The organism is Pseudomonas sp. NPDC090208, assembly GCF_044746785.1.
Taxonomy (GTDB): Bacteria; Pseudomonadota; Gammaproteobacteria; order Pseudomonadales; family Pseudomonadaceae; genus Aquipseudomonas.
In genome coordinates this window covers 221,404-279,074 of the sequence record NZ_JBIVCU010000006.1, presented here as the reverse complement: position 1 = coordinate 279,074, position 57,671 = coordinate 221,404, and the positions used below count along the sequence as shown (strand labels likewise).

The window sequence follows — 57,671 nt, the reverse complement described above, 5'->3', positions numbered from 1 at the left end:
GGAGACTTCGCGCACATGGGCAAGAATGCCGGCTTCAAAATCGATCAGGGTACCGACGACGTCGAACGTCAGGGCTTTGAACTGCTTGAAAGACATAGGGCGCTCCGCAAGAAAGGTCGTGTGGGTGAAACTGACTGGACGGGTTCATTATCTGCCCGCCTTCTCGCGCAATATTCTGTTTTGCCCTGCCCTGGAGGCATAACCTACTGTTTTTCTACCCGGTGTGCGGCAGCTGTGCTCAAAGCGTGTTTTCGAGGGTCGACGCCAGCCCCAGATGCGGATAAAGCGCGTCGATATTGAGCATGTCGGCGCGCATTTCTTCGATGATCCAGTCGCGTACCTGCTCCACCACCGGACGCACCGGGCGGTTGCCCGGCACCACCAGACAACAGCGCCGCGACATGACCCGGATCGCCTCCGTGGCCGGCACCAGTTCGCCCTTGCACAACGAGTTCGACACCACGTTCAGCCAGCCCAGCGCGATGCCTTGACCGAGCAGGGCAGCCTGCACCACCACCGCGTAATCGGAGAACACCTGGGTGTTGTCGGCGCGGCCCGGCGTCTCGAAAACACCTGCCCAGCCGCGCTCCTGGTTGTCCATGCTGATCAGCGTCGGCGGCTGTTTTCGGCCCTTGCCGTGCAGCACATCGGCCAGGTATTGCGGGTTGCACACCGGCAGGGTGATTTCCGGAATCACCAGTGAATCCGTGGCTTTCAGGCTGCCTGCTTCGAGATAGCGCATGCCCAGATCGACGTCCACCAGCGGCCCGCCGATGCGGCCGGACATCAGCTGATAACGCATGTCCACGGTGGGAAAACGCTCGCTGAACCGGCGCATGCGCGGCATCAGCCAGTGGGTGGTGAAAGCGGTGGAGACCGACAGGGTGACGGTCTCGATGCCAGTGGCGCGGGCTTCGATTTCGCTGATCGCCGACTCGATGGTGCTGAAGCCTTCCTGCACCCGGCGATACAGAATGCTGCCGCTTTCGGTCAGGCGCGCACCGCCGCGAACGCGCTCGAACAGCTGCACGCCGAGGTGTTCTTCCAGGCGCGACAACATGCGGCTGACGGCCGGCTGGCTGACACACAGCTCATCCGCCGCCCGGGTGAAACTGCCGCAACGGGCCGCCGCTTCAAAGACGAACAATGAGCTGGAGCTGGGAAGCTTTCGACGTAAATTAGACATGACCTGAGATTATGCCCCATCCAACTATTAGTAAATTGTCCACGGAAAATAACCGAGCCTACTCTTGCCGGCAAACCTGCGTGTGGATTTCAGCAGCACGCTGGATCGACACCCGTCTTTTTTCCCTTCACGAGACCGCTCTTCATATGGAAAACGCCCTGAAGTTCTACATCGACGGCCGCTGGGTGGAACCGTACGGTAACGCCCGCCTGCCGGTGATCGACCCGGCCACCGAACAGGCCTTCAGCGAGATCGCCATGGGCAATCGCGCCGATGTCGAAGCCGCCGTGAGCGCCGCTCGCCGGGCCTTTCCGGCCTTCGCCAGCACCTCGCCGGCCGAGCGCAAGCAACTGCTGCAGCGCATCCTTGAAGGTTTCATGGCCCGTTACGACGAAATCGCCGAGGTGATCACCCGCGAGGTCGGCGCGCCCAAGGGCCTGTCTCACGGCTGGCAGGCGGGGATCGGCAAGTTCCATCTGGAGCAACTGCTGCGCACCCTCGACACCTTCGAGTTTCAGACATCCCGTGGCACCACGCTGATCAATCAGGAGCCAGTGGGCGTGGTGGCGCTGATCACGCCGTGGAACTGGCCGATCAACCAGATCGTCTGCAAGGTCGCCCCGGCGCTGGCGGCGGGCTGCACCATGGTGCTCAAGCCCAGCGAAATCGCGCCGCTCAACGCCCTGCTGTTTGCCGAAGTGATGCACGACGCCGGGGTACCGGGCGGGGTCTTCAACCTGATCAATGGCGATGGCCCGACCGTGGGCGCGGCGCTGTCGGCGCACCCGCAGGTGGACATGGTCTCGTTCACCGGCTCGACCCGTGCAGGCGTCGAGATCGCCCGGCTGGCCGCACCGACGGTCAAACGCGTGCATCAGGAACTGGGCGGCAAGTCGGCGAACATTCTGCTCGACGACGTGGAACTGGAAAGCGCCGTCACCGCCGGGGTCAACAGTTGCTTCGGCAACAGCGGCCAGTCGTGCAACGCACCGACGCGCATGCTGGTGCCGGCGGCGCTGCATGATCAGGCGGTGGAGATTGCCCGCCGCGCCGCCCTCGCCCACCGTCTCGGGGCACCGAGCGAAGACGACACCACCCTGGGCCCGGTGATCAGCGAGCGGCAGTACGAAGCGATCCAGCGGATGATCGCCATCGGTATCGACGAAGGCGCGCAACTGGTGTGCGGCGGCCTGGGCCGCCCCGAGCATCTGCCCCAGGGCTATTACGTGCAGCCGACGATCTTTGCCGGTGTCCGCCAGGACATGACCATCGCTCGCGAAGAAATCTTCGGTCCGGTGCTGGTGATTCAGGCCTACGAAGACGAAGCCGATGCGGTGCGCAAGGCCAACGACAGCGTGTTCGGCCTGGCCGCCTACGTGCAGTCATCCAGCCTGGAACGCGCGCGCAAGGTCGCCTTGCAGATGCGTGCCGGCAGCGTCTACCTCAACTACCCGGCGTGGGACGCGGCGGCGCCGTTCGGCGGTTACAAACAGTCCGGCAACGGCCGCGAATATGCCGAGTGGGGGCTGGAGGCGTTTCTGGAAACCAAGGGGATTGTCGGTTGGGGCGTTTGACGCAGCCCCCCCCCTGTAGGAGCGCGGCTTGTCCCGCGACCGGCGACGAAGTCGTCGTAAAATCGGTAAATGCGGTGTGTCAGGTAGGCATAGTCGTCAGGGTTTACTGCCGCTTCGCGCCAGCTCGCAGGACAAGCCAGCTCCTACAGGTTTTGCGTCATTGCACCGAACCTTGGGAGCGAATTCATTCGCGATTGGCCGGCACATCCGGTATCGATGTCGCCTGACCACCCACATCGCGAATGAACTCGCTCCCACATGATCACCGAAACGCCAGCGCCTGCAGACTCCCCTCGGCAACACCGGACCGTAGGAGCCGGCTTGCTGGCGAAGGCGGTGTATCCGTCAACAAGGATGTGTCTGACCTTGCGCATTCGCCAGCAAGCCGGCTTCTACAACGGTGTCCGCCACCTGCCCCTTGATCAGGTCCGCCATGCGTTCGGCGATCATGATCGTCGGCACGTTGGTGTTGGCGCACGGGATCGACGGCATCAGCGAGGCATCGCAGACCCGCAAGCCTTCGACGCCGATCACCCGGCCATCGCCGGTGGTCACGGCCAGGGGGTCGTCGGCACGGCCCATGCGGCAGGTGCCTGACGGGTGCCAGGTGCCACCGACATTGCGCTGCACGAACTCGGTCAGTGCCTGATCATCGGCCAGCAGTTTTTTCAGGGTCACGCCCTGAGTCACCAGGCCATGCACCAACAGCCCGCGGAACGGCCCGGCGATGTCCAGCAAGAGGCTCAACGCCCCACGCTGCAAGGCGTTGAACGTCCCCGGCATGGCGACCTTCGCCACTCGCGGCGAATAGCTGGATGGAAACACAACGCTGCGCTCGCCGCTCAGTTCCTGCGCCGACAAGGTCTGCGCGCCGAACCGCAAAGCCTGCTTCAGGCGCTGCAAATCCCGCGCATCGGAGAGCATGTCGAAGTTGACCTGCGGCTCGTCGTGAGGATCGTTCGATACCAGACGCAGGCGCCCGCGGGAGTAGGATTTGTTGACCCAGAAAAAGATCGTGCCCAGCCGGTAACCGATCGAATGCCAGCCGGAGCGCGACAGGATCGCGCCGTGCATGTCGCCGGGCACGGTGTCTGCCAGTCCCGAGGAAAAGCGCACGATAGCCTGCTCGTGGTGCTCTTCCGGAAACGGCGTGCGCCCTTGCCGGGTCAGCAGCGCCGAGACGGCAATCGACGGATGCTCCATCAGGTTGCCGCCGACACCGGGCCGGTCGGCCACCAGCGAGATACCCAGCGACACCAGTTCGTCCACCGGGCCGATGCCGCTGCGCATCAGCACCGCCGGCGTGTGAATCGCCCCGGCGCAAACAATCACTTCCCGAGCCTGCAGCGTTTCGGCTTCGCCGCTTTCGGCAATGATCCGCGCGCCCGTCGCGCGGCCGCTCTTGAACAGCACCCGGTCGACCACACAATGCGTGCGGATCGTCAGATTGCTGCGCCGCCGTACCTCATCGGTGAGGTAACAGACCGAGGTGGGAATCCGCTCGCCTTGTTCGCTGACGCCGATGGCACCGACATAGGTGCCGTCTTCCCAGCGGCCGTTCTGGTCTGGCTTGTGCGCCAGACCCTGACCGGCGAGCACCTTGATCACCGCCTTGACGAACGGCGACAGGCGCTCCGCCGGCGTGCGCCGGATCCGCAACGGGCCTTTGTTGCCGTGGCGGTCGCCATGTTGCGCGCCGCTGAAATCGGTGTCGTTTTCCAGCTTGCGGAAGTACGGCAAGCAACTGTCCCAGCACCAGCCTTCGGCGCCGAGCCGCTGCCATTCGTCATAGTCCGCCGGGGCACCCCGGTTGGTCATCAGCGCGTTGATCGCCGAGCCGCCGCCGAGAATCCGCGCCTGTTCGTAACGCCGCGAGGCACTGGCGCGCTGGCCCATGAAAGCGCTCAGGCGCTGCCAGATATTGCTCACGTCGAGGTAGGCCCGACCGGGGTAGCGGCTGCGGATCGCCGCCGGCATGTTCTGCGCGGAAATATCGCGCCCCGCTTCGATCAGGCAGACCCGCTTGTGCGGGTCCTCCGAGAGCCGGGCGGCGAGCACGCAACCCGCCGACCCGCCACCGAGAATCAGATAATCGATCATGCACCCGCCCCGCTTACTGAACGAACTTCAGCCAGCGATCCTTGGCCGCGATACCGGCCGCCGACGCCCACCACTCTTCCGACATCAACGCCTGTTTGGCCGCATTGTCCGGTGAGCTCGGCAGCTCTTTCGCCCGTTGCTCGGTGATCTTGCCGGTGCCGAACGCTGCCGGGTTGCCCGGGCCGTAATCGATATACAGCGGCAGGTTGGCCTGCAGTTCAGGCGACAGCGCCTCGTTGATGAACTTCACCGCCGAGGCGTAATTCGGCGCGTTTTTCAGGATGCACAGCTGAGTGTTTTGCAGCAGGCCGTCGTTGTAGGTGAAGGCCACGTCCGGGTTGCTCTTCTGCACGGCGCTGGCGCGGCCGTTCCAGATCATCAGCATGTCGACCTCGCCATCCGCCAGCAACTGCGCCGACTGCCCGCCCGAGGTCCACCACACGGCGATGTTCGGCTTGATCTGCGCAAGGCGTTTGTAGGCGCGGTCGACGTCCAGCGGGTAAAGCTTGTCGCGCGGTACGCCGTCAGAGAGCAAGGCGGCTTCCAGCGTACTCATCGGGTCGTTGCGCAGGGCGCGGGTGCCGGGGAAGTTTTTCACGTCCCAGAATTCGGCCCAGGTCTGCGGGACTTTCTTCAGGGTTTTCTTGTTGTAGCCGATCACCGACGAATAGAACTCGTAGGCCACCGAGTACGGCGTGCGGTACTGCGCCGGCATGTTCTGCACGTTGGGCATCTTGCTCAGGTCCAGCGGCTCGATCAGCCCTTCGTTACCGCCGCGCACGCAGTTGGACGGCGGCGTGTCGATCACGTCCCACACCGGTTTTTTCGCATCGCCCTGGGCCTTGACCATCGGCCAGGCGTCCGGCGCGCTGTCCTGCTTGATGGTCATGCTCAGGCTTTTCGCAGCGGGATCGAGAATGGCTTTGGTCTGCGCCTCCTGATAGGCGCCGCCCTGGGAAACGAAGGTGATTTGATCGGCCATGGCGGAGCTTGCGCACGCCACCGAAAGACTCAACAGGGAAATGACGGAACCGAACACTTGAGCAACAGACAAGGTTTTCATGGCAAATCATCCTGGACGTAGATTAATTCGGCAGCGCTAAAAACCTTCGACGGACACCCGGCCTGCGGATGCTTCGCTCAGGTTTGCTTTTTTTGTTTATCCGAGCGGGACATCCGGACGTTACAAGAGCATGACGTGAGGGGGCAATGCACGAATAGTCAGGTTAACCATAACTTGGAGTCATACTCGTTGTAGGAGCGCACTTGCCCGCGAACGCGGAGTGTCAGGCAACATAAATGCGTCTGATCAATCGCAATCGTCCGAATGCGGCCCAGACCAAGCGCGCTCCTACGGATAGGCGTGACCACTCACCGGATCGCCGCAAACGGCAGGCGCTTGCCCAGCGCCTGGGCCAGGTACTGGACGAACAGCGAGATGCGCGGCGGGATGTGGCGGCGGTGCTGATACACCGCAAAGATGTCGCCGCGCGGCGCCTGATGGTCGGTCAGCACGGCCTGCAGGCGACCGCTGTCGAGATATTGCTGCACATCCCAGCGCGAACGCAGGATCAGCCCATGCCCTTCCAGCGCCAGGCTGACCGCCACTTCGCCGTCGTTGCTCGAGAGCGTACCGCTGACCTTATGGGCAAATTCGCGGCCGTCCTTGTGGAAACGCCAGATCGCGAAATCGCTGGCGAACTGGCGCAGCACGATGCAGTTATGCCGCGCGAGATCGGCCACGCTCACCGGCGCAGGCATAGCTTCAAGGTATCCCGGTGAGGCACAGAGGATCCGCGGATTCTCCAGCAGCCGAACGCCGATCAAGCGCGAATCCGGCGGTTCACCCATGCACAGACCGACGTCGAACTGGTCGTCGAGCAGGCTCAGCGGCTGGCTGGTCAGCTCCAGGGAAATCTCCAGTTCCGGGTGCAGCCGGGCGAACTCCGACACCACTGGCGCCAGGTGACGCCGACCAAAACCGAGGGTGCCGTTGATTCGCAGGCGCCCGCGCAAAGTCGGCTGGCGGCTGTTCAGCGCGCTCTCCAGTTCTTCGAGCTGGCGCAGGATCGGCCGCCCGCCTTCCAGGTATTGCGAGCCTTCCGGAGTTAACGACAGGCGCCGCGTGGTGCGTTGCAGCAATTGCACGCCCAGGCGCGCTTCCAGCTGGCTGAGGCGCTTGCTCACCGCCGGCAACGACAGGCCCATGTGCCGCGCGACTTCGGTGAGGCTGCCACGGGTGGCGACCTGCTGAAAGAAGCTCAAGTCGTCGATGGCGCTCATGGATTCTTTCTCCAAATCTAAGAATGGCTTTCCCGCAAGACTAATTATTAATCCAGAAACACTGCATACACTGAGCCGCATCCACCTTCAACCCTGGAGTCGCACCATGAGCAAGGCCCGATACAAGATTGCAGTGATCCCCGGCGACGGCATCGGCAAGGAAGTCATGCCCGAAGGCGTGCGCGTGCTCGACGCCGTGGCCGCCAAACACGACCTGGAACTGCAATGGGACTGGTTCGACTTCGCCAGCGCCGATTACTACCTGGCCCACGGCAAGATGATGCCGGACAACTGGTTCGAACTGCTCAAGGGCTATGACGCAATCTACTTCGGCGCGGTGGGCTGGCCGGACGTGGTGCCGGACCACATTTCCCTGTGGGATTCGCTGCTGCAGTTCCGCCGCGAGTTCGACCAGTACGTCAACCTGCGCCCCTGCCGGTTGATGCCCGGCGTGAAGGCGCCGCTGGCGAACCGCAAGCCCGGCGACATCGACTTCTGGGTGGTGCGCGAGAACACCGAAGGCGAATACTCCAGCGTTGGCGGCAAGATGTTCCCCGGCACCGAACGCGAGATCGTGCTGCAGGAAACCGTGATGACCCGGGTCGGCGTCGACCGCATTCTCAAGTTCGCCTACGACCTGGCGCAGAGCCGACCGAAGAAGCACCTGACCTCGGCAACCAAGTCCAACGGCATCGCCATCACCATGCCGTACTGGGACGAGCGCGTCGCCGAAATGGGCAAGCAATACCCTGACGTCAACGTCGACAAGTACCACATCGACATCCTCACCGCGAACTTCGTCCTGCACCCGGACTGGTTCGACGTGGTGGTGGCGAGCAACCTGTTCGGCGACATCCTCTCCGACCTGGGCCCGGCCTGCACCGGCACCATCGGCATCGCGCCGTCGGCCAACATCAACCCGGAACGCAATTTCCCCAGCCTGTTCGAGCCGGTCCACGGTTCGGCGCCGGACATCGCCGGCAAGGGCATCGCCAACCCCATCGGGCAGATCTGGTGCGGGGCGATGATGCTCGACCACCTCGGCCATCCGGAAGCCGGCGCGGCGGTGCTGGCGGCCATTGAAAGCGTGTTGTCCATGGGCCCGCAGGACGCGCCGCTGACCCGCGACATCGGCGGCACCGGCAACACCGAAGCACTGGGCAAGGCCATCGCCGCTGCGGTCTGAGCCGGAGAAAAACGTGCAATCTCCCGTTCGCCCAGCGCGATTCGGGAGATTGTTGCGTCGGGCTCTGGCATCGTGGAGGCATTCTTTTCGGCGCTTGCGAGAACCCCATGGCCCTGCTGTTCAAAGTCGACGACGAGCGCGGTAGCGCCTGGCAGTCACTGTTCGCCCAACATGCTCCTGACATCGACGTGCGCCTGTGGCCGGACACCGGCAATCCCGAGGACGTGCGTTACTTCGCCTGCTGGCAGCCGCCCAGCGATCTGCTCACCCGCCTCCCCAACCTCGAAGTGATCTTCGCCACCTCGGCCGGGGTCGATCAGTTCGACGCGGGCCAGTTGCCCGCACACATTCAGGTGGTGCGCATGCTCGATCCGGGCATCGCCCAGGGCATCGTCGAATACGCCTGTTTCGCCGTGCTCAGCCTGCACCGGCAGATTCCGCTGTACCTGCAACAGCAGCGTGAACGGCAGTGGCAGGATCACCTTTTGCAGCCAGCGAGTCAGCGTCGGGTCGGGGTCATGGGGCTGGGCAATCTCGGCCAGGCCGTGCTGGAAAGCCTGCGCCCGTTCGGCTTCGAGCTGCACGGCTGGGCGCGTTCGCAGAAGCATATAGACGGTGTCTGCTGTTATGCCGGCGACGAGCAACTGCCGGCGTTTCTCAGCCAGTGCGACATCCTCATCTGCCTGCTGCCGCTGACCGACGACACCCACGGCATTCTCGACGCCCGTACCTTCGCCGCGCTGCCCAACGGCGCCAGCCTGATCAACCTCGGGCGTGGCGGGCATCTGGTGGAAGAGGATCTGCTCACTGCGCTGGCGTCGGGGCAGTTGAGCCACGGGATCGTCGACGTGCTCAACGATGAACCGCCTCCCGCCGACCACCCGTTCTGGCAACACCCGCAGATCTGGCTGACTCCGCACATCGGCGCCATGACCTCGCCGCACAGCGCGTTCGAGGTGCTGCTGGCGAACATCCGCCGGCATCAACGCGGCGAAGCGATGCAAGGGCTGATTGAACGAGACAAAGGCTATTGAACAACCGCTCGGCAACACACTTCCCGGTGGGAGCGAATTCATTCGCGATGCGGCCAGTCAGGCGACATAGGTGTATCGGCCCAAATGCCCTTCGCGAATAAATTCGCTCCCACAAAGAGCCTTGGCGTTTGTTGCCCGACAAATGGGGGGGGTACCGAACGCATGGCCTGAAACGAAACATAACCTGTAGGAGCTGGCTTGCCCTGCGACCGACAACGCAGTCGTCGTAAGATCAGAACCCGGGGTTTTCCTGACACACCGCATTGGCCGGGTTTGCTGCCGCTTCGCGCCAGGTCGCAGGGCAAGCCAGCTCCTACAGGTTGCGCAGCGCCAGCCCCGACGTTAATACACATCCCGCAGATAACGCTTCTGCTCGGCCAGATAACGCAGGTGCTCGGCGGCGCTGTCTGCATCGAGGCCGCCGTGCATGGCGATGACCTCGCGCAGCGCCTGATCGACGTCCTTGGCCATATGCGTGGCGTCACCGCAGATGTACAGCTGCGCGCCGTCCTGCAGCCAGCGCCAAAGCTCGGCGCCTTGCTCGCGGATGCGTTGCTGCACGTAGATCTTCTGCGCCTGATCACGGGAGAACGCCAGGCTCAGATGGGTCAGCAAGCCATCCTTGTGCATGCCCTCTAGCTCATCGCGGTAATAGAAGTCGGTGGCCACATGCTGCTCGCCGAAGAACAGCCAGTTGCGCCCGGCATCGCCCCGCGCCCGCCGCTCTTGCAAGAACGCGCGGAACGGCGCCACGCCGGTGCCCGGTCCGATCATGATCATCGGCACGTCACCGTCGGCCGGCACGTGAAAGTGTCGGGTCGGTTGCAGAAAGATCGGCACCTCGCAGGCCTCGGCACGGTCGGCGAGAAAGGTCGAGGACACGCCCTTGCGCTTGCCGTAGCGCACCGCCGACACGGTCAGGTGCACCTGATCGGGATGTGCCTTGCTGCTGGAGGCGATGGAGTACAGGCGCGGCTGCAAGCGCTTCAAACTGCCCAGCAGCGCCTGCGGCTCACACTGCACTTTGCAGGTTTGCAGCACGTCGGCCAGTTGCCGGCCCCACAGCCAGTCCTTCAACTCGTCCTTGCGCGACTCACTCAGCAGGCTTTGCAACTCGGCATTGCGACTGTGCTCGGCGACGAAGTTCAAGGTATCGCGATGGGGCCGGGCGATCTCGAAGTGCTCGCTCAGAGCCTGATGCAATGGCATCTCGCCGACTTTCTCGACCTGCACCGGATGCTCAGCGGACATGCCGGTCAGGCTCAACAACTCGTCCACCAATGCCGGACAGTTGCGCGGCCAGACCCCCAGGGCATCCCCCGCTTCGTACTTCAGCGGTGCGTCCCCCAGGCTCAGGGCAAACTGGCGGGTGTCCTTGCTGGAGCCCTCACCATTGAGACGGGCATTGATCACCAATTGCGCCGGTTGCGGCCGCGCCCGGCTGGCCATTTCAGGCGACGCCGCTGTGGCTGTCGGTGCAACGACCTGCGCCACACTGACCGCCGAAATCGACGGCGTCAGCGCCTGCTGCAACTGGGTCAGCCAGGCATCGGCCGGGGCGTCATAGTCGGTGTCGCAATCCAGCCGTGGCAGCAGCGCCGAAGCCCCCAGGGCCTGCAAGCGCTGATCGAGGTTCTTGCCGTGCTGACAGAACTGGTCGTAATTCGGATCGCCCAGCGCCAGCACCGCGTAACGCAACGATTGCAGCGGCGCCTGGCGGGCACTCAGCGACGACCAGAACGGTTGGCCGTTGTCCGGCGCATCGCCGTCGCCAAAGGTGCTGCTGATCACGGCCAGATTGCCGATGCTGTCCAGTTGCTCGACGGCGAACGTCGCCATGTCGCTGACCGTCACGGCAATGCCTGATTCACGCAGGCGGCTGCCGAAGCGCTCGGCGAGGGCCTCGGCATTACCGGTCTGCGACGCCCACAGCAGGGTCAGGGCAGCGTGCTTCTGAGTCGATTCCACTGTAGGGGTTGGCGCAGCGGCAGGGGCCTGGCTGAACAGGCCGGCCAACACGCCGTCGAGCCACAACCGCGTGTCATTGGCAAACGGCGCATGGCCCGGCAGCACCGGCACGTCATCGCACGGGCTCGATTGCAGCGCGTTGAGAAAGCCGGCCAGCCAGGTCTTTTCCCGATCGTTCAACTGCGGCGCCGGCACATCGGCAATGCCGGTGATCCGGGCGAAAGTGGCGAGGCGCGACATGGCGGGCTCCTGATCAATGGATGAAGGTGAAGATGGCGGGCTTTCGCGTGCAGGCCCCTGCAAAAACTGATGATCGATCAGCTCGACCTTCTTCAGCGCCACCGCACAGACCTTGAATTCCGGCTGCAGCGAAATCGGGTCGATGGCGTCGTTGGTCACAGCGTTGATCGCCAGTCGCTCGCCGTACACGTCGTTCCAGTGAAACGGCGCAAAACAGTTGCCCGGCTGCACACGGTCGGTGACCACGGCGGGCAGTACGGCGTGGCCGCGCAGCGAGCGCACTTCGACGGCATCCTTGTCGCGGATGTTCAGCGCCGTGGCGTCCTGCGGATGGATTTCCACGAACGGGCCGGGGTTGAGTTTGTTCAGGGTCGGCACCTTGCCGGTCTTGGTCAGGGTGTGCCACTGGTGTTGCAGGCGCCCGGTATTGAGCAGCAGCGGGAAGTCGGCGTTAGGCATTTCCACCGCCGGCATGTGCGGGCGGGCATGGAACACGCCTTTGCCGGACGCGGTGGCGAAGACGATGGCCGGGCGCTGGCCTTGCTCATCCAGGGTCAACCGCTGGCTGACTCCGTCGTTGAGGTAGCGAATCGGGTTGCGTGTGCCGCTGGCTTGCGGCGCACAGGGCCATTGCAACGAGCCGTCACGCAGTCGCGCATAGCTGGCGCCGCGAATGTCGTAGCCGGTCTTCGGGTTCCACGCCTGTTTGATTTCCTCGAACACCTCTTCGGCCGAGGCGTAACTGAAGCCGTCGGCGAAGCCCATGGCACAGGCGACCCGGGCAATGATCTGCCAGTCCGGCAGCGCATCGCCCGGTGCATCGACGGCTTTCTGCGTCAGATTGAGGTTGCGCTCGGAGTTGATCATCACCCCCTCGCCTTCGGCCCACAGTGCGCCCGGCAACAGGATGTCGGCGTAGCGGTTGGTTTCGGTGTCGAGAAACGCATCTTGGGTGATCACCAGTTCGGCAGCCTGCAAGGCTTCGATCACCGTGCTGCGGTTGGCGACGCTGGCGACCGGGTTGGTGCAGATGATCCAGCAGGCCTTGATCGCGCCATCGCGCATCTGCTCGAACAGGTCGATGGTGCCGCCGCCGACCTGCTGACGCAGGCTGCCGCGCGGGATGCCCCAGAGCTCTTCTATATAGAAGCGGTCGGCATCCACCAGCACCGAGCGCTGCCCCGGCAGGCCCGGCCCCATGTAGCCCATTTCCCGACCGCCCATGGCGTTGGGCTGGCCGGTGAGGGAAAACGGCCCGCTGCCGGGACGACAAATCGCCCCGGTCGCCAGGTGCAGGTTGCACAGCGCGTTGGTGTTCCAGGTGCCGTGGGTGCTCTGGTTCAGGCCCATGGTCCAGCAGCTCATCCACTCCGGCGCCTGGCCGATCATCTGCGCCGCCTTGCGGATGCCAGCCTCGGCCAGGCCGGTGATCTGCGCCACGTTGCTTGGCGTGTAATCGGCGAGAAACGCCGGCATGGCCTCCCAGCCCTCGGTAAATCCGGCAATGAAGGCGTCGTCGATGTCGCCGTTTTCCAGCAACAGGTGCAGCAGGCCGTTGAGCAGCGCCAGGTCGGTACCGGGCTTGATCGGCAGAAACAGATCGGCCTTGTCCGCTGTGGCGCTGCGCCTTGGATCGACGACGATCAGCTTCGCCCCTGCCTTGATCCGGTCCATCATGCGCAGGAACAGGATCGGGTGACAGTCGGCCATGTTGGCGCCGATGACGAAGAACAGATCGGCCTTGTCGAAATCGTCGTAGGAACCGGGCGGGCCGTCCGAGCCCAGCGACAGTTTGTAGCCGCTGCCGGCGCTGGCCATGCACAGCCGCGAGTTGGATTCGATATGCGGCGTGCGCACAAAGCCCTTGGCGAGTTTGTTGGTCAGGTATTGCGCCTCCAGCGACATCTGCCCGGACACATAAAAGGCCAGCGCATCCGGTCCGTCGCGGTCGAGGATGGCGCGCAGGCGGCGGGCGGTTTCGTCGATGGCAGCGTCGATATCACTGCGCACCGGGTCCTGACTGCGCTGATGGCGCAAATAGGCCGATTCCATCCGCCCCGACTCGGCAATCGCCTGGCCGCAGGTGGTGCCCTTGGTGCAGAGACGGCCGAAGTTGGTCGGGTGGCTCTTGTCGCCACTGACCTTGATCACCCGGTTGTTCTCCACCTGCATGACGATGCCGCAGCCGACACCACAATAAGGACACACACTGCGCACGCTGTTGCTGGCCATGTTCACTTTCCCGAAAGCAAAAAAAAGACGCCCTGTTCTCCTCCGTCGAAAAACGGGGAGCACACGGCGCCTTTGTCGTGAAGATGGCAATCGGCGTTGACTGCCTGTGCGCAGGGTTTTGCAAAGGACGGGCCAGTCACAACATATGCAGGCTGCGGCGATGTGGATTTTGTGGGAGGGAGCCCTGCTCGCGAAGGCGGTGGGTCAGGCAACGCCGCATCAACCGGGCTGACACGTTCGCGAGCAGCGCTCCCTCCCACAGAAGATCGAGGTTGGCTCTACCGGCCTGATTCGGCTTCACCATGGGGCGATCCGGCCGCAATCGCACCGATTTTGTGCCCTGCACCATCCCCCTGTAGGAGCTGGCTTGTCCTGCGACCGGCTGCGCAGCAGTCGTAAATCCAGCAAACGCGGTTCGCCTGACACACCGCATATGCAGGATTTACGACGGGTTCCCCGCCGGTCGCAGGACAAGCCAGCTCCTAAAGGAATTACGCCGTTCGCGGGCTGGCACACCCCTTGCTTCGTCCCTGACAAGTCCAGCCACACATGCGCGGCGGGCGGCCCCGAACGGTCAACGATGATCGCTCACCGGGCTCAGCAGGTTGCACCGACACTGTGGTCGCGTGGCAACCCATAAAAGAACAGGCAAAGGCGCCTGGAACCGATCGGTTCCGGGCGCCTTTTTTTTGCTTTCAAAAAACCTGATTGGCCTTGGCCGGGACTCGCTATGAACACCACAGTCGCCTCTCTCAACGATGTGCCCACCCTGATCGTCGTCGGCAACGGCATGGTCGGTCACCACTGCGTCGAGCAACTGATCGCTGCCGGCGCCCTGGAGCGTTATCGCATCCATGTGTTCGGCGAAGAAGGCCAGCGCGCCTACGACCGCGTACATTTGTCCGAGTACTTCGGAGGTCGCGATGCCGAGTCGCTGGCCCTGAGCGATGCGGCTTTATATGAGCAACCCGGCCTGAGCCTGCACCTCGGCGTGCCGGTACTGGAAATCGACCGCGTACGCCGCGAGGTGATCACCGCCAAGGGCGCCTTCGCCTACGACAAGCTGGTGCTGGCCACCGGTTCGTACCCGTTCGTGCCACCGATTGAAGGCGCCGAGGGTCACTCGCGGCTGGTCTATCGCACCCTCGACGATCTGGACACCATCCGCGCCGCTGCCAGCAACGCGAAACGCGGCGTGGTGGTCGGCGGTGGCCTGCTCGGCCTGGAAGCGGCCAACGCGCTGAAGTCCCTTGGACTGGAAGCCCATGTGGTGGAATTCGCGCCACGGCTGATGCCGGTCCAGCTCGACGACTTCGGCGGCGCCGCATTGAAGGCACGTATCGAAGCGCTGGGCGTCGGTGTGCATCTGTCCCGCGCCACGCAGTCGATCAGCGCCGGCGAAGACTATCGCTACCGGATGAATTTCGCCGGTGATGAATTTCTCGAAACCGACCTGATCGTCTTCTCCGCCGGTATCCGCCCGCAAGACGCCCTCGCCCGCCAGTGCGAACTGGAACTGGGCCCGCGTGGCGGCATCGCCATCGACGAACACTGCCGCACCAGCGATGCCGACATCTTCGCCATCGGCGAATGCGCGGCGTGGAACGGCAGCGTTTTCGGCCTGGTGGCGCCGGGCTATCAGATGGCCCGCAATGTCGCTGCACAATTGTGCGATCAGGACGCCGAGCCGTTCTTCGGTGCCGACATGTCGACCAAGCTGAAACTGCTCGGCGTCGACGTCGGCTCCATCGGCGACGCCCACGGTGCCCTGACCGGCGCACGCAGCTACCGCTATATCGATGAAGCGACCGCCAGCTACCGCCGTCTGGTGGTGTCCGCCGACGGCAAGCAGGTGCTCGGCGCGGTGCTGGTCGGCGACAACAGTTATTACGACACCCTGCTGCAATACGCGCAGAACGGCATCACCCTGCCGGCCGATCCGTCGAGCCTGATCCTGCCGCAGGGTGAAGGCGCGCCGACCCTCGGTGCAGATGCCCTGCCGGCCACGGCGACCATCTGCTCCTGCCACAACGTCAGCAAGGGCGCGATCTGCTCGGCCATCGACAGCGGCTGCACCGACCTCGCCGGGATCAAGGCCTGCACCAAGGCCGCAACCGGTTGCGGCGGCTGCTCGGCGCTGCTGAAAAGCGTGTTTGAACACGAACTGACCGCCCGTGGCGTGGCCGTCGACAAGAGCCTGTGCGAACACTTCGCCTACACCCGTCAGGAGCTGTACGCCTTCGCCCGGGTGGAAAACATCGAAAGCTTCGACGCCATGCTGGCTCGCCACGGCAAGGGCCACGTCGGCTGCGATATCTGCAAACCGGTGGTGGGCTCGATTCTCGCCTCGTGCTGGAACCGGCCTATCATGGAGCCGTCGCTGGTGCCACTGCAGGACACCAACGACACCTTTATGGCCAATATGCAGAAAAACGGTACCTATTCGGTGGTGCCACGCATCCCGGCGGGCGAGATCACCCCGGACGGCCTGCTCGCCATCGGCGCCGTGGCGAAAAAATACGACCTCTACACCAAGATCACCGGCGGCCAGCGCATCGACCTGTTCGGCGCGCAGCTGCATGAACTGCCGGACATCTGGGCCGAGCTGATCGCCGCCGGTTTCGAGACCGGCCACGCTTACGGCAAATCGACCCGCACGGTGAAATCCTGCGTCGGCAGCACCTGGTGCCGTTACGGCGTGCAGGACAGCGTGCAGATGGCGCTGACCATCGAGGATCGTTACAAGGGGTTGCGCTCGCCGCACAAACTCAAGTTCGCCGTGTCCGGCTGCACCCGCGAATGCGCCGAAGCGCAGAGCAAGGACATCGGCGTGATCGCCACCGAGAACGGCTGGAACCTCTACGTGTGCGGCAACGGCGGCATGCGTCCGCGCCACGCCGAGCTGTTCGCCACCGACCTGGATGACGAAACGCTGATCCGCTACATCGACCGCGTGCTGATGTTCTACATCCGCACCGCCGACAAGCTGCAGCGCACGTCGGTCTGGCGCGAGTCGCTGGAAGGCGGGCTGGATTACCTCAAGGCGGTGGTCATCGACGACAGCCTGGGTCTGGCCGCCGAGCTGGAAGAACAGATGCAACTGGTGGTCGACCGCTACGAATGCGAGTGGGCCAACGCCCTGAAGAGCCCGGAAAAACTCAAGCGCTTCCGCACCTTCGTCAACGACAAGGCGGCCGACCCGGACATCCGTTTCGTCAAGGAACGCAGCCAGCGCCGCCCGGCGCGGGCCCATGAACTCAACCTTATCCCTGTCGAGGAGATCGCACGATGAGCACATCCCATGCACTGCTGATGGATATTCCCCGCACCCAGACCTGGCGCGCGCTGTGTACGCGGGAGGATCTGGTGCTCAATTCCGGCGTGGTGGCGCTGGCGGGTACGACTCAGGTGGCGCTGTTCGAGGTCGCGACCCTGGGTGGCGCGCCAAAGCTGTTCGCCGTGGACAACCGCGACCCGGCGACCGGGGTCAATGTGATCGGCCGTGGCCTGATCGGCAGCCTGGCCGGCGATCTAGTCATCGCCTCGCCTTTATATAAGCAGCATTACCGCCTGGAAGATGGCACCTGCCTGGAAGACCCGAGCCTGAGCCTGCGCACCTGGCCGGTGCGGATGGTGGGGGATGTGGTGGAGATTGATTTGGGGTGATGCGCTACGGAGCGGTGCGTGCTGTCTGCGTTTGATTCTGGCCGAAGGCCGTGGGAGCCGGCTTGCTGGCGAATGCGTCGGGGCAGTCAACCCAGCAGTGTTTGATCTGCCAGGGTTCGCCAGCAAGCCGGCTCCTACAGTATTGGCGCGCCCGACGAACCGTGTGGGAGCGAATTTATTCGCGATGGTCGTACGGCTGGCGCAGATCCGTCGCCTGGGACACCGCATCGCGAATGAATTCGCTCCCACAGGACTGTAGGAGCTGGCTTGCCCTGCGACCGGCGACATAGTCGTCGTAAAACCGGTAAATGCGATCTGCCTGTCACACTGCATTTACCGAGTTTGCTGCCAGTGCCCGGCAGGTCGCAGGACAAGCCAGCTCATACAGGGCAATTGCGCAAAAAATCGCAGGCACAAAAAAAGCGACCCTAAGGTCGCTTTCTTTGTCGTATCGAGGAGTTCAAGGGCCTCGATACTCAATATGGCGCAGCGGACGGGACTCGAACCCGCGACCCCCGGCGTGACAGGCCGGTATTCTAACCGACTGAACTACCGCTGCGCGTAACACCTTTCAACGAGTGGTGGGTGATGACGGGATCGAACCGCCGACCCTCTGCTTGTAAGGCAGATGCTCTCCCGGCTGAGCTAATCACCCTTGTCTCTCGGTGTGGCGCGCATTCTACGGAGCGATCCAACCTCTGGCAAGCACTTTTTCAAATAATTTTTATAATCCTGCCAAAGGCTTACATCAGGGTTGGCCGCAGGGGCCCGGCAGCGAATAATGCCCCCCTTTGTATAAAGGAGAGATGTACCCCATGTGGTTCAAAAACCTGCTTGTCTATCGCCTGACCCAGGACCTGCCATTTGACGCCGAGGCGCTGGAAACCGCATTGGCGACCAAGCCTGCACGAGCTTGTGCCAGCCAGGAGTTGACCACTTACGGTTTCATCGCGCCGTTCGGCAAGGGCGAAGACGCCCCGCTGGTTCACGTCAGCGGCGACTTCATGCTGGTATCGGCGCGCAAGGAAGAACGCATCCTGCCGGGCAGCGTGGTCAATGACGCCCTTAAAGAGAAGATCGAAGAGATCGAGACCGAGCAGATGCGCAAGGTCTATAAAAAGGAGCGCGACCAGCTCAAGGATGAAATCATCCAGGCGTTCCTGCCTCGCGCCTTTATCCGCCGTTCGTCGACCTTCGCCGCCATCGCGCCGAAGCAGGGCCTGATCCTGGTCAACGCTTCCAGCCCGAAACGCGCCGAAGACCTGCTGTCGACCTTGCGTGAAGTGGTCGGCTCGCTGCCGGTACGTCCGGTCACCGTGAAGACCGCGCCGACCGCGATCATGACCGACTGGGTCAAGAGCGGCGAAACTGCGGCCAACTTCTTCGTCCTCGACGAATGCGAACTGCGCGACACCCACGAAGACGGCGGCATCGTGAAGTGCAAGCGTCAGGACCTGACCAGCGACGAAATCCAGCTGCACCTGAGCACCGGCAAGGTCGTGACCCAATTGTCGCTGGCCTGGCAGGACAAACTGTCGTTCGTGCTCGATGACAAGCTGAGCGTCAAGCGCCTGAAATTCGAAGACCTGCTGCAGGATCAGGCCGAACAGGACGGCGGTGATGATGCGCTGGGCCAACTGGACGCCAGCTTCACCCTGATGATGCTGACCTTCGGCGAATTCCTGCCGGAGCTGTTCGAAGCGCTGGGCGGCGAAGAGATTCCGCAGGGGATCTGATTCATCTGCGTTTTACCCGGACAGCTCCTCTGTGGGAGCCGGCTTGCTGGCGAATGCGATCTGTCAGCGACATAAAAGGCGCATGACACACCGCTTTCGCCAGCAAGCCGTCTCCCACAATTGCGTTCTCTACTCGTCCAACAATAAAAGGAGCAAGCCATGCGTGCACTGGCTGCATTGAGTCGATTTGTCGGTAATACCTTCGCGTACTGGGTGCTGCTGTTCGCCGTGCTGGCGTTCCTGTTCCCGACCTGGTTCATCAGCCTGAAGACCCTGATCGTGCCGCTGCTCGGTCTGGTGATGTTCGGCATGGGCCTGACCCTGAAGCTGGAAGACTTTTCCGAAGTGGTCCGCAACCCGTGGCGCGTGGCGCTGGGCGTGGTCGCGCACTTCGTGATCATGCCGGGCATGGCGTGGTTGCTGTGTCAGGTGTTTCACCTGCCGGCAGAGATTGCCGTCGGCGTGATTCTGGTTGGCTGCTGCCCGTCCGGCACCTCGTCCAACGTCATGACCTGGCTGGCCAAGGGCGATCTGGCGCTGTCGGTGGCCATCGCCGCCGTCACCACCCTGCTCGCCCCGCTGCTGACCCCGGCGCTGATCTGGTTGCTGGCGTCGGCCTGGCTGCCCGTGTCTTTCATGGAAATGTTCTGGTCGATCCTGCAACTGGTGATGCTGCCGATCGTGCTCGGCGTGATCGCCCAGCGCCTGCTTGGCGCCAAGGTGCAGTTCGCGGTGGAAGTGCTGCCGCTGATCTCGGTGGTCAGCATCGTGATGATCGTCTGCGCGGTGGTGGCGGCCAGCCAGGCGAAGATCGCCGAGTCGGGCCTGCTGATCATGGCCGTGGTGATCCTGCACAACAGCTTCGGTTTCCTGCTCGGCTACTTCACCGGCAAGCTGTTCAAGCTGCCACTGGCGCAACGCAAGTCACTGTCGCTGGAAGTCGGCATGCAGAACTCCGGCCTGGGCGCGGCATTGGCCAGTGCGCACTTCTCGCCGCTGGCGGCGGTGCCCAGCGCGCTGTTCAGCGTCTGGCACAACATCTCCGGGGCGTTGCTGTCGACGTATTTCAGGAAGATGGGGCCGGATGGCAGTGTTGAAGTGAACGGTAGATCAACTGCCGAGTGATGCCCCCTGTAGGAGCTGGCTTGCCCTGCGACCGGCGACGCAGTCGTCGTAAATCCGGTAAACGCGGTGTGTCAGGTAAACCGCGTGCACAGGTTTTACGACGGGTTCCCCGCCGGTCGCAGGACAAGCCAGCTCCTACACGTTTTGCTACCTCACATCCCCACGCAACTGCGCCACCCGCTCGCGCACCAAGGCCGGGGCGCTGGCTTCGTCGGCAATCGCCGGGCCGGCCACCAGGGTCACCCGTGACCAGAAACGGCGGAAGAAGCCTTTCTGCGGGTCGCGACTGAAGAAACTCCCCCACAACCCCTGCAACGCCAGCGGAATCACCGGCACACGGGTTTCCTCCAGCACGCGGGTCATGCCGCCCTTGAACTCGTCGATCTCGCCGTTGGTGGTCAGCTTGCCTTCCGGAAAGATGCACACCAGCTCGCCGTCGTTGAGGTATTCGGCAATGCGTTTGAACGCCCGGTCGTAGGTCTGCAGGTCTTCGCTGCGCCCGGCGATGGGAATCGCGCCGGCCGTGCGGAACACGAAGTTGAGCACTGGCAGGTTGAAGATCTTGTAGTACATGACGAAGCGGATCGGCCGCCGCACGGAACCGGCAATCAGCAGCGCATCGACGAACGACACATGGTTGCAGACCAGCAGGGCCGCGCCCTCGTCCGGAATCTGTTCAAGGTCACGATGCTTCACCCGGTACATGGAATGGCTGAGCAGCCAGATCATGAAACGCATGGTGAATTCCGGAACGATCTTGAAGATGTAGGCGTTGACCGCGATGTTCATCAGCGAGACGACGAGGAACAGCTGGATGATCGTCAGGTTGAGCACGCTGAGGAAAATGATCGAGACAGTCGCCGAGACCACCATGAACAGCGCGTTGAGAATGTTGTTGGCGGCAATCACCCGCGAGCGCTCGTTCTCCGGCGTGCGCGACTGAATCAGCGCATACAGCGGCACGATGTAGAAACCGCCGAAGACGCCGATGCCGAGGATGTCGAACAACACCCACCAGGCCTGCGCGCTGCCGAGAATCGCCAGCCAGTTGTTGGCCTGGATGTTCTGCGGAAAATCACCGGAGTGCCACCACAGCAGCAGGCCGAATACCGTCAGGCCCATGGAACCGAACGGCACCAGACCGATTTCCACTTTGCGCCCCGACAGCCGCTCGCAGAGCATGGAGCCGGCAGCGATGCCGATGGAGAACACGGTGAGGATCAGGGTGACGACGGTTTCGTCGCCATAAAGGAAGGTCTTCGCGTAGGCCGGGATTTGCGTCAGGTAGATCGCACCGACAAACCAGAACCACGAGTTGCCGACAATCGAGCGCGACACCGCCTTGGTCTGGTTCAGGCCGAGTTTCAGGGTGGCCCAGGATTCGCTGAAGATGTTCCAGTTGATCCGCAGATCCGGCGTGGCGGCCGCAGCCGGCGGGATGCCACGGCTGGTCAGATAGCCCAGACAGGCGACGCCGACCATGGCAATCGACACCACCGGCGCGTAATGGGTGGTCGACATCATGATCCCGGCGCCGATGGTGCCGGCCAGAATCGCCAGGAAGGTGCCCATTTCCACCAGACCGTTGCCGCCCACCAACTCGTCTTCATGCAGGTGTTGCGGCAGGATCGAATACTTCACCGGGCCGAACAGCGCCGAGTGGGTGCCCATGGCGAACAGCGCCACCAGCATCAGCCACAGGTGATCGAACAGAAAACCGACCGCGCCGACCACCATGATGGCGATTTCCAGCATCTTGATCAGGCGGATCAGCCGATCCTTGGGGTATTTCTCGCCGAACTGCCCGGCCAGCGCCGAGAACAGAAAGAACGGCAGGATGAACAGCAAGGCGCACAGGTTGACGTAAATAGAACGGTCACCGTCGATGGCCAGCTTGTAGAGAATGGCGAGGATCAGCGATTGCTTGAAGATGTTGTCGTTGAAAGCCCCGAGGGACTGGGTCACGAAAAACGGCAGGAAACGCCGTTTTCCCAATAAATTGAACTGCGACTGACTCATCGTCCGTGGTCCTGAGTGACGCCGGTAGCGGCTTTTGCATTGGAACGCAGGGATTCCGTTCCGAGCCACATTGAAGACGTAACAGGCACCTCTGTCGATAGTGGCCGTTATCTCACGCATCCCTTGTAGGAGCTGGCTTGCCCTGCGACCGGCGACGAAGTCGTCGTAAAACCGGCAAACGCGATTCACCAGACACACCGCGTTCATCGGTTTTACGACTGCTGCGCAGCCGGTCGCAGGGCAAGCCAGCTCCTACAGGTGGAGTTGCGTGCAGCTCTGCGCTGCGACACCCCGCCGCTGCGACCTTGGTCGAGACAGACGAACGTCACTGGTCGTGCCAGACTGTCTGACCGGCGATGGATCGTCGGCGAAATCGTCACCTGCTTGAATCCGGAGTTCCCATGTCGCTGTCCAGCGGTCTGATCGCTGCCGTCGCCCTGGCCTATATGGCCATCATGTTCGCCATCGCCTTCTACGGCGACCGTCGTCGTGGCGCCCTGCCGCCCCGGTTGCGGGCCTGGGTGTACAGCCTGTCGCTGGCGGTGTATTGCACCAGTTGGACGTTTTTCGGCGCGGTGGGCCAGGCGGCCGAGCAGTTGTGGTCGTTTTTGCCGATCTATCTGGGGCCGATCCTGCTGTTGCTGCTGGCGCCCTGGGTGCTGCAGAAGATGGTGCTGATCAGCAAGCAGGAAAACATCACCTCCATCGCCGACTTCATCGCTGCCCGCTACGGCAAGTCGCAGACCCTCGCCGTGGTGGTCGCGCTGATCTGCCTGATCGGTGTGCTGCCCTACATCGCCCTGCAATTGAAAGGCATCGTGCTCGGCGTGAACATCCTGATCGGTGCCGGCGCCGACGCCACCGGCACCCGCGCCCAGGACACCGCGCTGGTGGTGTCGCTGGTGCTGGCGCTGTTCACCATCGTGTTCGGCACGCGCAACCTCGACGCCACCGAGCACCACCGTGGCATGGTGCTGGCGATTGCCTTCGAGGCGCTGGTCAAGCTGTTCGCCTTCATGGCGGTCGGCGCGTTCGTCACCTTCGGCCTGTACGACGGCGTCGATGACCTGTTCAACCAGGCCATGCTCGCACCGCGTCTGGAAATGTACTGGCAGGAAACGGTGAACTGGCCGTCGCTGGTGGTGCAGACCGGCGTGGCGATGATGGCGATTGTCTGCCTGCCACGGCAGTTCCACGTCACCGTGGTGGAAAACATCGAGCCACAGGATTTGCGTCTGGCCAAATGGGTGTTTCCGACCTACTTGCTGCTGGCCGGTCTGTTCGTGGTGCCGATTGCCCTCGCCGGGCAAATGCTGCTGCCGGCCTCGGTGCTGCCTGACTCGTTCGTCATCAGCGTGCCGCTGGCCCACGCCCACCCGGCGCTGGCGATGCTGGCATTCATCGGTGGTGCGTCGGCGGCCACCGGCATGGTCATCGTTGCCAGCGTGGCGCTGTCGACCATGGTCTCCAACGACATGCTGCTGCCGTGGCTGCTGCGGCGCAAAACCGCCGAGCGGCCATTCGAAGTATTCCGCTACTGGATGCTCTCGGTGCGCCGGGTCAGTATCGTGGTCATTCTGCTTCTTGCCTACGTCAGCTACCGCCTGCTCGGCTCCACCGCCAGCCTGGCGACCATCGGCCAGATCGCCTTCGCCGCCATCACCCAGTTGATGCCGGCGATGATCGGCGCGCTGTACTGGAAGCCGGCCAACCGCCGTGGCGTGTTCGCCGGCCTTGCCGCCGGGGTGTTCATCTGGTTCTACACCCTGGTCCTGCCGCTGGCTGCCCACAGCATGGGCTGGTCGCTGAGCAGTTTCCCGCTGCTGGCGTGGCTGCACAGCAATCCGTTCAACCTGCCGATCACCCCGCTGACTCAGGGCGTGGTGCTGTCGATGGCGGGCAACTTCATTCTGTTCGCCTGGGTCTCGCTGCTGTCGCGCACGCGGGTGTCCGAGCACTGGCAGGCCGGGCGTTTCATCGGTCAGGAGTTGCAGGCACGGCCCAACAGCCGTTCGCTGCTGGCGGTACAGATCGAAGACCTGCTCAAGCTGTCCGCCCGTTTTGTCGGTGAAGAGCGCGCGCAGCAGAGCTTCATCCGCTTCGCCTACCGTCAGGGCAAGGGCTTCAACCCCAACCAGAACGCCAACGGCGAATGGATCGCCCACACCGAACGCCTGCTGGCCGGTGTACTCGGCACCTCGTCGACCCGCGCGGTGGTGAAAGCCGCCATCGAAGGCCGCGACATGCAGCTCGAAGACGTGGTGCGCATCGCCGACGAAGCCTCCGAGGTGTTGCAGTTCAACCGCGCCCTGCTACAAGGCGCCATCGAGAACATCACCCAAGGCATCAGCGTCGTCGACCAGTCGTTGCGCCTGGTGGCCTGGAACGACCGTTATCTGGAGCTGTTCAATTACCCGGACGGCCTGATCAGCGTCGGCCGGCCGATTGCCGACATCATCCGTTACAACGCCGAACGCGGACTGCTCGGCCCCGGCGAGGCGGAGGTGCACGTAGCGCGGCGTCTGCACTGGATGCGTCAGGGCCGTGCCCACACCTCCGAGCGGCTGTTTCCCAATGGCCGGGTGATCGAACTGATCGGCAATCCGATGCCGGGCGGCGGTTTCGTCATGAGTTTCACCGACATCACCGCGTTCCGTGAGGCGGAACAGGCGCTCAAGGGCGTCAACGAAAGTCTGGAGCAGCGCGTCGCCGAGCGCACCCGCGAGCTGTCGCAACTGAACGTGGCGCTGACCGAGGCCAAGGCCCACGCCGAAGCCGCCAACCAGTCGAAAACCCGCTTCCTCGCCGCCGTCAGCCACGACCTGATGCAGCCGATGAACGCCGCGCGGCTGTTCTCTGCCGCGCTGCTGCACACCGATGACAACGTGCCGGACGAGGCGAAACAACTGATCCAGCACCTGGACAGTTCGCTGCGTTCGGCCGAAGACCTGATCAGCGACTTGCTGGACATTTCGCGCCTGGAAAACGGCAAGTTCACCCCGACCATCGTGCCGTTCCCGCTGAACAATCTGTTCGACACCCTCGGCGCCGAGTTCAAGGCGCTGGCCCAGGAACAGGGCTTGAGCTTCCGTGTGCGCGGCAGCTCGTTGCGCATCGCCAGCGACGCCAAGCTGTTGCGCCGGGTGCTGCAGAACTTCCTGACCAACGCCTTCCGTTACGCCAAAGGCCCGATTCTGCTGGGTGTGCGGCGCAAGCGCGGTTATCTGAGCCTGGAAGTCTGGGACCGTGGGCCGGGCATTCCCGAGGACAAGCGGCAGGTGATTTTCGAGGAGTTCAAGCGTCTGGACAGCCACCAGACCCGCGCCGAAAAAGGCCTGGGCCTGGGCCTGGCGATTGCCGACGGCCTGTGCCGCGTACTCGGGCACAGCCTGGAAGTGCGTTCGTGGCCGGGAAAAGGCAGCGTGTTCAGTGTGCGTGTGCCGCTGGCCCAGCCCCAGGCCGTGCCGCACGCCGTCACCAGTGAACCGCGCAAGACCGCGCTCAACGGCACGCAGGTGCTGTGCATCGACAACGAAGACAGCATCCTGATCGGCATGAACAGCCTGCTCAGCCGCTGGGGTTGTCAGGTGTGGACCGCGCGCAATCGCGAGGAGTGTCAGACCCTGCTCAACGACGGCATCCGTCCGCATCTGGCGCTGGTGGATTACCACCTCGACCATGGCGAAACCGGCACCGAACTGATGGCGTGGCTGCGCACGCAACTGGGCGAGCCGGTGCCTGGCGTGCTGATCAGCGCCGACGGCCGCCCCGAACTGGTGGCGCAGGTGCATGCGGCGGGGCTGGAGTACCTGGCCAAACCGGTGAAACCGGCGGCGTTGCGGGCGTTGTTGAGTCGGCATGTAAGCCTTAGCTGATTCAACACGATCCCCTTGTAGGAGCTGGCTTGCCCTGCGACCGGCGGGGAACCCGTCGTAAAACCTGCACACGCGGTCTACCTGCCATACCGCGTACACCGAATTTACGACTGCTTCGCAGCCGGTCGCAGGACAAGCCAGCCCCTACACTGACCGTGGGAGCCTACAGAGCGCGCAATCGTCCGGATGCGGCCCAGACCAAGCGCGCTCCTACAGAGTCTGGCTTTTCTGCCGCCGATACGGAAACACATCGATCACCTTGCCCGCGCGGATCGCCTCCTGCAGCCCTTTCCAGTAATCGGCCTCGTACAACTCGCCGTGCAGGCGGCTGAACAACCGGCGCTGGCCCATGTCGGCGAACAGAAAGGGCGCGAACTCTTCGGGAAACACATCTTGCGGGCCGATCGAATACCACGGCTCCGAGGCCATCTCATCCTCCGGGGTGCGCGGTTCGGGGATGCGCCTGAAGTTGACCTCGGTCAGCCAGCAGATCTCGTCATAGTCGTAGAACACCACCCGGCCATGGCGGGTGACGCCGAAGTTCTTCAGCAACATGTCGCCGGGAAAGATGTTGGCCGCCGCCAGTTGCTTGATCGCCAGCCCGTAATCCTCCAGCGCTTCGAGCACCTGGGCTTCACTGGCGTTTTCCAGATACAGGTTGAGCGGGATCATCCGCCGCTCGGTCCAGCAGTGGCGGATCAGCACCGTGTCCCCTTCCAGCACCACGGTTGAAGGCGCCACTTCCAGCAGTTCGTCCAGACACTGCCGGTCGAACCTCGCCACGGGAAAGCGAAAGTCGGCGAATTCCTGGGTGTCGGCCATGCGCCCGACCCGGTCGACGTTTTTCACCAGGCGGTATTTCTCGATCACCGTGGCGCGGTCGACGTTTTTCGACGGCGAGAAGCGGTCCTTGATCACCTTGAACACCGTGTTGAAGCCCGGCAGGGTGAACACGCTCATGACCATGCCGCGCACACCGGGCGCCATGACGAACAGGTCGTCGCGTTCGGCCAGATGACCGATCAGCGCCCGGTAGAACTCGGACTTGCCGTGCTTGTAGAAGCCGATGGACGTATACAGCTCGGCGATGTGCTTGCCCGGCAGAATGCTTTTGAGGAAATCGACGAACTCCGCCGGCACCGGCACATCGACCATGAAATACGAGCGGGTGAAGGAAAAGATGATCGACACCTCGGCCTCATCAGTGATCAGCGCATCGATGCCCACGCCCTGCCCTTCGCGGTGTACCAACGCAATCACCAGCGGCCATTGCTCATCCAGCGTGTGGATGCGCCCGACCAGATAGGCGCCCTTGTTGCGATACAGCACCGATGAAAACAGCTCCACGGTCAGCGCCGAGTCCTTGCACACCCAATCCGGCAGGCTGTCGCGCAGACGTTTTTCCATGCGCTGCAGATCACCGGGCAGATCGGCATAGGCCACCTCAAAACGGTAATCGCCGAACACCTGCGCCAGCATCGCCGGCAGATCGCCGTGGGGTCGGTACAGCCGGGTTTGCGCGGCGCGCTGCCCTTCACGTCGCGCCGGCCGGGTGGTGTGAATGAACATGCAGGTGTCGCTGATCAGGTCGTGGCTGAACAGGCTGCAGAAAATCGAGTTAAACCAGGTCTCCGCCAACTCGTCATCCAGTCGGGGATCGATCAGCGCGATGTAAGCGCCCTTCACCGCCGGCCAGCGTCCGGGATCGAGCAGGATGTCGGCCTCGAAGCCTTCACGTAGCCGCCGCGTCGCCGCTCCGACCTTTTCCTCGTACAGGGCAATCCGCGCCGTCGAAGCCGACTGGGCCTGTTGCCACTGCGCCTGCTCGAAACGCTGGCGAGCACCGTCGGCGATCTGCTTGAAGCAGGCGCGATAGTCGTCGAAACCGTCGAGAACCAGTCGGGCAATGGGAGCAGCAGGCCATGAAGAGGGCATTGAAATATCTCGACACTGTACTGTGCCCGAGCTTAGCAGCGGATTGCCATCAGCACCGGAACGCTTACAACCGGTCACAGTCAGAACATTCCCCAATGATAGCTATTTGATATACAACCCATTCCTGCCAGCCCCCGACAACAACAAGAAGGCCCTGGATGACCCTGAAAAAACAGCAGCAAGGAGCGATTTATCTTGATCAGAAACATGCGGATTGGTAGCAGAGCAAGCTTGGGTTTCGGCCTGGTCGGCGTGATACTGGCGGTCGTCGGGCTGTTCTGCCTGGCCCAGATGACCGTGTTGCGGTCCAGCGCCGAAGTCATCGAAGAGACCTGGATGCCACACATCGAAGACACCCACGCCATGGCCGACCGGGTCACCGCGATACGCATGGAAGCCCTGCGCCTGATCGCCATCCCTGAAGCCGGTGTGCAAAGCAGCAGCAAACAGGTGATCCGCGACAGTCGCGAACGCCTGCTGACGCAGCTGAGCACCTACAGGAGCCAGATCGCCAGCCCCGAAGAAGGCCAGTTGCTGAGCCATCTGGAAGGCTCGGTACAGAATTACCTGAGCATCCTCGACCGCGTCATCGCCGCCATCAACGCTGGCGAGGCTACCCAAGCCTACACCGTACTGAGCGAGCAACTGGCGCCCGAGGGCAGCCGACTCGACAGCCATCTGCGAGCCTTGATCGGTTTCAGCCAGAAAGGCGCCGACGCGGCGGCCAAGGATGCAGCAGCGCTGTACGAACGCACGCAACTGATCGTGATCGCGACCATTGTCGTGTCGCTGATCATCACCCTGCTGCTGGCGCTGGCGTTGACCCGCAGCATCGTGCGACCGATCCGTCAGGCCCTCGGCGTGGCGCAGACCATTGCCGCCGGCGATCTGACCCGGCCTATCGTCCATGAGGGTCGCGACGAACCGGCGCAGTTGCTCGAAGCGCTGTCGGCGATGCAGCAAAACCTGCGCTCGACTATCCGCGGCATCAGCGAGTCGTCGCAGCAACTGGCCTCGGCAGCGGAAGAAATGAGCTCGGTGATGGAACAGAGCACCCGCAGCTTGCAGGCACAGAACGACGAAATCGAACTGGCCGCCACGGCGGTGACGCAGATGAGTACGGCAGTGGACGAGGTGGCGAGCAACGCGGTGTCGACCTCGGAAGCATCGAAAGCCTCGGATGCCGACAGTCAGCATGGTCATCGTCAGGTCACGGAAACCATCGAATCGATTCAGGGGTTGGTCGGCGAAGTGATGAACGCCTCGACCCAGGCTCAGGGCCTGGCGACTCAGGCGCAGGACATCAGCAAGGTGCTGGAAGTGATTCGCGGCATCGCCGGACAGACCAACCTGCTGGCGCTCAACGCGGCCATCGAAGCGGCCCGTGCCGGTGAGGCCGGACGCGGTTTTGCCGTGGTCGCCGACGAGGTGCGTTCGCTGGCCCAGCGCACGCAGGACTCGACCCAGGAAATCGAGCAGATGATCAGCAGCATCCAGAGCGGCACTCAGGACACGGTCGGCGCCATGCAGAACAGCGCCAGCCAGGCTGAACAGACCCTGCAACGGGCCAGCAGTGCCGGGCAGGCGCTGGAGAAGATCACTGCTGCCATCTCGCAGATCAACCAGCGCAATCTGGTGATCGCCAGTGCCGCCGAACAGCAGTCGCTGGTTGCCCGCGAAGTGGACCGCAGCCTGGTCAACATCCGCGACCTGTCGACCCAGACCGCCGCCGGCGCCACCCAGACCTCCGCCGCCAGTCAGGAACTGTCGCGCCTGGCGGTGGACCTCAATGGGCTGGTGATGCGGTTTGTGCTGTAAGCCACACCGTCATACCCGTGGGAGGGAGCCCTGCTCGCGAAAGCATCCGGTCAATCACTGTCGCAGTGTCTGACCTGACGCATTCGCGAGCAGGGCTCCCTCCCACGGTCGGTGTTCGAGCGGAAGTCAGTGTGTCGCTTCGGTCATTTCACCTTGCGAAACACAAACCCCAGCCCGATCACGATCAGCGCCATGCCCAGCAGGCTCAACAGCGCCAGGCGGTTACCGAAGATCAGGTAGTCCATGATCGCCGTCACCGCCGGCACCAGATAGAACAGGCTGGTGACATTGACCAGGTTGCCCTGGGCGATCAACCGGTACAGCAGGAACGTCGCCAGCACCGACACCACCAGCCCCATGTACAGCACCGGCACATAGAAGCCGATGCTGTGCTCGAAGTGAAACGGCTGGAACGGCACGAACACCGCACACACCAGCGCGCCGGCAAAGTACTGCACCGGCAGCGTGCCCAGTGGGTTGTCGGTGATGCGCTTCTGCATGATCGAACCGCCGGTCATCGCCAGCATGCCGAGCACACCGAACAGCATGCCGGCCAGCGAGCCGCCGTCACCGATGCCCTGAAACACCACCAGCACCAGCCCGACGAGGCCCAGACTCAGACCGAACATCCGTGAGAACGAGCGGCTGCGCTCGACCAGCACGGCCGTGAGGATCGGCTGCACGCCCATGATCGTGGCCATGACGCCGGGCGCGACGTGCATGTCCAGCGCCAGCAGGTAGCAGATCTGATAGGCCCCCAGCAGGACCGCGCCGGTGGCAATCGCGTAGAGCATCGACTGCCGGGTGGCGGGCAACTTGTAACCGAGGGTCGGGATCAGCACACCCAGGCCGATCAGCGCCAGCAGAAAGCGGAAGAACAGAAAGGCAAACGGCGAGGCATGGGCCAGACCCCACTTGGAAACGATTGCGCCGCTGCTCCAGAGCAGGACGAACAGAGTGGTTGAAGCCAGTGAGGCCAACGCTTTGTTGGAAAACATGTGTCACCTGTGATTCAGACAAAATCGGACCCGGCACGAAACCGGATTCACAAACGTTTTGTTGGGGTGGTCAGGCGTGGATCGACAGCGCAGAAAAGCGCGCGATCAGCCGAACACAACCACGGCTGGCGGTGCGACAACGCACACGACCGGGCTGCTCACAGGGGAAGGTGGTGGGTAGTGCGTGATAAAGGCGACTTGCATGCACCCACACGCATCAGCGACAGCAGAAGCTGCAGCCTTGAACGCGAATGGTGAGGTGAATGCGGGCATTGTCTGCGCCTTTTCATGAAAGGGGTGATTGTTGCAACGTGTTGCAGCAACGGGGCCGACTATAACCAGCCTGTGCAGGGTTGTGCAATATCGTTTTGCAGCCCACCCCGCATCCCGTGGGAGGGAGCCCTGCTCGCGAATACGTCAGACCAGACACTGCCGTGGTGACTGACCCACCGCTTTCGCGAGCAGGGCTCCCTCCCACAGGTCATATGCAACGCAGATGATTCAACTCAATCCAGCAGATTCAGCCGATGTACACGTGGCCGACATCGTCGCGTTGGAAATGTGATCCCTCAAACACCACACATCCTGTGGGAGGGAGCTCTGCTCGCGATGGCGTCAGGTCAGACAATGCTGTGTCGATTGACCCACCGCTTTCGCGAGCAGGGCTCCCTCCCACAGGTCATTTGCAGCACAGAGGATTCGGCTCAATCCAGCAGATTCAACGGGTACTCGACCACCAGGTACAAACGGTCGATATCGTCGCCGCCCTGGGCGTCGTTGCCGCGGTGCGAGACGTGGGACACATTCAGCGACAGATTTTTCGCCGGCCCCGACTGCACCACGTATTTCACGTCGATATCGCGTTCCCAGTGGCGCCCGCCCTTGCCCTGGATCGGCTGGAAGCGTCCGCTGTCGGCGTCGAACGGCTGATACACCGCGCCCTGCGGGGCATGGGTGCCGTCGATCCCGCTGCCGCGCACATAACGGGTCATGAAGGTCAGGCCGGGAATGCCCAGCGTGGCGAAATTCAGGTCATAGCGGGCTTGCCAGGACTGCTCATGGGCGCCGTTGAAATCCGCGTATTTGATCGAGTTGGCCAGGTAGATCGAGTCCCCGCCAACAAAATCGAAGGGCGTGTCGCCGTCGATTTTCTGGTAGCCCAGGGTAAATCCCTGCGCCCCGACGCGGTATTTGGCCGACAGGCTGTAGGCCGTGTTGTCGATGGCGCCGGCCCTGGCGCTACCTTCATCCAGCGTGCGGTACAGATTGCCGTCCAGAAACAAAGAACTGTTATTCGACAGCACGCTCAGGTAATGCGCGTTGCCGTAGTACTGCCGCCAGGTGTCGGTGAGTTGCGAGGCGTACAGCGAGCCGCCAAGGGGCGAATCCCCGGTGCTTTCCACCCCTGCCAGGCTGATCGACGAGCCGCGAGTGCTGGCGCCGTAGCCGTCGAAGTCACCCTTGGCGGTGGAGGCGTTTTCGTTCTTGAACGCGTTGAAATGCCCGGCCACCAGTTTCAGCCCATCGATCTCACGGCTGTCGAGGAAAAAGCCGGTGGCGTATTCCGGTTGCAGGCGCTTGTCGCCGGTGTCCAGCACCGGGGTTTCGACTTCCATTTCGCCGAATTTCAGCGTGGTTTTCGACACACGAAACTTCACGGCCCCGCCACCGTCGGCGTAGTCGTCGGCGGCCCGGCCGTCATCGTCCAGCGGCAACAGACCGGTGCCGGCCCGCCCTCGTCCGCTGTCCAGCTTGAGGCCGTAGAACGCATGGGCATCGATGCCGAAACCCACCGTGCCCTGGGTGAACCCCGACTGCAGGTTGGCGATGAAGCCCTGCGCCCACTCCCGGCGATAGCTCTGCCCGGAATGCCCGGTGCGGTAGTCGTTGTCGAGATAGAAATTGCGCGCCAGCACGTTCAGCGAGGTGTCGGCGAGAAAGCCGTGTTCCTCGTTGGAGTCCGCCGCCATCAGATCGCAGGAGCAGGCCACCAGTGCCAGGGTCAAGAGGGGCAATCGGCTTGCCATGGTTCCGCCTTTGTCAGAGTTCCGCTGGCGCAGAGGCTCTAGCCCGGCCACCAGCAATGTCTGCATGGTCGCGGAACAAGACGGTGGCGGGATTGAATGGACGTGCTATTCGCCGGTGTTGAGAGAGAGGGGGTACTCGTAGCCGTCCGACTTGCCGGCGTCAGCGCTCATCAGAACGCCAACGCCGGCAAGCCGGACGGCTATGGAGTCGGGGCGATCAGCCGAACAGCCAGCGGCCCAGAACGACCAGCACGATGACCGCCAGCACCGGACGCAGAATGCGATAGGCCTTTGGGTTGGCGCGCTTGAACTGTTTGACCTTGCCACTGATGGCATTGCTGAAACGCTTGCTGAAGGCATAAGCCTGGTTGATGCCGCCGACACGCTCGTCATCGGTGTTCTGCGGCGCGGTGGCGCGACCGAGGAACGCGCTGACGCGCCGGTTGAGCGAGGTCATGAAGCGGTTGCTCAGCGGACGTTCGATGTCGCAGAACAGGATCACCCGGGTCACGTCGGTTTCGTTCTTCACCCAGTGCACGTAGGTTTCGTCGAACATCACATCTTCACCGTCGCGCCAGGCGTAGACCTTGCCATCGACGAAGATCCGGCAATCGTCGGAGTTCGGCGTGGACAGGCCCAGGTGATAACGCAGCGAACCGGCGAACGGATCGCGGTGCGGGTTCAGGTGGCTGCCACCGGGCAACAGGGCGAACATCGCACCCTTCACATTGGGAATGCGGCTGACCAGCTCGACGGTTTTCGGGCACAGCACTTCCGCCGACGGCAGCGGTTTGTCGTACCACTTCAGGTAGAAACGCTTCCAGCCCTTCTTGAAGAACGAACCGAAGCCGGCGTCGTTGTCCTTGGCGGCGGCACGGATGTAGCCCTCGTCGAACAGGTGCATGGCTTCGTCGCGGATGACTTCCCAGTTGTCCTTGAGCACATCCAGCTCGGGGAACTTGCTGCGGTCCAGATACGGCTTGGACGGCACGGCGGAGAACATGTACATCAGGGCGTTATAGGGGGCGAACAGCGCCGAATGATTGACGAATTGGCGCAACACCGGCAAACGCGCCTTTCCACGCAAGTGCACATACAGCGTGCTGCCGATGAACAGCAGCAGGATCGCCGCCTTGGCAGCAAAAGAAAGGGTCATGCAACTCTCCTTGAAACGGGCAGAAATCCAACCATTGCCGCAAATAACCACTGACAGGACCGTGGACGGCTCCGCGATCCCATGTAGGAGCTGGCTTGCCCTGCGACCGGCGACGAAGTCGTCGTAAAACCTGTGTACGCGGTGTACCTGACACGGCCAGTGCGTACGGTTTTACGACGGGTTCCCCGCCGGTCGCAGGGCAAGCCAGCTCCTACAGGGAGGCGCAAGACAGTCCTTGCGCCTGCAGAATCGATCATTGCCGAACCCTGCCGGATGACCTGAAGCAACAACCCGGCAGATTCTTGATGGCGGCCATCATAAGCGTTCGACCGCCCGGTAAAAAGCCGCAACACCCGACCATACGACTATTGGGTCAGCTCCTGTTCAGTAAACAGGTCGCTGAACAGCATGCTCGACAGGTAACGCTCGCCCGAATCCGGCAGGATCACGACGATGGTCTTGCCCTGCATTTCCGGCTTCTCGGCCAGACGCACCGCCGCCTGCATGGCCGCGCCGCAGGAAATCCCGCAGAGAATCCCCTCTTCCTGCATCAGGCGCAGGGCCATGGCCTTGGCTTCGTCGTCGCTGACCAGCTCGACCTTGTCGACTATCGACAGATCAAGGTTTTTCGGGATGAAACCGGCGCCGATGCCCTGGATCTTGTGCGGGCTGGGGGTGATTTCCTCGCCAGCCAGCGCCTGGGTGATGATCGGCGAGATCATCGGCTCCACCGCCACGGCCTGGATCGGCTTGCCCATGGTGTTTTTGATGTAACGGGCCACACCAGTGATGGTGCCGCCGGTGCCGACGCCGGCCACCAGCACATCGATGGCGCCGTCTGTGTCGTTCCAGATTTCCGGGCCGGTGGTCTTTTCGTGGATGGCCGGGTTGGCCGGGTTGTCGAACTGGCCGGGCATGAAGTACTGCGCGGGGTTGCCGGCGACCAGCTCTTCAGCCTTGGCGATTGCGCCTTTCATGCCTTTGGCCGGCTCGGTCAGCACCAGCTCGGCACCGAGGGCCTTGAGCACCTTGCGCCGTTCTATGCTCATGGAAGCAGGCATGGTCAGCATCAGCTTGTAGCCACGGGCCGCAGCGACAAAGGCCAGACCGATCCCGGTGTTGCCCGAGGTCGGCTCGACGATGGTCATGCCCGGCTTGAGCTTACCGCTGCTTTCGGCATCCCAGATCATGTTCGCGCCGATCCGGCATTTCACCGAATACCCCGGATTACGCCCTTCGATCTTCGCCAGCACGGTGACACCACGGGGTGCGATGCGGTTGATCTGCACCAGTGGCGTATTGCCAATGGAATGGGCGTTGTCAGCGTAGATACGGCTCATGACGGGGGTCCTTGCGCAGGTTGTGCGGGTTTACGGAAAAGAGGAAAGCCTAAGCCTGGGGCGGTATTTGCGTCCAGTCATTGCGAACGGATGACAACACCAGCAGTCAACAAATTCAGAGAACCGGAGAACACCGCCATGAAACGTCGCTATAGCTGGCCGCTGTGGACTGTCGTTGGCCTCGTTGCCCTGTTGATTGCCGTCCACATCGCGCTGCCTTACGCCGTGCGTCATTACCTCAATGAAAAGCTCGCCGACATGGGCGAGTATCGCGGCCACGTCACCGATGTCGACCTGGCGCTGTGGCGCGGCGCCTACAAGATCAACGGCCTGAACATCGTCAAGGTCGCGGGCAAGGTGCCGGTGCCGCTGCTGTCGGCGCCGGTGATCGACCTGTCGGTGAGCTGGCATTCCCTCTGGTATGACCATGCCGTGGTGGCACAGGTAGTGTTTCTGCGTCCGCAACTGAACTTCGTCGACGGCGGCGCCAACAAACAGCAGTCGCAGACCGGTGCCGGCACCGACTGGCGCGCACAGCTGAACAAGCTGCTGCCGATCACCCTCAACGAAGTGCGGGTCGAAGACGGCAAGATCACCTTCAGCAACTTCAATTCCACGCCCGAGGTGAAAATCCAGGCGGACAGCGTCAACGCCAGCGTCTACAACCTGACCAACGTGGTCGACAGCGCCGGCAAGCGCGACGCCCGTTTCGAAGGCAAGGCCCTGCTGCTGGGCCATGCGCCGCTGGAAACCAACGCGACTTTCGACCCGTTCAGCAACTTTGAAAATTTCGACTTCAAACTGCGCGCCACTGACCTGCAACTCAAGCAGTTGAACGACTTCGCCTCGGCCTACGGCAAGTTCGACTTCAACGCCGGCAATGGCGACATCGTCATCGAAGCCAAAGCCGACAAAGGCCAGCTCAGCGGCTACATCAAACCGCTGCTGCGCGACGTCGACATCTTCAACTGGCAACAGGACGTGGAAAACCAGAACAAGGGCTTCTTCCGCTCGATCTGGGAAGCCATGGTCGGCGCCGGCGAGACGGTGCTCAAGAACCAGCGCAAAAACCAGTTCGCCACCCGCGTTGAACTCAGCGGTAGCGTGCACAAACAAGACATCAGCGCGTTTCAGGCGTTTCTGCAAATCCTGCGCAACGGCTTCGTCCAGGCGTTCAACACGCGCTATGACAGTGGCAAGAGTCAGGCGCAGTGAGGGTTGCATGAACCTCGCCCCGACAGACACAGGTTTGGCGGCAATCCACAACTCTTGTGGCTGACATCGATCCCGTGGGAGGGAGCCCTGCTCGCGAAGGCGTTCGTCCAAATACTCCTGAGTAGCCTGACACACCGCTTTCGCGAGCAGGGCTCCCTCCCACAGGATCTGTGTGGTCTGTAGGACAAGCCAGCTCCTACAGAAAACCTCGGGCAGCACCCGGTCACACCGTGACGCCCCATTCAGAGACTGAATAAAGCGTCTGCGTTCACAGTCGAGCGGGCTGCGCGTTATAGTCGCAGGCATTGTGTTGCCGATCGGGCCCGTTGCCCGCCTGTCACGTTCGAGGATTTTCCGATGAAGTTCGAAGGCACTTCCGCCTATGTCGCCACCGATGACCTGAAGCTTGCAGTCAATGCCGCCATCACCCTGGAGCGGCCGCTGCTGGTCAAGGGCGAACCCGGCACCGGCAAGACCATGCTCGCCGAGCAACTGGCGCAATCCTTCGGCGCCAAACTGATCACCTGGCACATCAAGTCGACCACCAAGGCCCACCAGGGCCTGTACGAGTACGACGCGGTCAGCCGCCTGCGCGACTCGCAACTGGGCGTCGACAAGGTCCACGACGTGCGCAACTACCTGAAGAAGGGCAAGCTCTGGGAAGCCTTCGAGTCCGAAGAACGGGTGATTCTGCTGATCGACGAGATCGACAAGGCCGACATCGAATTCCCCAACGACTTGCTGCAAGAACTCGACAAGATGGAGTTCTACGTTTACGAGATCGACGAAACGATCAAGGCGAAAAAACGCCCGATCATCATCATTACCTCGAACAACGAAAAGGAACTGCCGGACGCCTTCCTGCGCCGCTGCTTCTTCCATTACATCGCCTTCCCGGACCGCACCACCCTGCAACAGATCGTCGACGTGCACTACCCGGACATCAAGAAGGATCTGGTCAGCGAAGCGCTGGACGTGTTCTTCGACGTGCGCAAGGTGCCGGGCCTGAAGAAAAAGCCTTCGACCTCGGAACTGGTGGACTGGCTCAAGCTGCTAATGGCCGACAACATCGGCGAGGCGGTATTGCGCGAACGCGATCCGACCAAGGCCATTCCGCCGCTGGCCGGCGCGTTGGTGAAGAACGAACAAGACGTGCAGTTGCTTGAACGACTGGCCTTCATGAGCCGTCGCGGCAATCGCTGATTCGAGGCCTTCGCCATGTTGCTCAACCTGTTCAATGAAATGCGCGCAGCCAAGGTGCCGGTGTCGGTGCGTGAGCTGCTCGACCTGATCAACGCCCTGAAACAGCGGGTGACGTTCGCCGACATGGACGAGTTCTACTACTTGTCGCGGGCGATTCTGGTCAAGGACGAGCGTCATTACGACAAGTTCGACCGGGCCTTTGGCGCCTACTTCAACGGTCTGGAAAAACTCGACGATCACCTGCAGGCGCTGATCCCCGAAGACTGGCTGCGCAAGGAGTTCGAGCGCTCGCTGACCGATGAGGAACGCGCGCAGATTCAGTCCCTCGGCGGCCTCGACAAGCTGATCGAGGAATTCAAGAAGCGCCTGGAAGAACAGAAAGAGCGCCACGCCGGCGGCAACCGCTGGATCGGCACCGGCGGCACCAGCCCGTTCGGTTCCGGCGGCTACAACCCCGAAGGCATCCGCGTCGGCGACGCCGGCAAGCGTCAGGGCAAGGCGGTCAAGGTCTGGGACCAGCGCGAGTTCAAGAACCTCGACGATCAGGTCGAACTGGGCACCCGCAACATCAAGGTTGCCCTGCGCCGCCTGCGCAAGTTTGCCCGCCAGGGCGCGGCGGACGAGCTGGACATCGACGGCACCATCGACCACACCGCCCGCGATGCCGGTCTGCTGAACATTCAGATGCGCCCGGAACGGCGCAACACGGTCAAGTTGTTGCTGCTGTTCGACATCGGCGGCTCGATGGACGCCCATGTAAAAATCTGCGAAGAACTGTTCTCGGCCTGCAAGACCGAGTTCAAGCACATGGAGTATTTCTACTTCCACAACTTCATTTATGAATCGGTGTGGAAGAACAACTTGCGCCGCACGTCGGAACGCACTTCAACGCAGGATCTTCTGCACAAGTACGGCTCCGATTACAAAGTGATCTTTATCGGCGACGCCGCCATGGCGCCCTATGAAATCACCCAGCCCGGCGGCAGTGTCGAACACTGGAACGAAGAAGCCGGCTATGTCTGGATGCAGCGCTTCATGGCCAAGTTCAAGAAGATCATCTGGATCAACCCGTATCCCAAGGATGCCTGGAACTACACCACTTCCACCAACATCGTCCGCGACCTGATCGAAGACCAGATGTACCCACTGACCTTGCGCGGGCTAGAAGAAGCGATGCGCTATCTGTCGAAATAGCCCGACAACTCAACACCCTTTCCCTGTGGGAGCGAATTCATTCGCGATTGGCCGTACATTCGACACATTGCTGTCGTCTGAAACGACGTCTCGCGAATGAATTCGCTCCCACAGGGGGGGCGTGTGACAGTGAGCCCGCTTCAGATACCTCACCTGCAGCTTTGTGCACCAACGCCATTATTCTCTCGTCGCCCCGGCAGTTGCATTTTTTCCATTGACGGTTTTCTGTACCGCTGATTACGTCGATTTTGTCAGTAGGCAATAGCCCTGACTGTATTTATCAACCTAGAGATACGCATCAATCACTAAATCAGAGCGCACCATTCGGCTGAGGCATGACAGCACAGCACGGGCGCGCTCGCCCAAAAAATGGATTTTGAAATGAGAAATATCACAACCCTATGTGCCTCACTGGCATTCGCAATATCAGTCATCAATGTCGGCAGCGTCAATGCTGGAACCCAATCCGCGCCAGCGGTAAATCCACAGATCGTGGAACTGCCGGACAAGCTCAATACCGTTATTGGTACGCTGGATAGTGATGATGACGTCAAATACTACAGCTTTACTGCCCTGCGCGGGCAGAAAGTGATGATTCACGATGCTCAGAGAGGGACGAAAGGCTCACAATGGAAAATCGAATACAAAATAGACGGAGACTGGAAACCGGTACCTACGTTCGATAGCTACATCAGCGCAAAGCTACAACCTCAACAGCCAATCTTGATGAGAATTTCTCGAGCCGGCGGGATAGTGCTGCCCCCAGGACAGCGTTTTCATGTTGAATTTGGATCGGCTCCTTTTACCAGTCACACCAGAGTCTCCGGAGATGCGGACCAATTTGCCATTTACTTCTCCACTCACAAATTCAGGCATCAGGTCGAGTGGGTGGCAGTGATACAGGACTCAACCGGACATCCCGTTGAAGGGGCGACCGTTGAGTTCTCAATGACAATGGATCATCTGGGCGCCTCCCCTACCGTGATATCCAAAAGGACAACTGGACCATCAGGCGGCCTCGCGGAAACTTTAAAGTTAAATGACTGCCAGGGTACAAAGACATCTCAACCCTTTGTAGGAGTTTACGACTTCAAGACAAAATGGCAGGTCAGCTATAACACCGGCCACTGGCATATTTCCGTACAAGGAAATAAGTCCACCGGTGTTCGCCCTGTTCCACTGGCGCACATTTGCTCGGCTAAAATAGTTAGATAGCCGTACGGGCTCATGATCGCTCCAGGTTATGAGCCTTATTAAAATCCGATGATTGAAAATACCTGGCATATCCTGCATCAAACCCTTCCAGGGTTCTATTCACCAAAACCGCCAAGGACCAGATATATTCCTTAGCCAACCTTTTGAACGCATTGTGCTCGTTCAACCACTTTGAGATCAGTTTTTCTTCACATGGCGCCAGTTTGTGCTTGCCCGGAGCCGCCGTTATGGTGCCATTTTCGTCGACTGAAAAAGTGAAATCCTTATCCTTAAGGGTCGGCTCATGCTCAATCAACTGTCCTTTCAGATCACTAAACATGGCCTGAATGCTGTCAGCCTGAAGTTCGGCTTCCTTCTTGCGCCAATCCAATTTTATCTGCTCGTACATTTCACAGGTATTCATGGATCTAAAAAACATACCGCCATCATCAGAGGGCCGTAGCGTATTATCGAAACGAGTCTCGTGATAAACATAATCTGATTCCGGCCGGCTCAGGATAATTTCACACTCCAGTGCCGTCTGCTCATCTATTCCTCCATTCCTTTTGGCTTTTTCAAAGGCAATCTCCACCGCTTGCCTATAGGAATGCCTTATATCAACAATCAAGTCGAGATTCATACACTGCTCCTCATGTCAGATATACACGAGAGTTTTAGCGGCAGCGCCCCGGTTCAGTTGACCTGAGCTTGGCGAAGTCCATTTCTGACCAAGCTGTATGAATCAGACTACAAAGAAACTAATCCACCAACTCCCGCAAATACCCCACCTGCTCCCGATACGCCACGTCCTGCACCACCGCCTTCATCCGCACCACCTCACCCGGCAGTTTCTGCGCCAGGCGAGCCAGGGACAGTGGCGTCAGGGCGCCGAGGCGGGGGTAGCCGCCGATGGTCTGGCGGTCGTTGAGCAGGACGATGGGCTGGCCGTCCGGCGGGACCTGGATGGCGCCCAGGGGGATGCCTTCGGAAATCATCGGCTGGCCCTGATAAACCAGTTCGGGGCCGAGCAGGCGCATGCCCATGCGGTCGGCGCGGCTGTCGAGGGTCCAGTCGCTGTTGAAGGCGTCGAACAGGCTCTGGCCGCTGAACTGGCCGATCTGCGCGCCAATGACCACGTCGAGCGGGCGTGGGTCGATGATCGACGGAATTCGCTGTTCAGGCAGCGCATGCAATTGGAACGAGCGGCCCGAGTAGGTCAGCCGGTCGCCTTCACGCAACGCTTTGCCGCTGCCGTCCAGACCGCCCAGCCCTTCCCGCCCGACCGTGGCGCAGCTGCCCAGTACGTCGATTGCATCGAATCCGCCGGGTGCGGCGAGGTAGGCGCGGGCGCCGGAGACTGGCTGGCTGAAACGCAGTTGCTGGCCCTTGCGGATGAAGAAGCTGCGCCACGGCACCAGCGGACGATCGTCGAGCATGGCGCCCAGGTCCGCGCCGGTCAGGGCCAGGCAGCAATCGGTCTCGGCGATCAGGCTCAGGCCGCCGAGTACCACTTCGATCACCGCCGCGTCCAGCGGGTTGTTCAGCAGTTTGTTGGCCCAGGCCATCGACACCCAGTCCAGCACGCCGCCCTGGGTCACGCCCAGATGGCGCACGCCGAAGCGGCCGGCGTCCTGCAACTGGCACAACGGGGTACTGCTTTTGACGGTCAACGCACTCATGCCAGCGCCTCCAGCGGGGTATCGTCGCCGCCCAGGCGAATGAATTCAGCGTGATCGATGGCGGCAAAGCGCACCGTGTCACCGGGTTGCAACAGGCTGTAGCCGTCGATGTCGCGGTCGAACAGGCGCGCCGGTGTGCGCCCGAGGATGTTCCATCCGCCGGGCGATTCCAGCGGGTAGGCGGCGGTCTGCCTTTCGGCAATACCGACGCTGCCGGCCGCCACGCGCTTGCGCGGGGTCTTGATCCGTGGCGCGGCGAGGATTTCCTCTACCAACCCCATGAAGGCGAAGCCCGGCGCGAACCCGAGGGCAAACACCTGATATTCGCGCTGGCTGTGGCGATGGATCACTTCGTCCACCGGCAGGCCGCTGCGCCGGGATAACAGGCTCAGTTCCGGACCGACGCTCGGGTCATACCAGACCGGCAGCACATGTTGTCGTCCCTTGCGCGCCGCATCCGGCGACAGCCCGTCGAGCGCCTGGGCGATGATGTCCCGGGCCTGCTGCGGGCTCACGGCCAACAAATCGTAATGCACCATCAACGTCGTGTAGGACGGCACCAGATCCCGCAAATGCGCACCGAAGCCGTCACGCAACCGCTGACTGGCCGCCAGCATCCACGGCATGTTGGCTTCGTCGATGGCGTCGAACAGGCGCACCATCAGGCAATCGATCGCGACGACTTCGATACGCGGATTCATGGGGCCGACGACTCGCTCAGCGACTGACGAATGCGCTGCACGGCGGCGATGGAACTGGCGTTGTCGCCGTGTACGCAGAGAGTGTCGGCCTTGAGCAGCAGTTCGCTGCCGTCACTGGCGATCAGCGCTTCGCCACGGGACAGGGTCACGGCCTGGGCGACGATAGTGTCCGCCTCATGGTGTACGGCGCCGGGCAGGTTGCGCGAGACCAGACGGCCTGCGCTGTCGTAGGCGCGGTCGGCAAAGGCTTCGAACCACAGGGTCACACCGAACTCGTCGGCCATGGCCTGAGCGGCGCTGTTGTCACGCATGGCCAGCAGCATCAGCGGCAGCTCGGGGTTGTAGCGGGCAATGCCCTCGATGACCGCACGCAGTTGCGCCGGGTTGGCCATCATGTCGTTGTACATCGCGCCGTGGGGTTTGACGTAACTGACCTTGCCGCCCTGGGCGCGGCAGATGCCGTCCAGCGCGCCGATCTGGTAATGCAACAGGTCCTGGATTTCCTGCGCCGAGCAGGCCATGGAGCGCCGGCCGAAACCGACCAGATCGGGATAGGCCGGATGCGCGCCGATGGTGACATCGTGGCTCAAGGCCAGGGCAACGGTCTTGCGCATGACGCTGGGGTCGCCGGCATGGAAGCCGCAAGCGATGTTGGCGCAATCGATGTACGGCATCACTTCGGCATCCAGACCCATGGTCCAGGCGCCGTAGCTCTCGCCGATGTCGCAATTCAATAACAGGCGGCCCAAGGGGTGATCTCCTGTGTCGATGAAAGTCGTGGGAAAGGCCTGAGTCTACGCGCGGGACTGTGCCCTTGGCAGCGCTGAAACACGCCTGTCATGTGTGGGCGCATTTTTGGACCGCGCCGGGCTGCGCGTCCAACGAATAAAAGCGCGGGAGGGGGGATAAGAAAAAGTGAACGACAGTACCTGTAGGAGCGTGGCTTGTCCCGCGACCGGCTGCGAAGCAGTCGTAAAATCGGTAAATGCGGTCTGTCAGACACGCATAGTCGTCAGGGTTTACGACGGGTTCCCCGCCGGTCGCAGGGCAAGCCAGCTCCTACATATGGGCGGCGGGGCAAGCCAAAAGGCGCGATTTCATCGCCAGTCGCGGTTGATCGGCCGCTTGAAACGGCGTCCCACGAACAGCCAGTCGATGAACACGACAAAACTTTCGATCACCAGCGAGCACAGCAGCGCGCAGACCAGCCCCCAGCCGATCACTTCCGGCGACAGCAGCACCTGCCAGCTGTAGCCGTTCCAGGTTTCCTGACGAATCTGCGGGTCGGCGGCGGTCAGTACGTGCAGCGCGCGGGCGTACCACGGGCCTTGCAGGGCCAGCCATTCGCGGTCGAGGGTCTGGGCGCGGTTGAGCAGGTTGCTGACATTGTCGGCGTCGGTGCGGAACACCGGGTCGTCGCTGCTGCGGTAATGCTGGATCAGCGCCTGCACGTCACCCTTGAAGAAGCGCTGGGCTGTGTCGTTGTAACCGCGCAGGTTTTGCTGCGCTTCCATCAGATGGGCTTCGACCCGTTTGCTGTAATCGCTGATGAACCCCGGAATCTGCACGCCGATCAACAGGCCTGCCGTGAACAACACCAGTCGCAGATAGCTTCGCAGCATAGGTCCCTCTTCAGTCAGGTCGTGCCTTCGGCAACACATTCGCCACGGCGCCACAGGCTCCACTGGCCGGGCTCGTAGCGGTTCCAGCTCTCGTTTTCGGTCAGCGGCTCGGTGGCAATCACCGTGACCACATCGTTAGGGGTGGTTTCAGCCTGAAAATCGACGATCACGTCGACATCCTTCAGCCGCGCCGGGCCGAACGGCGCACGACGGGTGATGTGCACCAGCTTGGTGGAGCAGAAACAGAACAGCCAGTCGCCATCGCTGAGCAGGCAGTTGAACACGCCTTTGCTGCGGTATTCGCCGCAGGCGGCGACCAGTGTCGGCAGCAGTTCTTCGATGTCGACCGGCTCGGGAAAGGCCTGGCGCACGCGGTTCAGCAGATCGCAGAACGCGGCTTCGCTGTCGGTATCGCCCACCGGACGATAGAACGTCGCCTGGGGCTGAAAATCCGCCAACTGGCCGTTGTGGGCGAAACACCAGTTGCGCCCCCACAGCTCGCGCACGAAAGGATGGGTGTTGGACAGGCAGACCTTGCCGACGTTGGCCTGGCGGATATGGCCGATGACCACTTCGCTCTTGATCGGGTAACGCTGCACCAGTTGCGCGACTTCCGACTCGCTGCTCGCGGCAGGGTCCTGGAACAGGCGCAGACCGCGGCCTTCATAGAACCCGATGCCCCAGCCATCACGATGGGGGCCGGTGCGTCCGCCACGCTGCATCAGCCCGGTGAAGCTGAAGACGATATCGGTCGGTACGTTGGCACTCATGCCCAGAAGTTCACACATGCTCAGGTCTCGATACGCTCACGGCACATAACAACTGTAGGAGCTGGCTTGCCCGCGATTGCGATCTGTCTGGCATACATACGGTCACTGACACGACGCTATCGCGGGTCAACGCGCTCTTACGGGCGTACATCAAAGTTTCGGTTCGACCCGATAGCGTCCACCATTACCGCCGGTCGTGCCGCTGCCGGATACCGACGGTTGGCTGGCGTAACGGCTCGAACCCGGGGTCGCGAACGGCTGATCGTCTTCCTTCTGCTCGGCGGCGGCCTGGGCAGCAGCCGCTTCGGCGTGGACCTGACGGGCTTTTTTCGCACGCAGGAACGGCAGGCGGATCAGCGCAAACACGATGTACAGGCCCAGCGCCACGGCGCCGTAGGTACACAGGTCCAGCGCCGCGCGCCAGACGTTGTTGCCGACCTTGAACGCCAGATCCAGCACGCTGATGGCCAGCGCCGGGGCGTATTGATCCTTGGCCGGGTCGATGATGGTCGGGCCGAACAGCAATACCGCGCCGATCACCCGCAGCGGCTCGCGCAGGTAGCGCCACATCCAGCCGGTCAGCTTGAACCACACCCACAGACAGCCCAACGCAGCGAAAGCGTAGAGGCCCCAGGCAATCAGATAGTCGTTCTCGGTCATGAGGTCCGTGGCAAGGCAGGTAAAGAGGCGCTTATGATAACGACTTTTCGCCAGCCCGGCTTCCCCGGCTGCAGTGATAGCCTTGCAATTATCGCTGTGCAGCCCGCCTGCGCGATCCATTTCATTCGAGAGAGCCCCGCATGCCATCTTCCCCCGTCATGACCCGCGCCCCCGTCGCCCGCAAGGCCACCGGTGCCGATCCGTATGCCTGGCTGCAGAACCGCGACACCGATGAAGTGCTCGATTACCTGAAGGCGGAAAACGCCTGGCAGGCGCAACAACTGGCCGATCAGGAGGCGCTGCGCGAGACACTGTTCCAGGAAATTCGCGGGCGCATCCTCGAAACCGACCTGTCGCTGCCTTCGCCTTGGGGGCCGTATCTGTATTACACCCGCACCACCGAGGGTGACGAATACGCTCGCCACTACCGCTGCCCGCGTCCGGCCGACGACTCGCAGACTGTCGACGAAAGCGCCGAACAACTGCTGCTCGACCCCAACGCGCTGGCCGACGGCGGCTTTTTCTCCCTCGGCACCTTCAGCATCAGCCCCGACCATCAGCGTCTGGCTTACAGCACCGACACCAGCGGCGACGAGATTTACCGGCTGTTCGTCAAGGAGCTGGCAAGCGGCGCCATCACGGCGCTGCCGTTCGAGGATTGCGACGGCAGCATGACCTGGGCCAACGACAGCCAGACCCTGTTTTTCGGCGAGTTGGACGACACCCATCGTCCGCACAAGCTGTACCGCCATACGCTGGGCAAGGACGGCGCCGAAGAGGTCTTTCACGAACCGGACGGGCGTTTCTTCCTGCACTGCTACCGCAGCAGCTCCGAGCGCCAGTTGATTCTCGGGCTGGACAGCAAGACCACCAGCGAAGCCTGGGTGCTGGACGCCAGCACACCGCAGGACGCTTTCGTCTGTGTGGCGGCGCGCAGCGAAGGTCATGAGTATTCGGTGGACCACGGTCTGCACGGGGGCCAGTGGAGCTGGTTCATCCGCAGCAACCAGGCCGGCATCAACTTCGCCCTGTACCACAGCGCAGAAACCGCTGCAGCGCCAGCCCGCGAGCACTGGCAGACGCTGGTCACCCACAGCGACACGGTGATGCTCGATGGCTTCAGCCTCAACGCCCGCGGCCTGACTCTGAGCCTGCGCGAAGGGGGCCTGCCGATTGTCGAGGTTCACCCACAAGGCCTGCCGGCTTATCGCGTGCAACTGCCGGATGCGGCCTACAACCTGTATGTGCAGGACACCCTTGAATTCGAAAGCGACAAGATTCGCCTGCGCTACCAGTCGCTGAACCGTCCGCCGCAAGTGCGGCAATTGACGCTGGCGACCGGTGAACAGGTCGTGCTCAAGGAAACCCCGGTGCTCGGCGTGTTCGACGCCGACGCCTACGTCAGCCAGCGGCTGTGGGCCACGGCGACCGACGGCACTGAGGTGCCGATCAGCCTGGTGGTCAAGCGCGAACTGGCCGGCCAGCCGGTGCCACTGTACCTGTACGGCTACGGCGCCTACGGCGAAAGCCTCGATCCGTGGTTCTCCCACGCCCGGCTGAGCCTGCTGGACCGTGGCATCGCCTTTGCCATCGCCCATGTGCGCGGCGGCGGCGAGCTGGGCGAGGCCTGGTACCGCAACGGCAAGCAGGAGCACAAGACCAACACTTTTGGCGACTTCATCGCCTGCGCCGAGCATCTGATTGCAGAAAACCTGACCACGGCCGACCAACTGGTGATCAGCGGCGGCAGCGCCGGTGGCTTGCTGATCGGCGCGGTGGTCAACCAGCGTCCCGAATTGTTCAAGGCCGCGATTGCCGAAGTACCGTTCGTCGACGTGCTCAACACCATGCTCGACCCCGATCTGCCGCTGACCGTCACCGAATACGACGAATGGGGCAACCCGCAGGAGCCCGAGGTGTACGCGCGGATCAAGGCCTACGCACCTTACGAGAACGTCAGCGCGCAGGCTTATCCGGCCATGCTGGTGATCGCCGGTTACAACGACAGCCGCGTGCAGTACTGGGAAGCGGCCAAGTGGGTGGCGAAGTTGCGCGACGTGAAAACCGACGACAATCTGTTGCTGCTCAAGACCGAACTGGGCGCCGGCCACGGCGGCATGAGCGGTCGCTACCAGGGATTGCGTGACGTAGCGCTCGAATACGGGTTTATCTTCAAGGTATTGCAACGGGCCTGATGAACTAATTCATGGCCCTTTGTCATATCAGACGCATCCCGGGCTGTTTGTAGTCCGGGTCGTTTTTCAGGTCAGTTTTTTCTGTTTCCCGGTCATCCAACAAGAACATGCCATGCCGACACCGTCATCCCTGAACAATGAAATCCGCGAAATGCTGATGGACTGCGGTCTGTTTCTCGCCCTGACCCCGGCGGATTTTTCCGCGGCGGCCGGGTATTTCAGCATCAGCAGCATCGACAAAGGCGAAGCCATCTTCAACGAAGGTGACGCCGGTACCTTCATGTGCATCATCCACTCGGGCACGGTGTCGGTGCAGAAGCGCAACAGCGAAGGCGTGCCGGTGGAAACCGCGCTACTGCGCGCCGGCCGCGCCTTTGGCGAAATGGCCGTGCTCGACGGCGAACGCCGTTCGGCCAGCTGCGTTGCCGCCTCGTCGTGCTACCTGCTGAACCTGGGCAAGGACTCGCTGGACAAGATGCTCAACGACGCGCCCAAGGTCGCGGCGAAGATCATCCGCGCGATCGCCATTGCCATGTCCAAGCGCCTGCGCATGATGGATGGGCAGGTGTTGGCGCAGCAGGAGTAAAGGCGTCGACGCCAATCTGTAGGAGCTGGCTTGTCCTGCGACCGGCGGGGAACCCGTCGTAAATCCTGCATATGCGGTGTGTCAGGCGAACCGCGTTTACCGGATTTACGACTGCTGCGGTCGAGCGCGACCCCGGTCCGCTCGCAGGACAAGCCAGCGCCTACAGGGGCTACGGCGCTGGTTTATTCGGCACCTGCAATCCCGGCAACGGCTCATCCTCTTTCGGTGGCCCCGGCTGGGGAATCTTCGGCAGCAACGGCGGATTACCCTGCCCGCCGGCTCGCGGCACGGCGGGCACACTGACTTGCGGATAAGGGGTCGGCGTCGCAGTCCCGGGCGATCCGGAGGTGGCGGCAATCGGTTCGGGCGGATTAAGCACCGGTTGCAGGTTCTCCGCCTGCACCGGCAATGCAGCGAACAGGCTCAAGGCAAGCGCCGCACACAGGGACCGCATCATCGTCGTTGGCCTCCATTGCCAATCTTGTACTGTGCCGTTCAGGCTACTCCTGCGCGAAGAAATTGCCACTCCCGCCCTCTCTCGTCCCCCGACGCTGCCGAAGCGGCGGCAAAGCGCTAGAATTGCGCCATTGCCCACAGAACACGAAACAGGTGACACATGAGCTCGGGAACGCCAACCAACACCTCCAAGCTGGACCGCATCCTCGCCGATGCCCAGCGCGACCGCGAAATGGGTTACCGCGACAAGGCCCTGCGCATGTACCCGCACGTCTGCGGCCGCTGCGCCCGTGAATTCTCCGGCAAGCGCCTGAGCGAGCTGACCGTGCACCACCGCGACCACAACCACGACAACAACCCGCAGGACGGCTCCAACTGGGAGCTGCTGTGCCTGTATTGCCACGACAACGAGCATTCGCGCTACACCGACCAGCAGTATTTCTCCGATGGCTCGCTGGGCACGCCGAAAACCGCCAAGGCCACCCACAACCCGTTCGCCGCACTGGCCGGGTTGATGAAAAAAGACGACTGACCACCGATCCCCTGTAGGAGCTGGCTTGTCCTGCGAGCGGCTGCGAAGCAGTCGTAAAATCGGTACATGCGGTGCACCAGACTGACCGCATTCTCAGGTTTTACGACGACTGCGTCGCCGCTCGCAGGACAAGCCAGCTCCTACAGATGTCGTGTTGCTTTATAATCCGCCGCTTTCTCCAGCGAGCACCCTTCCCCGTGGCCAACAAACGTTACGCCTGCATCGGCTTGTACAACCCAAAGTCCCCGGAAAACGTCGGATCGGTGATGCGCGCAGCGGGCTGCTATGGCGTGGCGTCGGTGTTCTACACCGGCACGCGTTACGAGCGGGCGCGGGATTTCGTCACCGACACCAAGAAGATCCACCAGGACATTCCTCTGATCGGCATCGACGACCTGAAGAAAATCATCCCGCTGGGCTGCACACCGGTGGCGGTGGAACTGGTCGACGGCGCCCGTTCGCTGCCGGAATACACTCACCCGGACCGCGCCATCTATATTTTCGGCCCGGAAGACGGCTCGCTGGACAAGGAAATCCGCGACTGGTGCGAAGACGTGGTGTACATCCCCACCACCGGCTGCATGAACCTGGCCGCCACCGTCAACGTCGTGCTGTACGACCGCATGGCCAAGGGCAACAACACCCGCTCCGGCCCGCTGTTCGGGCGCGACACCGACCGTACCTGAAACGCAGTCCGCGACGAACGCATTGAACAGTTTGCGCCTGACGCAGTCAGCTTTAGGGACCTCATCCTTTCATGGAGAAACATCATGAGTGATACCCCGATCATCGAACGCATCGAACGTCCGCTGCGTGACTATCCGGAGCAGAACGTACAGGGCTGGGAGCGCATCGGCTCGCTGGCCGGTGGCGTACTGATGATGGGCAAAGGCCTGCGTCGGGGCGGCATCTTCGGCCTGGTGCAACTGGCCATCGGCGGCGCCGTGCTGGCCCGTGGCATCACCGGCCATTGTTCGGCCAAGGCCATGCTGGAAAAGAGCCGCAGCGACATGGAACAGGCCCGCGCCCGTATCCACAAGGCCGGTGCCGAGCTGAGCAAACTCAAGACCAAGGCGGAAGTCGCTGCCGAGGAAGCGGTGGTGAAAAGCATCGATTCGGCCAAAGGCCCGAAAGGCGTCTGAACCGGCGTCCTGCGCAACAAGGGTCGGCAGCGGACAGGCTGCCGACTGATCAACCGGCGCGGAAGATCAGATAATCTTCCCAGTCGTCTTCGGCAACGTTGTTCTCGCTCTGCATCCGTCCGGATTGGGAAATCCGCGCGCGGTGTACTTCTTCGCGGTCGCCGCAAACCAAGTGATGCCACACGGGCAGGTCCTTGCCTTCGCTGACCAGCCGATAGCCGCAGGTGGGTGGCAGCCATTTGAACTCGTCGGCCTGGCCGGGGGTGAGCTGGATGCAGTCGGGCACGATGGCCTTGCGATTGGGGTAATCGCTGCACTGGCAGGTCTTCAGGTCCAGCAACTTGCAGGCGATGCTCGTGTAATAGACGCTGCCGTCATCCTCGTCTTCCAGCTTTTGCAGGCAGCACAGGCCGCAGCCGTCGCACAGCGACTCCCACTCGACAGCATCGAGTTGCGCGAGGGTCTTGTGTCTCCAGAACGGTTCAGTTTGTGCGGCCATGGCGGTGCGTGCGTCGGTATCGGGGATGGGAAGGTCGCCAGTCTAGTGGCACAACGCAGCGCGGCCAAGCGCTGGCGACTGTCGGCAGCCACGGGCTTGTCAGTCGGACGCCCGCGCAGTAGCTTTATGCCCTCGCGCGCTCGACCCAGAGCACCGCGCCGCAACACCCCGGTTTCGACGATGCCTGCCGTCAACGGCCCATCTGATGGATGCCGCCCTCCTCGTCCGCAGGTGGGCGGTCTATTTGCCTTTTTTGACCTTCAAGGATCAGAACGCCCATGAGCGCCAATCCACGCGTTGCCGATTATCCGATTCACACCCAATTCACCGATCGCTGGTCGCCCCGCGCCTTCACCGGCGAGGCCATTGCCGAAGAGACCCTGCTGAGCTTTTTCGAAGCTGCACGCTGGGCACCCTCGGCCTACAACTCGCAGCCGTGGCGCTTTCTCTACGCCCGTCGCGACACGCCGAACTGGGAGCGTTTCCTCGGCCTGCTCAACGAATTCAACCGTGGCTGGGCACAGCATGCCTCGGCGCTGGTGATCGTCATTTCCAAGACCACCTTCACCGCCCCCGGCGCCAGCGAAGAAACTCCGGCGCTGTGGCACACCTTCGACACCGGCTCTGCCTGGGGCCACCTGGCGTTGCAGGCGAGCCTGAGCGGCTGGCACACCCACGGCATGGCCGGCTTCGATCAGGAACTGACCCGCAAGGAGCTGAAGATTCCGGAAGGTTATGCGCTGCACGCAGCGGTCGCGATCGGCAAGCTGGGCGACAAGTCGACTCTGGCCGAATACCTGCAGGCCCGTGAAACCCCAAGCCCGCGTCGTCCGCTGGCGGAACTGGCGGCTGAGGGCGATTTCAGTCTGTAAGCAGACCTCTCCCCCCTTGTAGGAGCGCGCTTGCCCGCGAAGGCGTTTTCCGCATCACGCCTTCGCCATACCTCGGATCTGTGGGAGGGAGCCCTGCTCGCGAAGACGGTGTGTCAGTCGGCTCAATACTGACGGCACTGACGCTTTCGCGAGCAGGGCTCCCTCCCACAAAGTTCGCGTTGTCACGCAAAGACCGGTGGCGCTGTCCCGGCTCAATACCCCCGAACGAAATCCACCTCGCCGCGCAGCGCTTCGCCTGCCGCGTACGCCCGCAGGTTCTCCACGTACAGACGCACCATCGCCGCTGGCGAAGTCGGTGCCGAGCTGTGCCCGGTCAGCAACAACCCCCAGGCGGTCCAGAACGGGTGACGCTGAGGCAGCGGCTCCTGACGGCAGACATCGATCACCGCGCCGGCCAGATGGCCGTCCTTCAGCGCCTGGACCAGATCGCCATCCACCACCGCCACACCACGACCGACGTTGATGAACAGCGCCGACGGCTTGAACTGCCGAAACAGCGCCGCATCGTAGATATCGTGGGTTTGCGGCGTGTCGGGCAGCAGGTTGATGACGAAATCGGCTTCGCCGACCAGACGCGGCAGATCCTCCAGCCCACCCACCTCGACAAACGGCGCCAGCGTCCGCGCGCTGGTGGCAACGCCATACAGCTCGACGCCGAACGGTGCGAGGAACTGCGCCACGCTGACGCCAATATCGCCGGTGCCTACAATCAGCGCCTTGCGCCCGAACAGCCCCGGCCCGGTGCGGTCATCCCACTTGCGCTCGACCTGGCTGACCAAGCGAGCCAGCACTTCGCGCTCGTGGACCAGCATGTAGGTCAGCACGAACTCGGCCATGACCTGACCGAACACGCCTACCGCGCGGGTCAGGCGGTAATCGCGGGTGAGCCCCTTGGCCAGCAACGGGGTGATGCCCGCCCAGGTCGACTGCAGCCATTGCGGTTTGTGTCCTTGACGCAGCAGGTTGGCCAGCAGGTCGGGCTGGCCCAGCCAGACTGGCGTTTCGGCGGCCATTTTTGCCAGCTCCGCGGAATCGCCGCTGCTGAGCACTTCGATATCCGGAGCCGCTTCGCGCAGCAGCTCGGTGTACTTCACATAATCGTGTTCGGCAATCAGCACGCGCATGAATTGAAAACTCGAAAAAGCAGAACAGACGACCGCGCGACCCCGGGCAACCCGGTCCTTGCACAGGAGCAGGTCAGGCCCGGACGCCGACCACGGTCCGGTATATCCCCTGTTTTGCAGGGTCTCGGTCAGACCGGGTCGTTGCGGCGCAACAACTCTTCGGGCAGATGCTCGATGTATTCCTCTTCAGCCGGCGGCATCTGCAGGTGATAACCCTGCTTTTCCAGGTTCTCCAGCACCGTGTGAATGTCTTCACGGGCCAGGGTACGTTCCGGGCTCAGGACCAGATCGAAGGCGTGCTGCGGCTTGCCGAACGCCGTGAGCAGGCCTTCAGGGACACGCTCAAGGGCATCGCTCTTGAGCACGTAAAGGTACATTTCGTTCTTGCGCGGGCTGCGGTAGATGGAGCAAATCTGTTTCAAGGCTGTTCTCCGGCGTTGGCCAGGCTGTCGAGCAGCATCTGGCCCATCAATTCGCGGCGCCAGCCACGCAGCGAATCGGGCAGTTGATAAGGACCGTCAGGGAAACCGGTCTTGAGCAGGGCTTCGAGCGTCTTTTTGCGCAGCATCAGCTCCGGCGCCATGTCCAGGCGTTCGGCTTGTTGCTGACCAATGGCGCGCAGGCTCTTCAATACGGCGGAGGCTTCGATCGGCAGCGGCTCGGGCAATGCCGGCGGCCACTGATCCGGGCCCACGCTGCCGGCCTGCTTGATCAGTTCCAGGAGGAATTCACCGTCCTGGCGCACCGTTTTCGGGTGCATGTCTTCGATTCGTGCCAGCGCAACCAGGTTGTCCGGTTGGGTTTTTGCCAGCGGCCACAGCGACGGCTCGCGCAGGATCCGGTTGCGCGGCTGATTGCGCAGACGGGCCTGCTGCTCGCGCCAGGCGCACAGCTCACGCAATACGGCCAACTGGGCGCGGGACAGTTTCCACGCCAGCTTGGCCTCGCGATAGACCTCGTACGGGTCGGTTTCGCGGCGCAGGTTGGCAACCAGTTCGGCACCGTCTTCCAGCACCCAGGCGTACTTTTCCTCGGACAGGCGCGGACGCAACAGGCTGAAGACTTCGGCCAGATGCACGGCGTCTTCGGCGGCGTAGCTGATCTGGGTCTCGGACAGCGGGCGTTGCAGCCAGTCCGAACGAGTTTCGCCTTTAGGCAGCTCGATGTTCAGCACTTCCTGCACCAGCCGCGAATAGCCCATGGAAAAACCAAGGTTCAGGTAGGCGGCGGCCAGTTGCGTGTCGAACAGCGGTGCCGGCAGGCTGCCGGTAAGGCGCAGCAGGACTTCAAGGTCTTCGCTGCAGGCATGCAGTACCTTGATGACGTCGGTGTTTTCCAGCAGGGCGGTCAGTGGCGCCCAATCGTCGATCAGCAACGGATCGATCAGAAAGGCGCTGGCGCCATCACCGACCTGCAACAGGCCGGCAATCGGATAGAAGGTGTCGACCCGCATGAATTCGGTGTCGAGTGCGACGAACGGCAGGGTCTGCCAGTGCGCGCAGTGTCGGGCGAGGCTGTCGTCGTCGCGAATCCAGTGAATATCGATGGCCACACGGCTCTCCCTTGAAGAATGGCGCGCAGTATATATCGCTATAGACGTTTACCGGGCATCCGTCCTGCAAGTTGCGCGCAACTTCATCTTCGGCGTTTATCGACAAAACGCCGGGGTGTGACCGTTCATCGGTGGATTCAGCCCTGTTTGCGCAAGGTGTATACCCGCCACATGGCGTAACCGGGGAGGAAATCGTGATGGTCGACGATGCTGAAACCGGCCTGGGCAAATTCCGCCTCGATGTCGCTGCGGCACACCACGAAGCGCCCGCTAACCGCCGGCTTGCCTGCCTGCTGGCGCTTGCGACGCCAGGCCTTGAGGTTGCCATCGACCCACAGGGCGACGATGGCCGTGTCGCGGGTTACCCGGTAGAACTCCTGCAGGATCGACAGACGCTGTTCGCGGTCCGCCAGGTGGTGAAACAGGCGCATGCAGAAGATGCAGTCCACCGCGTTGGCGGACAGGCCGATGGAAAACGCCGAGCTTTGAAAGGTGCGGATGCGCTGAAGCAAATCGCTGGAAGAGCGGGCTTCGGCGAATTCCAGCATCGTCGTCGACGGATCGGCGGCAAGAATGATGCGGTTGGCGTGTTCGGCCAGCACCGGCCAGAAACGCCCGGCACCGGACGGCACATCGAGCACCAGCCCAGGTTCACCGGCATCGCGCAGGGCATGCCGGGCCAGCTGGGCATCGCGCCACAGGCTCAGACGACGGGCCAGGCGCAGCTCATGCTTGCGTACGTAGCGTTGCAGCGATCCGTCGTTGCTTTGCTCACTCATTGGCCAATACCCCATCGGTGTAGATGCCACGGCAGCCGGCGAACATGTCCAGCGCCGGCTTGTAGACGCTGGTTTGCACTTTCAGCAGGCCAAGCATGGAGTGGAACAGGTTGTCCTGACTCAGCGGTGTATCGCGCTCTTTCTGCAGGCAATGGGTATTGACCGCAAATGCCTGCTGATAGTTGTCGGAGAACCACGCCATCATCGGTACATGTTTCTGTTGATCCGGCGCCAACATATAAGGCGTGCCGTGCAGAAACAGGTTGTATTCGCCCAGCGACTCACCGTGGTCGGACAAGTACACCATGGCCGTGTCCACTTTATTCTGGTTATTGCGCAGAATGTCGATCAACGAAGCCAGCACATGGTCGGTATATAACAAGGTATTGTCATAACCATTGACGATACTTTCCCGAGTGCAATTGTTCAGCGCATTGCTTTCACACACGGGGGTGAACTTTTCATATTCTTTCGGATAACGCTTGAAATATTCCGGGCCATGGCTGCCCATCTGATGCAGGACCAGTACGGTGTCCTTGCTCAGGCTGTCGATGAACGCCTGCAGCCCCTGCAGCAGGATTTCGTCACGGCATTCGCTGTTGGCGCACAGCATCGGGTCCTTGAGGTTGCTGACGTCCTGCAACGTCACACGGTCGCAGGTGCCCTTGCAGCCCGACTGGTTGTCACGCCAGATCACATCCAGGCCGGCGCGCTTGAGCACATCGAGCAGGCCTTCCTGGTTTTTCGCGGTGCTGGCGTCGTAATCCTTGCGCCCCATGTCGGAGAACATGCACGGCACCGACACGGCCGTCTCCGTACCGCAGGAGTGCACGTCGGTGAAGGTCAGCAGGCCACGCTCTTTCTTCAGTTGCGGCGTGGTATCACGGTTGTAGCCGAGGATGCCGAAGTTCTCGGCGCGGGCGCTCTCGCCCACCACCAGTACGGTCAGCGACTTGCGGGTGTGCTGCTGCCAGTCACCGGCCAGTTTCGCGTCCTCGCCGATGGTCACGAACGGTTTCTGCGCCGACTTCACCTGCTCGCTCAGATAGCCGATCGAAGCACCGATGTAGTTGCTCGGCACCACCATCAGGCGCAGTTCGTGGTGATTGCGAAACAGCGAAGACAGGCCCTGATAGTTCAACAATGCCACTGCACCGATCACACCGGCACAGGCGACACTCACCAGCGCCTTGCTCAGCAGTTCACGCGGCCAGAGGCGATAGTTGATCGGAGTTTTCCAGAGAATCAGCGAAGGCACGACACCCAGAAAAAACAGATAGCCGCCAAACTTCAGCGACAACAAGTCGCGAACTTCCGTGGCATTGGTTTCGGCAAAGTTTCTGAACATGCCGGCATCGATCATGACGCCATACTGGCTCATGAAATACGCCACACCGGCACTGATCATGAACAACGCGATCAATACCGGCTTCAGGACTTTGCGAAAGGCCAGTAAAGTAAAAAAGATATTGAACACGCAGAAAATCATCACGGCGAACGCACCGCGCAACAACAGTCCCTTACTGTTGAAATCAGTGATGGCGAACAAATGCTGCCACAGGGTCAGGTTGAACCCGAGCAACAAAAACACACTGGCGAGCACCGTCACAAGCTCGGGACGAACGGCTTTAAAGTTCCGCATGAGGATCTGCTTGGCTAAAAAAGGAAACGTCGGTCAGGAAAAGAAATACTCCTCCGACGTCGCAAACTTTAGGCAGGTCGCCATCAATTTTTTGTGAAAAGGATGCGAACAAAAGGTGCGGTGGGACTTCTTTTCCTGTAGGAAAAATCGCGACATGGACCGCTTGAATGTCTTCATATCTCCTGGCTTGCCAGCGTAATCGCCCTCAAGAACGCCGACGCCGACAAACCAGGCTGCTACAGAACTCCGGCTTGTCCGCCAGGTGGTTGCCATCTGCAGAACCTGTGGGAGCGGGCTTGCCCGCGAAGGTGTTGGGTCAGGCGACCTTGCAGCGTCTGAACGGACGTATTCGCGGGCAAGCCACGCTCCCACAGGGGGTGGCACCGGCCCTGGCAGTTCGGCTTGCCAGCGTCAGCGCCTTCAAGAACGCCGACGCCGGCAAACCAGGCTGCTACAGAACTCCGGCTTGTCCGCCAGGTGGTTGCCATCTGCAGAACCTGTGGGAGCGGGCTTGCCCGCGAAGGTGTTGGGTCAG

The 57,671-nt window shown here is 62.1% G+C and carries 46 protein-coding genes and 2 tRNA genes (1 of these 48 running past the window's edge); 19 read left to right on the top strand and 29 right to left on the bottom strand.

Annotated features, from left to right (window positions below; all coding sequences use genetic code 11):
• Nucleotides 1–96 carry the 5' portion of an HAD-IA family hydrolase gene (locus ACIPL0_RS13170; protein ID WP_400597079.1) on the bottom strand. The gene continues 612 nt to the left of window position 1, outside the view, so only the first 96 of its 708 coding nucleotides appear in the window; it begins with the start codon at nt 94–96; its stop codon lies off the left edge, out of view.
• Between the two features lie 142 nt (nt 97–238).
• On the bottom strand, nt 239–1,186 hold the full coding sequence (locus tag ACIPL0_RS13165) for a LysR family transcriptional regulator (RefSeq protein WP_400597078.1): 948 nt from the start codon (nt 1,184–1,186) through the stop codon (nt 239–241).
• A gap of 146 nt (nt 1,187–1,332) precedes the next feature.
• Here ACIPL0_RS13165 and ACIPL0_RS13160 point away from each other — a divergent pair, with 146 nt between their 5' ends.
• On the top strand, nt 1,333–2,760 hold the full coding sequence (locus ACIPL0_RS13160; RefSeq protein ID WP_400597077.1) for an aldehyde dehydrogenase family protein: 1,428 nt from the start codon (nt 1,333–1,335) through the stop codon (nt 2,758–2,760).
• A 345-nt stretch (nt 2,761–3,105) separates the two neighbouring features.
• Here ACIPL0_RS13160 and ACIPL0_RS13155 read toward each other — a convergent pair whose 3' ends face one another.
• The 3 genes from ACIPL0_RS13155 to ACIPL0_RS13145 all read right to left on the bottom strand — a co-directional run bounded on the left by ACIPL0_RS13155 (nt 3,106) and on the right by ACIPL0_RS13145 (nt 7,143).
• Entirely contained in the window at nt 3,106–4,860 is a 1,755-nt protein-coding gene (locus ACIPL0_RS13155) for a GMC family oxidoreductase (RefSeq protein WP_400597076.1), read from the bottom strand.
• Nucleotides 4,861–4,873: 13 nt separating this feature from the next.
• Nucleotides 4,874–5,923, bottom strand: a complete 1,050-nt coding sequence (locus tag ACIPL0_RS13150; protein WP_400597075.1) for an ABC transporter substrate-binding protein — start codon at nt 5,921–5,923, stop codon at nt 4,874–4,876.
• Between the two features lie 308 nt (nt 5,924–6,231).
• A complete protein-coding gene (locus ACIPL0_RS13145) occupies nt 6,232–7,143 on the bottom strand; it encodes a LysR substrate-binding domain-containing protein (RefSeq protein ID WP_400597074.1) in 912 nt (303 codons plus the stop codon).
• A 106-nt stretch (nt 7,144–7,249) separates the two neighbouring features.
• Here ACIPL0_RS13145 and ACIPL0_RS13140 point away from each other — a divergent pair, with 106 nt between their 5' ends.
• On the top strand, nt 7,250–8,329 hold the full coding sequence (locus ACIPL0_RS13140; protein ID WP_400597073.1) for a tartrate dehydrogenase: 1,080 nt from the start codon (nt 7,250–7,252) through the stop codon (nt 8,327–8,329).
• Nucleotides 8,330–8,436: 107 nt separating this feature from the next.
• Nucleotides 8,437–9,363: a 2-hydroxyacid dehydrogenase gene (locus ACIPL0_RS13135; protein WP_400597072.1), complete on the top strand. Its 927-nt coding sequence runs from the start codon at nt 8,437–8,439 to the stop codon at nt 9,361–9,363.
• A 342-nt stretch (nt 9,364–9,705) separates the two neighbouring features.
• On the opposite strand, the gene ACIPL0_RS13130 is transcribed toward ACIPL0_RS13135, so the two are convergent.
• A complete protein-coding gene (locus ACIPL0_RS13130; RefSeq protein WP_400597071.1) occupies nt 9,706–13,803 on the bottom strand; it encodes a molybdopterin-dependent oxidoreductase in 4,098 nt (1,365 codons plus the stop codon).
• Between the two features lie 730 nt (nt 13,804–14,533).
• On the opposite strand from ACIPL0_RS13130, the gene nirB reads away from it, so the two are divergent.
• Together nirB and nirD are read left to right on the top strand one after the other, a co-directional pair.
• Nucleotides 14,534–17,095, top strand: a complete 2,562-nt coding sequence (gene nirB / locus ACIPL0_RS13125; RefSeq protein WP_400597070.1) for a nitrite reductase large subunit NirB — start codon at nt 14,534–14,536, stop codon at nt 17,093–17,095.
• Nucleotides 17,092–17,469, top strand: a complete 378-nt coding sequence (gene nirD / locus ACIPL0_RS13120) for a nitrite reductase small subunit NirD (RefSeq protein WP_400597068.1) — start codon at nt 17,092–17,094, stop codon at nt 17,467–17,469. The genes nirB and nirD overlap by 4 nt, the downstream gene beginning before the upstream one ends.
• Nucleotides 17,470–17,951: 482 nt before the next feature.
• Here the strand turns inward: nirD and ACIPL0_RS13115 are convergent.
• Nucleotides 17,952–18,028 (bottom strand) — tRNA-Asp (locus tag ACIPL0_RS13115).
• Between the two features lie 20 nt (nt 18,029–18,048).
• Nucleotides 18,049–18,124: transfer RNA gene (locus ACIPL0_RS13110), tRNA-Val, on the bottom strand.
• A gap of 160 nt (nt 18,125–18,284) precedes the next feature.
• Here ACIPL0_RS13110 and rdgC point away from each other — a divergent pair.
• Both rdgC and ACIPL0_RS13100 read left to right on the top strand, forming a co-directional pair.
• On the top strand, nt 18,285–19,205 hold the full coding sequence (gene rdgC / locus ACIPL0_RS13105) for a recombination-associated protein RdgC (RefSeq protein WP_400597067.1): 921 nt from the start codon (nt 18,285–18,287) through the stop codon (nt 19,203–19,205).
• A gap of 159 nt (nt 19,206–19,364) precedes the next feature.
• A complete protein-coding gene (locus ACIPL0_RS13100; protein ID WP_400597066.1) occupies nt 19,365–20,330 on the top strand; it encodes a bile acid:sodium symporter family protein in 966 nt (321 codons plus the stop codon).
• A gap of 147 nt (nt 20,331–20,477) precedes the next feature.
• Here the strand turns inward: ACIPL0_RS13100 and ACIPL0_RS13095 are convergent, their stop codons facing one another.
• Nucleotides 20,478–22,349 carry an MFS transporter gene (locus ACIPL0_RS13095; protein WP_400597065.1) on the bottom strand — a complete coding sequence of 624 codons (1,872 nt, stop codon included), beginning with the start codon at nt 22,347–22,349 and terminating at the stop codon, nt 20,478–20,480.
• Nucleotides 22,350–22,750: 401 nt separating this feature from the next.
• Between ACIPL0_RS13095 and ACIPL0_RS13090 the strand changes: the two genes are divergently transcribed.
• On the top strand, nt 22,751–26,224 hold the full coding sequence (locus tag ACIPL0_RS13090; RefSeq protein ID WP_400597064.1) for a NahK/ErcS family hybrid sensor histidine kinase/response regulator: 3,474 nt from the start codon (nt 22,751–22,753) through the stop codon (nt 26,222–26,224).
• 210 nt (nt 26,225–26,434) lie between these two features.
• On the opposite strand, the gene aceK is transcribed toward ACIPL0_RS13090, so the two are convergent.
• On the bottom strand, nt 26,435–28,159 hold the full coding sequence (gene aceK, locus ACIPL0_RS13085; protein WP_400597062.1) for a bifunctional isocitrate dehydrogenase kinase/phosphatase: 1,725 nt from the start codon (nt 28,157–28,159) through the stop codon (nt 26,435–26,437).
• A 192-nt stretch (nt 28,160–28,351) separates the two neighbouring features.
• Between aceK and ACIPL0_RS13080 the strand changes: the two genes are divergently transcribed.
• Nucleotides 28,352–29,977, top strand: coding sequence for a methyl-accepting chemotaxis protein (locus tag ACIPL0_RS13080; RefSeq protein WP_400597139.1), 1,626 nt, complete (start codon nt 28,352–28,354; stop codon nt 29,975–29,977).
• Between the two features lie 143 nt (nt 29,978–30,120).
• On the opposite strand, the gene ACIPL0_RS13075 is transcribed toward ACIPL0_RS13080, so the two are convergent.
• The 4 genes from ACIPL0_RS13075 to cysK form a co-directional block, all read right to left on the bottom strand.
• A complete protein-coding gene (locus ACIPL0_RS13075; RefSeq protein WP_400597061.1) occupies nt 30,121–30,975 on the bottom strand; it encodes a DMT family transporter in 855 nt (284 codons plus the stop codon).
• Between the two features lie 704 nt (nt 30,976–31,679).
• Entirely contained in the window at nt 31,680–33,002 is a 1,323-nt protein-coding gene (locus ACIPL0_RS13070; RefSeq protein ID WP_400597060.1) for an OprD family porin, read from the bottom strand.
• A 217-nt stretch (nt 33,003–33,219) separates the two neighbouring features.
• Nucleotides 33,220–34,158 carry an aspartyl/asparaginyl beta-hydroxylase domain-containing protein gene (locus ACIPL0_RS13065; RefSeq protein WP_400597059.1) on the bottom strand — a complete coding sequence of 313 codons (939 nt, stop codon included), beginning with the start codon at nt 34,156–34,158 and terminating at the stop codon, nt 33,220–33,222.
• A gap of 365 nt (nt 34,159–34,523) precedes the next feature.
• Nucleotides 34,524–35,498, bottom strand: a complete 975-nt coding sequence (gene cysK / locus ACIPL0_RS13060; protein ID WP_400597058.1) for a cysteine synthase A — start codon at nt 35,496–35,498, stop codon at nt 34,524–34,526.
• A gap of 138 nt (nt 35,499–35,636) precedes the next feature.
• Here cysK and ACIPL0_RS13055 point away from each other — a divergent pair, with 138 nt between their 5' ends.
• The 4 genes from ACIPL0_RS13055 (at nt 35,637) to ACIPL0_RS13040 (ending at nt 40,325) form a co-directional block, all read left to right on the top strand.
• On the top strand, nt 35,637–36,713 hold the full coding sequence (locus ACIPL0_RS13055; protein WP_400597057.1) for a DUF748 domain-containing protein: 1,077 nt from the start codon (nt 35,637–35,639) through the stop codon (nt 36,711–36,713).
• A gap of 357 nt (nt 36,714–37,070) precedes the next feature.
• Nucleotides 37,071–37,916, top strand: a complete 846-nt coding sequence (locus ACIPL0_RS13050) for an AAA family ATPase (RefSeq protein ID WP_400597056.1) — start codon at nt 37,071–37,073, stop codon at nt 37,914–37,916.
• 15 nt (nt 37,917–37,931) lie between these two features.
• On the top strand, nt 37,932–39,110 hold the full coding sequence (locus tag ACIPL0_RS13045) for a VWA domain-containing protein (RefSeq protein ID WP_400597055.1): 1,179 nt from the start codon (nt 37,932–37,934) through the stop codon (nt 39,108–39,110).
• A 381-nt stretch (nt 39,111–39,491) separates the two neighbouring features.
• Complete coding sequence (locus ACIPL0_RS13040) at nt 39,492–40,325, top strand: hypothetical protein (RefSeq protein WP_400597053.1); 834 nt, start codon at nt 39,492–39,494, stop codon at nt 40,323–40,325.
• Between the two features lie 10 nt (nt 40,326–40,335).
• Here the strand turns inward: ACIPL0_RS13040 and ACIPL0_RS13035 are convergent, their stop codons facing one another.
• The 7 genes from ACIPL0_RS13035 to ACIPL0_RS13005 form a co-directional block, all read right to left on the bottom strand.
• Nucleotides 40,336–40,944, bottom strand: coding sequence for a hypothetical protein (locus tag ACIPL0_RS13035; protein ID WP_400597052.1), 609 nt, complete (start codon nt 40,942–40,944; stop codon nt 40,336–40,338).
• A 118-nt stretch (nt 40,945–41,062) separates the two neighbouring features.
• Nucleotides 41,063–41,983: a biotin-dependent carboxyltransferase family protein gene (locus ACIPL0_RS13030; RefSeq protein WP_400597051.1), complete on the bottom strand. Its 921-nt coding sequence runs from the start codon at nt 41,981–41,983 to the stop codon at nt 41,063–41,065.
• The gene (locus ACIPL0_RS13025) at nt 41,980–42,684 is read right to left on the bottom strand and encodes an allophanate hydrolase subunit 1 (protein ID WP_400597050.1); all 705 of its coding nucleotides are present in this window, start codon (nt 42,682–42,684) and stop codon (nt 41,980–41,982) included. The genes ACIPL0_RS13030 and ACIPL0_RS13025 overlap by 4 nt, the downstream gene beginning before the upstream one ends.
• Complete coding sequence (locus tag ACIPL0_RS13020) at nt 42,681–43,433, bottom strand: 5-oxoprolinase subunit PxpA (RefSeq protein WP_400597049.1); 753 nt, start codon at nt 43,431–43,433, stop codon at nt 42,681–42,683. Before ACIPL0_RS13020 ends, ACIPL0_RS13025 begins: the two co-directional genes overlap by 4 nt.
• A gap of 348 nt (nt 43,434–43,781) precedes the next feature.
• Complete coding sequence (locus tag ACIPL0_RS13015) at nt 43,782–44,306, bottom strand: DUF2937 family protein (protein ID WP_400597048.1); 525 nt, start codon at nt 44,304–44,306, stop codon at nt 43,782–43,784.
• 14 nt (nt 44,307–44,320) lie between these two features.
• Nucleotides 44,321–45,094, bottom strand: coding sequence for a class II glutamine amidotransferase (locus ACIPL0_RS13010; protein ID WP_400597047.1), 774 nt, complete (start codon nt 45,092–45,094; stop codon nt 44,321–44,323).
• A 132-nt stretch (nt 45,095–45,226) separates the two neighbouring features.
• Nucleotides 45,227–45,736 carry an MFS transporter gene (locus ACIPL0_RS13005; RefSeq protein WP_400597046.1) on the bottom strand — a complete coding sequence of 170 codons (510 nt, stop codon included), beginning with the start codon at nt 45,734–45,736 and terminating at the stop codon, nt 45,227–45,229.
• Between the two features lie 158 nt (nt 45,737–45,894).
• On the opposite strand from ACIPL0_RS13005, the gene ACIPL0_RS13000 reads away from it, so the two are divergent.
• Nucleotides 45,895–47,931 (top strand): S9 family peptidase, encoded by a 2,037-nt coding sequence (locus ACIPL0_RS13000; RefSeq protein WP_400731542.1) that lies wholly within the window; start codon nt 45,895–45,897, stop codon nt 47,929–47,931.
• 112 nt (nt 47,932–48,043) lie between these two features.
• Nucleotides 48,044–48,517, top strand: coding sequence for a cyclic nucleotide-binding domain-containing protein (locus tag ACIPL0_RS12995; RefSeq protein ID WP_400597045.1), 474 nt, complete (start codon nt 48,044–48,046; stop codon nt 48,515–48,517).
• A gap of 169 nt (nt 48,518–48,686) precedes the next feature.
• On the opposite strand, the gene ACIPL0_RS12990 is transcribed toward ACIPL0_RS12995, so the two are convergent.
• On the bottom strand, nt 48,687–48,974 hold the full coding sequence (locus tag ACIPL0_RS12990) for a hypothetical protein (protein ID WP_400597044.1): 288 nt from the start codon (nt 48,972–48,974) through the stop codon (nt 48,687–48,689).
• Between the two features lie 159 nt (nt 48,975–49,133).
• Here ACIPL0_RS12990 and ACIPL0_RS12985 point away from each other — a divergent pair, with 159 nt between their 5' ends.
• The 3 genes from ACIPL0_RS12985 to ACIPL0_RS12975 all read left to right on the top strand — a co-directional run bounded on the left by ACIPL0_RS12985 (nt 49,134) and on the right by ACIPL0_RS12975 (nt 50,647).
• Nucleotides 49,134–49,505: a YajD family HNH nuclease gene (locus ACIPL0_RS12985; RefSeq protein WP_400597043.1), complete on the top strand. Its 372-nt coding sequence runs from the start codon at nt 49,134–49,136 to the stop codon at nt 49,503–49,505.
• Between the two features lie 197 nt (nt 49,506–49,702).
• Nucleotides 49,703–50,191 carry an RNA methyltransferase gene (locus tag ACIPL0_RS12980; protein ID WP_400597042.1) on the top strand — a complete coding sequence of 163 codons (489 nt, stop codon included), beginning with the start codon at nt 49,703–49,705 and terminating at the stop codon, nt 50,189–50,191.
• Nucleotides 50,192–50,275: 84 nt separating this feature from the next.
• Nucleotides 50,276–50,647, top strand: coding sequence for a DUF2892 domain-containing protein (locus ACIPL0_RS12975; protein WP_400597041.1), 372 nt, complete (start codon nt 50,276–50,278; stop codon nt 50,645–50,647).
• 49 nt (nt 50,648–50,696) lie between these two features.
• Here the strand turns inward: ACIPL0_RS12975 and ACIPL0_RS12970 are convergent, their stop codons facing one another.
• Nucleotides 50,697–51,146, bottom strand: coding sequence for a YcgN family cysteine cluster protein (locus ACIPL0_RS12970; RefSeq protein WP_400597040.1), 450 nt, complete (start codon nt 51,144–51,146; stop codon nt 50,697–50,699).
• Nucleotides 51,147–51,424: 278 nt separating this feature from the next.
• On the opposite strand from ACIPL0_RS12970, the gene ACIPL0_RS12965 reads away from it, so the two are divergent.
• Nucleotides 51,425–52,018: a nitroreductase family protein gene (locus ACIPL0_RS12965; RefSeq protein WP_400597039.1), complete on the top strand. Its 594-nt coding sequence runs from the start codon at nt 51,425–51,427 to the stop codon at nt 52,016–52,018.
• A gap of 212 nt (nt 52,019–52,230) precedes the next feature.
• Here the strand turns inward: ACIPL0_RS12965 and ACIPL0_RS12960 are convergent, their stop codons facing one another.
• The 6 genes from ACIPL0_RS12960 to ACIPL0_RS12935 all read right to left on the bottom strand — a co-directional run bounded on the left by ACIPL0_RS12960 (nt 52,231) and on the right by ACIPL0_RS12935 (nt 57,409).
• Nucleotides 52,231–53,163, bottom strand: a complete 933-nt coding sequence (locus ACIPL0_RS12960; RefSeq protein ID WP_400597038.1) for a D-2-hydroxyacid dehydrogenase — start codon at nt 53,161–53,163, stop codon at nt 52,231–52,233.
• Nucleotides 53,164–53,291: 128 nt separating this feature from the next.
• Nucleotides 53,292–53,585: a YcgL domain-containing protein gene (locus tag ACIPL0_RS12955; protein WP_400597037.1), complete on the bottom strand. Its 294-nt coding sequence runs from the start codon at nt 53,583–53,585 to the stop codon at nt 53,292–53,294.
• Nucleotides 53,582–54,715 (bottom strand): ribonuclease D, encoded by a 1,134-nt coding sequence (rnd, locus tag ACIPL0_RS12950; protein ID WP_400597036.1) that lies wholly within the window; start codon nt 54,713–54,715, stop codon nt 53,582–53,584. Before rnd ends, ACIPL0_RS12955 begins: the two co-directional genes overlap by 4 nt.
• 137 nt (nt 54,716–54,852) lie before the next feature.
• Nucleotides 54,853–55,494 (bottom strand): class I SAM-dependent methyltransferase, encoded by a 642-nt coding sequence (locus ACIPL0_RS12945; RefSeq protein WP_400597035.1) that lies wholly within the window; start codon nt 55,492–55,494, stop codon nt 54,853–54,855.
• Nucleotides 55,487–57,136, bottom strand: a complete 1,650-nt coding sequence (locus ACIPL0_RS12940; protein ID WP_400597034.1) for a phosphoethanolamine transferase — start codon at nt 57,134–57,136, stop codon at nt 55,487–55,489. The genes ACIPL0_RS12945 and ACIPL0_RS12940 overlap by 8 nt, the downstream gene beginning before the upstream one ends.
• Nucleotides 57,137–57,169: 33 nt before the next feature.
• Complete coding sequence (locus ACIPL0_RS12935; RefSeq protein ID WP_400597033.1) at nt 57,170–57,409, bottom strand: hypothetical protein; 240 nt, start codon at nt 57,407–57,409, stop codon at nt 57,170–57,172.
• Between the last annotated feature and the right edge of the window lie 262 nt (nt 57,410–57,671).

Coding starts and splice junctions, on each gene's coding strand:
- ACIPL0_RS13165 (WP_400597078.1), bottom strand. CDS start 1,186: ATGTCTAATTTACGTCGAAAGCTTCCCAGCTCCAGCTCATTGTTCGTC.
- ACIPL0_RS13160 (WP_400597077.1), top strand. CDS start 1,333: ATGGAAAACGCCCTGAAGTTCTACATCGACGGCCGCTGGGTGGAACCG.
- ACIPL0_RS13155 (WP_400597076.1), bottom strand. CDS start 4,860: ATGATCGATTATCTGATTCTCGGTGGCGGGTCGGCGGGTTGCGTGCTC.
- ACIPL0_RS13150 (WP_400597075.1), bottom strand. CDS start 5,923: ATGAAAACCTTGTCTGTTGCTCAAGTGTTCGGTTCCGTCATTTCCCTG.
- ACIPL0_RS13145 (WP_400597074.1), bottom strand. CDS start 7,143: ATGAGCGCCATCGACGACTTGAGCTTCTTTCAGCAGGTCGCCACCCGT.
- ACIPL0_RS13140 (WP_400597073.1), top strand. CDS start 7,250: ATGAGCAAGGCCCGATACAAGATTGCAGTGATCCCCGGCGACGGCATC.
- ACIPL0_RS13135 (WP_400597072.1), top strand. CDS start 8,437: ATGGCCCTGCTGTTCAAAGTCGACGACGAGCGCGGTAGCGCCTGGCAG.
- ACIPL0_RS13130 (WP_400597071.1), bottom strand. CDS start 13,803: ATGGCCAGCAACAGCGTGCGCAGTGTGTGTCCTTATTGTGGTGTCGGC.
- nirB (WP_400597070.1), top strand. CDS start 14,534: ATGAACACCACAGTCGCCTCTCTCAACGATGTGCCCACCCTGATCGTC.
- nirD (WP_400597068.1), top strand. CDS start 17,092: ATGAGCACATCCCATGCACTGCTGATGGATATTCCCCGCACCCAGACC.
- rdgC (WP_400597067.1), top strand. CDS start 18,285: ATGTGGTTCAAAAACCTGCTTGTCTATCGCCTGACCCAGGACCTGCCA.
- ACIPL0_RS13100 (WP_400597066.1), top strand. CDS start 19,365: ATGCGTGCACTGGCTGCATTGAGTCGATTTGTCGGTAATACCTTCGCG.
- ACIPL0_RS13095 (WP_400597065.1), bottom strand. CDS start 22,349: ATGAGTCAGTCGCAGTTCAATTTATTGGGAAAACGGCGTTTCCTGCCG.
- ACIPL0_RS13090 (WP_400597064.1), top strand. CDS start 22,751: ATGTCGCTGTCCAGCGGTCTGATCGCTGCCGTCGCCCTGGCCTATATG.
- aceK (WP_400597062.1), bottom strand. CDS start 28,159: ATGCCCTCTTCATGGCCTGCTGCTCCCATTGCCCGACTGGTTCTCGAC.
- ACIPL0_RS13075 (WP_400597061.1), bottom strand. CDS start 30,975: ATGTTTTCCAACAAAGCGTTGGCCTCACTGGCTTCAACCACTCTGTTC.
- ACIPL0_RS13070 (WP_400597060.1), bottom strand. CDS start 33,002: ATGGCAAGCCGATTGCCCCTCTTGACCCTGGCACTGGTGGCCTGCTCC.
- ACIPL0_RS13065 (WP_400597059.1), bottom strand. CDS start 34,158: ATGACCCTTTCTTTTGCTGCCAAGGCGGCGATCCTGCTGCTGTTCATC.
- cysK (WP_400597058.1), bottom strand. CDS start 35,498: ATGAGCCGTATCTACGCTGACAACGCCCATTCCATTGGCAATACGCCA.
- ACIPL0_RS13055 (WP_400597057.1), top strand. CDS start 35,637: ATGAAACGTCGCTATAGCTGGCCGCTGTGGACTGTCGTTGGCCTCGTT.
- ACIPL0_RS13050 (WP_400597056.1), top strand. CDS start 37,071: ATGAAGTTCGAAGGCACTTCCGCCTATGTCGCCACCGATGACCTGAAG.
- ACIPL0_RS13045 (WP_400597055.1), top strand. CDS start 37,932: ATGTTGCTCAACCTGTTCAATGAAATGCGCGCAGCCAAGGTGCCGGTG.
- ACIPL0_RS13040 (WP_400597053.1), top strand. CDS start 39,492: ATGAGAAATATCACAACCCTATGTGCCTCACTGGCATTCGCAATATCA.
- ACIPL0_RS13035 (WP_400597052.1), bottom strand. CDS start 40,944: ATGAATCTCGACTTGATTGTTGATATAAGGCATTCCTATAGGCAAGCG.
- ACIPL0_RS13030 (WP_400597051.1), bottom strand. CDS start 41,983: ATGAGTGCGTTGACCGTCAAAAGCAGTACCCCGTTGTGCCAGTTGCAG.
- ACIPL0_RS13025 (WP_400597050.1), bottom strand. CDS start 42,684: ATGAATCCGCGTATCGAAGTCGTCGCGATCGATTGCCTGATGGTGCGC.
- ACIPL0_RS13015 (WP_400597048.1), bottom strand. CDS start 44,306: ATGCTGCGAAGCTATCTGCGACTGGTGTTGTTCACGGCAGGCCTGTTG.
- ACIPL0_RS13010 (WP_400597047.1), bottom strand. CDS start 45,094: ATGTGTGAACTTCTGGGCATGAGTGCCAACGTACCGACCGATATCGTC.
- ACIPL0_RS13005 (WP_400597046.1), bottom strand. CDS start 45,736: ATGACCGAGAACGACTATCTGATTGCCTGGGGCCTCTACGCTTTCGCT.
- ACIPL0_RS13000 (WP_400731542.1), top strand. CDS start 45,895: ATGACCCGCGCCCCCGTCGCCCGCAAGGCCACCGGTGCCGATCCGTAT.
- ACIPL0_RS12995 (WP_400597045.1), top strand. CDS start 48,044: ATGCCGACACCGTCATCCCTGAACAATGAAATCCGCGAAATGCTGATG.
- ACIPL0_RS12990 (WP_400597044.1), bottom strand. CDS start 48,974: ATGATGCGGTCCCTGTGTGCGGCGCTTGCCTTGAGCCTGTTCGCTGCA.
- ACIPL0_RS12985 (WP_400597043.1), top strand. CDS start 49,134: ATGAGCTCGGGAACGCCAACCAACACCTCCAAGCTGGACCGCATCCTC.
- ACIPL0_RS12975 (WP_400597041.1), top strand. CDS start 50,276: ATGAGTGATACCCCGATCATCGAACGCATCGAACGTCCGCTGCGTGAC.
- ACIPL0_RS12970 (WP_400597040.1), bottom strand. CDS start 51,146: ATGGCCGCACAAACTGAACCGTTCTGGAGACACAAGACCCTCGCGCAA.
- ACIPL0_RS12965 (WP_400597039.1), top strand. CDS start 51,425: ATGAGCGCCAATCCACGCGTTGCCGATTATCCGATTCACACCCAATTC.
- ACIPL0_RS12960 (WP_400597038.1), bottom strand. CDS start 53,163: ATGCGCGTGCTGATTGCCGAACACGATTATGTGAAGTACACCGAGCTG.
- ACIPL0_RS12945 (WP_400597035.1), bottom strand. CDS start 55,494: ATGAGTGAGCAAAGCAACGACGGATCGCTGCAACGCTACGTACGCAAG.
- ACIPL0_RS12940 (WP_400597034.1), bottom strand. CDS start 57,136: ATGCGGAACTTTAAAGCCGTTCGTCCCGAGCTTGTGACGGTGCTCGCC.
- ACIPL0_RS12935 (WP_400597033.1), bottom strand. CDS start 57,409: ATGGCAACCACCTGGCGGACAAGCCGGAGTTCTGTAGCAGCCTGGTTT.